General features: G+C 64.3%; 42 protein-coding genes (1 of these 42 running past the window's edge). 16 read left to right on the top strand and 26 right to left on the bottom strand.

Going from position 1 to position 45,634, the window contains the following annotated elements:
- Positions 1-1,505, bottom strand: a 1,505-nt coding sequence (locus I6F28_RS32610) for a M10 family metallopeptidase C-terminal domain-containing protein (RefSeq protein WP_225142959.1), incomplete at its 3' end; no start/stop codon positions are given.
- Positions 1,506-1,793: 288 nt separating this feature from the next.
- Between I6F28_RS32610 and I6F28_RS32605 the strand changes: the two genes are divergently transcribed.
- Both I6F28_RS32605 and I6F28_RS32600 read left to right on the top strand, forming a co-directional pair.
- A complete protein-coding gene (locus I6F28_RS32605; RefSeq protein ID WP_346656756.1) occupies positions 1,794-2,006 on the top strand; it encodes a hypothetical protein in 213 nt (70 codons plus the stop codon).
- Between the two features lie 118 nt (positions 2,007-2,124).
- Entirely contained in the window at positions 2,125-3,318 is a 1,194-nt protein-coding gene (locus tag I6F28_RS32600) for a CaiB/BaiF CoA transferase family protein (RefSeq protein WP_225142958.1), read from the top strand.
- An 87-nt stretch (positions 3,319-3,405) separates the two neighbouring features.
- On the opposite strand, the gene I6F28_RS32595 is transcribed toward I6F28_RS32600, so the two are convergent.
- The 4 genes from I6F28_RS32595 to I6F28_RS32580 all read right to left on the bottom strand — a co-directional run bounded on the left by I6F28_RS32595 (position 3,406) and on the right by I6F28_RS32580 (position 7,701).
- Positions 3,406-4,272 carry an outer membrane protein gene (locus I6F28_RS32595; RefSeq protein WP_225125707.1) on the bottom strand — a complete coding sequence of 289 codons (867 nt, stop codon included), beginning with the start codon at positions 4,270-4,272 and terminating at the stop codon, positions 3,406-3,408.
- 168 nt (positions 4,273-4,440) lie between these two features.
- Complete coding sequence (locus I6F28_RS32590; RefSeq protein WP_225142957.1) at positions 4,441-5,958, bottom strand: tripartite tricarboxylate transporter permease; 1,518 nt, start codon at positions 5,956-5,958, stop codon at positions 4,441-4,443.
- Between the two features lie 15 nt (positions 5,959-5,973).
- Positions 5,974-6,516 (bottom strand): tripartite tricarboxylate transporter TctB family protein, encoded by a 543-nt coding sequence (locus tag I6F28_RS32585; RefSeq protein ID WP_225142948.1) that lies wholly within the window; start codon positions 6,514-6,516, stop codon positions 5,974-5,976.
- A 210-nt stretch (positions 6,517-6,726) separates the two neighbouring features.
- Positions 6,727-7,701, bottom strand: coding sequence for a Bug family tripartite tricarboxylate transporter substrate binding protein (locus I6F28_RS32580; protein ID WP_225142946.1), 975 nt, complete (start codon positions 7,699-7,701; stop codon positions 6,727-6,729).
- Positions 7,702-7,980: 279 nt separating this feature from the next.
- On the opposite strand from I6F28_RS32580, the gene I6F28_RS32575 reads away from it, so the two are divergent.
- The 3 genes from I6F28_RS32575 (at position 7,981) to I6F28_RS32565 (ending at position 10,588) form a co-directional block, all read left to right on the top strand.
- The gene (locus I6F28_RS32575; RefSeq protein ID WP_225142944.1) at positions 7,981-8,334 is read left to right on the top strand and encodes a hypothetical protein; all 354 of its coding nucleotides are present in this window, start codon (positions 7,981-7,983) and stop codon (positions 8,332-8,334) included.
- Between the two features lie 265 nt (positions 8,335-8,599).
- The gene (locus tag I6F28_RS32570) at positions 8,600-9,061 is read left to right on the top strand and encodes a hypothetical protein (RefSeq protein WP_225142942.1); all 462 of its coding nucleotides are present in this window, start codon (positions 8,600-8,602) and stop codon (positions 9,059-9,061) included.
- Positions 9,062-9,727: 666 nt separating this feature from the next.
- The gene (locus tag I6F28_RS32565) at positions 9,728-10,588 is read left to right on the top strand and encodes a methyltransferase domain-containing protein (protein WP_225136989.1); all 861 of its coding nucleotides are present in this window, start codon (positions 9,728-9,730) and stop codon (positions 10,586-10,588) included.
- Positions 10,589-11,418: 830 nt separating this feature from the next.
- On the opposite strand, the gene I6F28_RS32560 is transcribed toward I6F28_RS32565, so the two are convergent.
- From I6F28_RS32560 to I6F28_RS32550, 3 genes are all read right to left on the bottom strand, one after another.
- Positions 11,419-12,216: an enoyl-CoA hydratase/isomerase family protein gene (locus I6F28_RS32560; protein WP_109143034.1), complete on the bottom strand. Its 798-nt coding sequence runs from the start codon at positions 12,214-12,216 to the stop codon at positions 11,419-11,421.
- A gap of 57 nt (positions 12,217-12,273) precedes the next feature.
- On the bottom strand, positions 12,274-13,473 hold the full coding sequence (locus I6F28_RS32555; RefSeq protein WP_225130428.1) for a pyridoxal-phosphate-dependent aminotransferase family protein: 1,200 nt from the start codon (positions 13,471-13,473) through the stop codon (positions 12,274-12,276).
- 147 nt (positions 13,474-13,620) lie between these two features.
- A complete protein-coding gene (locus tag I6F28_RS32550) occupies positions 13,621-14,823 on the bottom strand; it encodes a pyridoxal-phosphate-dependent aminotransferase family protein (protein WP_225142940.1) in 1,203 nt (400 codons plus the stop codon).
- A gap of 133 nt (positions 14,824-14,956) precedes the next feature.
- On the opposite strand from I6F28_RS32550, the gene I6F28_RS32545 reads away from it, so the two are divergent.
- From I6F28_RS32545 to I6F28_RS32535, 3 genes are all read left to right on the top strand, one after another.
- Positions 14,957-15,703, top strand: a complete 747-nt coding sequence (locus I6F28_RS32545) for a GntR family transcriptional regulator (protein WP_225142938.1) — start codon at positions 14,957-14,959, stop codon at positions 15,701-15,703.
- 103 nt (positions 15,704-15,806) lie between these two features.
- On the top strand, positions 15,807-18,782 hold the full coding sequence (locus I6F28_RS32540) for an FAD-binding and (Fe-S)-binding domain-containing protein (protein WP_225142928.1): 2,976 nt from the start codon (positions 15,807-15,809) through the stop codon (positions 18,780-18,782).
- Positions 18,775-19,203 carry a GlcG/HbpS family heme-binding protein gene (locus tag I6F28_RS32535; protein ID WP_109143030.1) on the top strand — a complete coding sequence of 143 codons (429 nt, stop codon included), beginning with the start codon at positions 18,775-18,777 and terminating at the stop codon, positions 19,201-19,203. The genes I6F28_RS32540 and I6F28_RS32535 overlap by 8 nt, the downstream gene beginning before the upstream one ends.
- 212 nt (positions 19,204-19,415) lie before the next feature.
- On the opposite strand, the gene I6F28_RS32530 is transcribed toward I6F28_RS32535, so the two are convergent.
- Together I6F28_RS32530 and I6F28_RS37925 are read right to left on the bottom strand one after the other, a co-directional pair.
- On the bottom strand, positions 19,416-20,198 hold the full coding sequence (locus tag I6F28_RS32530; RefSeq protein WP_036007523.1) for an enoyl-CoA hydratase/isomerase family protein: 783 nt from the start codon (positions 20,196-20,198) through the stop codon (positions 19,416-19,418).
- 161 nt (positions 20,199-20,359) lie between these two features.
- Positions 20,360-20,587 (bottom strand): hypothetical protein, encoded by a 228-nt coding sequence (locus I6F28_RS37925; RefSeq protein ID WP_524536127.1) that lies wholly within the window; start codon positions 20,585-20,587, stop codon positions 20,360-20,362.
- Between the two features lie 16 nt (positions 20,588-20,603).
- Between I6F28_RS37925 and I6F28_RS32525 the strand changes: the two genes are divergently transcribed.
- Positions 20,604-21,743, top strand: a complete 1,140-nt coding sequence (locus I6F28_RS32525) for a caspase family protein (protein WP_524536126.1) — start codon at positions 20,604-20,606, stop codon at positions 21,741-21,743.
- On the opposite strand, the gene I6F28_RS32520 is transcribed toward I6F28_RS32525, so the two are convergent.
- The 8 genes from I6F28_RS32520 to I6F28_RS32490 form a co-directional block, all read right to left on the bottom strand.
- Positions 21,716-23,842: a molybdopterin oxidoreductase family protein gene (locus I6F28_RS32520; RefSeq protein WP_225142926.1), complete on the bottom strand. Its 2,127-nt coding sequence runs from the start codon at positions 23,840-23,842 to the stop codon at positions 21,716-21,718. The genes I6F28_RS32525 and I6F28_RS32520 overlap by 28 nt on opposite strands.
- A 165-nt stretch (positions 23,843-24,007) precedes the next feature.
- A complete protein-coding gene (locus tag I6F28_RS32515) occupies positions 24,008-24,814 on the bottom strand; it encodes an SDR family NAD(P)-dependent oxidoreductase (RefSeq protein WP_225142924.1) in 807 nt (268 codons plus the stop codon).
- Between the two features lie 22 nt (positions 24,815-24,836).
- Positions 24,837-26,129 (bottom strand): TRAP transporter large permease, encoded by a 1,293-nt coding sequence (locus I6F28_RS32510; RefSeq protein WP_036043893.1) that lies wholly within the window; start codon positions 26,127-26,129, stop codon positions 24,837-24,839.
- Positions 26,120-26,671, bottom strand: coding sequence for a TRAP transporter small permease (locus I6F28_RS32505; RefSeq protein ID WP_225142922.1), 552 nt, complete (start codon positions 26,669-26,671; stop codon positions 26,120-26,122). The genes I6F28_RS32510 and I6F28_RS32505 overlap by 10 nt, the downstream gene beginning before the upstream one ends.
- Before the next feature lie 65 nt (positions 26,672-26,736).
- Entirely contained in the window at positions 26,737-27,708 is a 972-nt protein-coding gene (locus tag I6F28_RS32500) for a TRAP transporter substrate-binding protein (RefSeq protein ID WP_036043896.1), read from the bottom strand.
- Between the two features lie 300 nt (positions 27,709-28,008).
- The gene (locus I6F28_RS32495) at positions 28,009-28,737 is read right to left on the bottom strand and encodes a Crp/Fnr family transcriptional regulator (protein WP_036007486.1); all 729 of its coding nucleotides are present in this window, start codon (positions 28,735-28,737) and stop codon (positions 28,009-28,011) included.
- Positions 28,738-29,070: 333 nt separating this feature from the next.
- Positions 29,071-29,199, bottom strand: coding sequence for a hypothetical protein (locus tag I6F28_RS37560; RefSeq protein WP_275970700.1), 129 nt, complete (start codon positions 29,197-29,199; stop codon positions 29,071-29,073).
- Positions 29,200-29,293: 94 nt separating this feature from the next.
- Positions 29,294-30,007: a helix-turn-helix domain-containing protein gene (locus I6F28_RS32490; protein ID WP_225142920.1), complete on the bottom strand. Its 714-nt coding sequence runs from the start codon at positions 30,005-30,007 to the stop codon at positions 29,294-29,296.
- 150 nt (positions 30,008-30,157) lie between these two features.
- Between I6F28_RS32490 and I6F28_RS32485 the strand changes: the two genes are divergently transcribed.
- Positions 30,158-30,475, top strand: coding sequence for a c-type cytochrome (locus I6F28_RS32485; protein WP_225133147.1), 318 nt, complete (start codon positions 30,158-30,160; stop codon positions 30,473-30,475).
- Between the two features lie 7 nt (positions 30,476-30,482).
- On the opposite strand, the gene I6F28_RS32480 is transcribed toward I6F28_RS32485, so the two are convergent.
- From I6F28_RS32480 to I6F28_RS32470, 3 genes are read right to left on the bottom strand one after another with little or no spacing between them, the layout of a single operon-like run.
- Positions 30,483-31,586: an ABC-type transport auxiliary lipoprotein family protein gene (locus tag I6F28_RS32480; RefSeq protein WP_036029008.1), complete on the bottom strand. Its 1,104-nt coding sequence runs from the start codon at positions 31,584-31,586 to the stop codon at positions 30,483-30,485.
- 3 nt (positions 31,587-31,589) lie between these two features.
- Positions 31,590-32,357 carry an ABC transporter ATP-binding protein gene (locus I6F28_RS32475; RefSeq protein WP_036007500.1) on the bottom strand — a complete coding sequence of 256 codons (768 nt, stop codon included), beginning with the start codon at positions 32,355-32,357 and terminating at the stop codon, positions 31,590-31,592.
- A gap of 2 nt (positions 32,358-32,359) precedes the next feature.
- Positions 32,360-33,496, bottom strand: coding sequence for an ABC transporter permease (locus tag I6F28_RS32470; RefSeq protein ID WP_036007528.1), 1,137 nt, complete (start codon positions 33,494-33,496; stop codon positions 32,360-32,362).
- A gap of 177 nt (positions 33,497-33,673) precedes the next feature.
- Between I6F28_RS32470 and I6F28_RS32465 the strand changes: the two genes are divergently transcribed.
- Together I6F28_RS32465 and I6F28_RS32460 are read left to right on the top strand one after the other, a co-directional pair.
- Positions 33,674-33,949, top strand: a complete 276-nt coding sequence (locus tag I6F28_RS32465) for a hypothetical protein (RefSeq protein ID WP_225142918.1) — start codon at positions 33,674-33,676, stop codon at positions 33,947-33,949.
- Positions 33,950-34,438: a phage holin family protein gene (locus I6F28_RS32460; protein WP_225142917.1), complete on the top strand. Its 489-nt coding sequence runs from the start codon at positions 33,950-33,952 to the stop codon at positions 34,436-34,438.
- 107 nt (positions 34,439-34,545) lie between these two features.
- On the opposite strand, the gene I6F28_RS32455 is transcribed toward I6F28_RS32460, so the two are convergent.
- On the bottom strand, positions 34,546-37,239 hold the full coding sequence (locus tag I6F28_RS32455; RefSeq protein WP_225142914.1) for a bifunctional acetate--CoA ligase family protein/GNAT family N-acetyltransferase: 2,694 nt from the start codon (positions 37,237-37,239) through the stop codon (positions 34,546-34,548).
- 64 nt (positions 37,240-37,303) lie between these two features.
- Positions 37,304-38,137, bottom strand: coding sequence for a universal stress protein (locus tag I6F28_RS32450; protein WP_057028676.1), 834 nt, complete (start codon positions 38,135-38,137; stop codon positions 37,304-37,306).
- A 178-nt stretch (positions 38,138-38,315) separates the two neighbouring features.
- On the opposite strand from I6F28_RS32450, the gene I6F28_RS32445 reads away from it, so the two are divergent.
- The 3 genes from I6F28_RS32445 to I6F28_RS32435 are packed head-to-tail and all read left to right on the top strand — an operon-like array spanning position 38,316 to position 41,847.
- Positions 38,316-39,299, top strand: coding sequence for a zinc-dependent alcohol dehydrogenase family protein (locus tag I6F28_RS32445; RefSeq protein ID WP_225142913.1), 984 nt, complete (start codon positions 38,316-38,318; stop codon positions 39,297-39,299).
- A gap of 23 nt (positions 39,300-39,322) precedes the next feature.
- Positions 39,323-40,861, top strand: coding sequence for a bifunctional aminoglycoside phosphotransferase/ATP-binding protein (locus I6F28_RS32440; protein WP_225142960.1), 1,539 nt, complete (start codon positions 39,323-39,325; stop codon positions 40,859-40,861).
- Complete coding sequence (locus I6F28_RS32435) at positions 40,861-41,847, top strand: CHAD domain-containing protein (RefSeq protein ID WP_225142912.1); 987 nt, start codon at positions 40,861-40,863, stop codon at positions 41,845-41,847. The genes I6F28_RS32440 and I6F28_RS32435 overlap by 1 nt, the downstream gene beginning before the upstream one ends.
- On the opposite strand, the gene I6F28_RS32430 is transcribed toward I6F28_RS32435, so the two are convergent.
- Positions 41,844-43,670, bottom strand: a complete 1,827-nt coding sequence (locus tag I6F28_RS32430) for a PHA/PHB synthase family protein (RefSeq protein WP_225142911.1) — start codon at positions 43,668-43,670, stop codon at positions 41,844-41,846. The two genes, I6F28_RS32435 and I6F28_RS32430, sit on opposite strands and share 4 nt — an antisense overlap.
- A 207-nt stretch (positions 43,671-43,877) precedes the next feature.
- On the opposite strand from I6F28_RS32430, the gene I6F28_RS32425 reads away from it, so the two are divergent.
- Complete coding sequence (locus I6F28_RS32425; protein ID WP_225142910.1) at positions 43,878-44,606, top strand: CBS domain-containing protein; 729 nt, start codon at positions 43,878-43,880, stop codon at positions 44,604-44,606.
- 12 nt (positions 44,607-44,618) lie between these two features.
- Here I6F28_RS32425 and I6F28_RS32420 read toward each other — a convergent pair whose 3' ends face one another.
- Positions 44,619-45,077, bottom strand: coding sequence for a RidA family protein (locus I6F28_RS32420; protein ID WP_109143015.1), 459 nt, complete (start codon positions 45,075-45,077; stop codon positions 44,619-44,621).
- Positions 45,078-45,098: 21 nt separating this feature from the next.
- On the bottom strand, positions 45,099-45,634 hold the 3' end of the coding sequence (locus tag I6F28_RS32415; protein WP_225142909.1) for a benzoate-CoA ligase family protein. The gene runs 1,156 nt beyond the window's last position; the window shows 536 of its 1,692 coding nt (coding positions 1,157-1,692); its start codon lies beyond the right edge, outside the window; the stop codon is at positions 45,099-45,101.

Below are 45,634 nucleotides of genomic sequence, written 5' to 3'. Positions count from 1 at the left end.
TTGCTGTCCGTGCTCCAGACCGTGTAATGGCCTGTCGTCGAGTCCTTCCAGGCCACATTGTATCCGCCGCCGGTCTGCTCGGCTGCGATGGGCGCCCAGGTCCCATACACAGCGGCACTCACCGGCGATCCCGAGATCTTCAGGACAGGCCCGCTGCCGGTGCTGATCGCCTCGAGATAGAAGTTGTCTCCCGTCCGTACCAGACTAGTCGACCCGACCGTCTCGATCGCAACGTTGATCACGCTGACGCTTGCGATCGTGCCATCCGAGAACTGAAAATATTCGACACCGGTCACGGTGTCGGTACCGTCAGGCGAGCCGGACCGCTGATCGGCAATGGTGAAGGTCTGCCCGCTCGCGTTGTACGAGATGATGTAGCTCGCCTTGCTGCCCGAATATCTTGCGGTATCCGTGCCTGAGCCGCCGGCGACGGTGTCGTTGCCCGCACCGCCGGTGATCGTGTCGTTCGCGCCGCCGCCGCTCAGCGTGTTGGCGATGGCATTGCCGATGATCGTGTCGCTGCCGGACCCGCCGGTGGCGTTGTCGATGTAGGAGCGCGCGTCGCCGCTATAAAGATAGGCGTTGTAGACGTTGCCCGATGCGTAGTGGCCGTCGCCGAGATAGGCCAGCTGCACGGAGGAGAACACCGACGAGGCACCGGGATTGAGGTTGATGCTCAGGTTCGTCGTGTAGTTCGACAGGTCGTAGGTATCGATGCCGCCGCCGTCCCAGACGGTCTCGTAGATGCGATTGGCCGAGCCGCCGACGCCTCCGCCCGGTGCGAGCTGGCCGACGCCATTGATGAACTGCTGCCCCGTGGTCGGATTCCAGGTGTAGACGGTGCTGCTGCTCTGGGTCGTGTAGTCCGCGCCGTACATCGTCTGGAGCGCGAGGATATCGTTGGCCATGTAGGTCTGCGAATATCCGTAGGCTTCGTTGGTATAGCCGCCCGTGGTCGAAGCGCCGACATAGCTGCGATAGCTCATGACGGTGTATTCGCTGCTGTCATGCGCGCTCGGCACCGCAACGTTGCCGGGGCCGCCGGCCTCCTGGCTGTGCTTGAGGCCGATCGCGTGTCCGAGCTCGTGCAGCGCAGTGGTGAAGTAGTAATTGCCGAGCTTGGCCAGCGAGAAATTGTATTGAGTCCCGAACCAGATGTCGCCGCCGGGTGCATAATTGCCGGGATAGTAGGCGTAGGCGGTCGGATTGGCGGCCGACGACTGCGCGATCATGAGGTCGGCGCCGTTCGTGCCCGCATATTGGATGTTGGCGTTGGTGTAGCTCAGGATCAATCCGACGGCGTAGTTGATCGCCGCCTGGATCTGCGTGGGCACCGAGGCAAAGCCCGAGGTGGTTGGCTCGCCGCTGCCGCCGGAATAAGGATTCGAATAGTCGCTCGGCGCGTCAGGAAAGCTGTAGGTGATCGTGCCCGACCATTTGACGCCGGACAGCAGGCCGTCAATCTCGGCGTTGTTGGTGGCACTGACATAAACGGCGGTGGCCAATGGACTCTCCAAGCAACGCGTCGTGTGATTCGCCGCGGGGGCACATGATTCTAGCTAGAGAGTTAAACGTTTGGTTTAAATGGGGCAGCGGCGTTTGCGCTGCTCCCATAAGGCCGTGTTAGCCATTAAATCCCGTAGTCATACGGAACGGCAGCATAGAGTTTCGTTCCCGGAAACACCCGTGATTTGCAGGGTTTCATGAAACGACGCACACTCCCGGCCAGCCTGTTTGGCGCCTTGATTGCGCTTGCTGGACTGTCCCATCAACCTCTCGGAGGACTGCCCGTGATGGTGGAGAAGGCCAAGGCAGACGAAAGCAGCAAGGCAGGGCGCGCGCCCTCCATGCCGATGGCGCGGGATCCTGCCGCTGCGGTGGCAGAGGAATATGAAGCTGCCCGCCGGAAGGGAACGCGGGAGGCCCTTGAACTCTTCATTGCGCGCCATGGCGATGATCCCCTTGCCGCGCAGGTGCGGGCCGAATTGAAGCGCCTGTCGCGCTGATCTCGCAGACAGCGCCTCAGGCAAGGCATTTCAGCAGGCGGCATCGGCGCCGGCCCGGCTTGTCGCGTGATCTCTGGGCACTATGGTAGGCGCCCAATCTGTCCCGGAGCCTTTCACGATGCCCTTCCCGCATGCCTCGGAAGCCCTGTCGCGCTTCACCGTGCTCGATCTGACCCGTGTTCGCTCCGGGCCGACCTGCGTGCGGCAGCTCGCCGACTGGGGCGCCAACGTCGTCAAGATCGACGCGCTGACCGAGGATGCCGGCGGCGAGCAGCCGGGCGGGCCGCGGCGCGGTTCCGACTTTCAGAATTTGCACCGCAACAAGCGGGCGATGACGCTGAACCTGAAGGACGAGCGTGGGCTGGCCGTGTTCAAGCGCCTCGCCGCCAAGGCCGACGTCGTGGTCGAGAATTTCCGCCCCGACGTGAAGAAGAAGCTCGGCATCGACTACGACAGCCTCGCCGCGATCAACCCGCGCATCGTCTATGGCAGCATCTCCGGCTTCGGCCAGGACGGCCCCTACCACAAGCGGCCGGGCTTCGATCAGATCGCGCAAGGCATGGGCGGGCTGATGTCGATCACCGGCGCGCCGGGCGAAGGCCCGATGCGGGTCGGCATTCCCGTCGCCGACCTCAGTGCCGGTCTGTTTTGCGCGATGGGCATCCTCACCGCCCTGCTCGAGCGCGAGGTCTCGGGCAAGGGCCAGTGGGTGCAGACCTCGCTGCTGCAGGCCCAGATCTTCATGCTCGACTTCCAGGCCGCGCGCTGGCTGATGGAGAAGGAGGTCGCCAAACAGGCCGGCAACAACCATCCGACCAGCATTCCGACCGGCGTGTTCAAGACCTCCGACGGCTACATCAACATTGCCACCACGGGCGGGCGGATCTGGGAGCGCTGTGCGCAGGCGATCGGCGCGCCGGAGCTCTACACTCATCCCGACTATGCGACGGCTCCCGCCCGCTCCAGGAATCGCGATGCGCTCAACGCCGAGATCGAGAAGCGCACCGTGACGAAGTCGACCGAGACCTGGGTCCGGGAGCTCAACGAGGCCGGCGTGCCCTGCGGGCCGATCTACGCCATCGACCAGATGTTCGAGGACGCGCAGGTCAGGCATCTCGGCATTGCGCAGGACGTGCCGAACGATGAAGGCCGGGATATCCGCCTGGTCGGCCAGCCCGTGACGCTGTCGCGCACGCCGAGCAGGATGGTGGTGCGGCCGCCGGAATTCGGCGAGCAGACCGACGAAGTGCTGAAGGAGTTCGGCTTCGAGACCGACGAGATCGCAAGGCTCCGCGACGCCAAGGTGGTGTGACTTCGCGCGCCCCGCCTGCAACGACAAAGCCCGGCACGAGGCCGGGCTTTGTTTATTATTAGACGCCTCTTTTGTGATCCAGCTCGCTCAGTACTTCGCGACGACCGGGCCACCAAATTGATAGTTGATGCCGGCGCGCAGGATGTGGTCGGTGAAGCGAGAGGAAGCACTGGCCGCAATCGTGGGCAACGGCGCCAGCGAGAACGGACCTGACGAGAACCGGCCGAGATCCACATAGAGATATTCGAGCTTGGCGCTCCAGTTCTGAGTGATCTTGCCTTCCACACCCGCACCCACGGTCCAGCCGACCCGCGTGTCCGACGAAGAGCTGGTCGAGGCGACCGTGACACCAGCCGGGGTGAAGCCGACGATGGTGCCCGTGGTCTTGATCTCGCCGAAGGCCACGCCGCCGGTGCCATAGAACAGCACTTTCGGCGTCGCCAGAATGCCGACGCGGCCGCGCACCGTGCCAAACCATTGCAGATGCTGGTCGAGCGTCAGAGTGGTGCCGGCAGCAGCGCCGGGGGGCAGAAAGGTCAAGCCGGGAAGACAGGCGCCGCCTGCAAGGCTGGTGGGGGCGCAGCTGAAGCCGGCCCGTCCCTTCTCGTCCGACCAATTCAGGTCGCCCTCGATGCCGAACACCCAATTCGTGCTCTGCCAGTTGTAGCCGGCCTGGCCACCGGCGACGGCGCCGTTCATGTCGAACGAGGCGCTGGTGACGGATCCGGCCGGCGGCGCGATCACCGCACCGGTCGCCGTGTTGGTATAGGTGACGTCAGTGCGCGAACGGCCCCAGCTGTAGCCGCCGTTGGCGCCGACATAGAAGCCGGTCCAGCTCCAGACCGGATCGACGATAGGCGCCTTGACATACGGCTTTGCCGCGAGATCGGCGGCCAGCGCACCGGTCGCAAACAGCGACATCGCGGCCGCCATTCCAATCACTACCCGCTTCATAGAGAATTCCCCCTTGCACGATCTTGTGATCGAAATATACCCGCCTCCTCGCCCAAGGGCTGTGCCGCCGCGGCAACATTCGGAAACAATCGGACACGCGGTGGTATCCCGACCGAAAAGCTACCTTACATATAAACCATTGATTTCAAAAAAGATTAGCCCAGCGCCCTAGGCCGATGTCGCCCTGGTCCCATGCGTCAACCCGACACGGGCGAGGAGGTGGTCGATCACCGGCCAGAATAGCAGCACAATCGCCAGGGTTGTGATCGAGCCGACCAGGCCGTTCGACCAGAACACCTTCAGGGTGCCGCCCGAGCCGATCATCGACAGGCGGAAGGCATCCTCAGCGCGGTTGCCGAGCACGAGCGCCAGGGTGAACGGGGCCAACGGAATGCCGATCTTCTTGAAGACGTAGCCCACCACGCCGAAACCCAGCATCAGCCAGATGTCGAACATCGCGTTCTGGATGGCATAGGCGCCGATCGCGCAGGATACCACGATCATCGGCGCCACCGCCGCGAACGGCACGCGCAGGATCGAGGCGAAGATCGGCACCGTCGTCAGCACCAGCACGAGGCCGACGACGTTGCCGAGATACATCGAGGCGATCAGGCCCCAGACGAAATCCTTGTGCTCGACGAACAGCAGCGGCCCCGGATTGAGACCCCACACCATCAACCCGCCGAGCAGGATCGCGGCCGTGCCCGAGCCGGGAATGCCGAGCGCCAGCATCGGCAGCAGCGCCGAGGTGCCGGAGGCATGCGCCGCCGTCTCCGGCGCGAACACGCCCTCGATGCGGCCCTTGCCAAAACTCTCGGGCTCCTTGGCGAAACGTTTTGCCAGATTGTAGCCCATGAAGGAGGCCGCGATCGCACCGCCCGGGGTGATGCCGAGCCAGCAACCGATGAAAGAGGAGCGCAGCAGCGTCACCCAGTATTTCGGCAGATCCTTCCAGACGCCGAGCACGACGCGCAGCGAGATGCTAGCCGCATGCCCGCGCAGCGCAAGGCGCTCCTCCATCGTCAGCAGGATCTCGCTGATGCCGAACAGGCCGATGACGGCGACCAGGAAGTTGATGCCGCGCAAGAGCTCCGGCGAGCCGAAGGTCATGCGCAGACTGCCGGACACCGTATCCATGCCGATGCCGGCCAGCAGCAGGCCCAGCGACATCGAGATGACGGTCTTGTGCTTGGCTTCGCGCCCGAGGCCGACGAAGGAGCAGAAGGTGAGGAGATACACCGCAAAGAACTCGGGCGGGCCGAATTTCAGCGCAAAGGACGAGATCATCGGCGCGAGGAAGGTGATCAGGAGCACGGCGACCAGCGAGCCGATGAAGGAAGAGGTGAACGCCGCAGTCAGCGCCTCCGCCGCCCTGCCCTGCTGCGCCATCGGATAGCCGTCGAAAGTGGTCGCGACCGACCAGGCTTCGCCCGGGATGTTGAACAGGATCGAGGTGATGGCACCGCCGAACAACGCGCCCCAATAGATGCAGGACAGCATCACGATGGCCGAGGTCGGGTCCATCGTGAAGGTCAGCGGCAACAGGATCGCAACGCCGTTGGGGCCGCCGAGCCCGGGCAGCACGCCGACGAAGATGCCGAGCACCAGCCCGACCATCATCAGCACAAGCGTCTTCCACGTCAGCAGGACGGCAAAGCCGTGGAGCAGGAGACCGAGAGCTTCCATCGCGCGCGGCTCCGCCTAGCGGCCGAGGGCCGCTTCGAGCGGCCCCTTCGGCATGATGACGTCGAAGGCGACATCGAAGGTGACGAACACGATCGCCGTGAACGCGAACGCGGTGAGCAGCGACTTCCACAACGCGATCCGGCCAACCAGCCGCATGAAGCCCGCGATCAGGAGAAAGCTCGCGACATAGAGGCCGAGGAACTGCGTCGCCAGGCAGAACAGCAGCGTCGGCATGAACACCGCCAGCACGCGGCGACCTTGCGCACGTGTGACGAAGGTTCCGGACGAGGCACGCCGCGCCAGCAGCGCGGCGATCAGACCGTATAGGCTGCCGCCGGCGAGAATGACGGAGAGATAGAACGGGAAATAGCCGGGCTCCGGCCCGGTCGCATCCCAGGACGCGCCGGTGCGCCAATTGTCGTAGCCGAGCGTGACCGCGAGCGCGAGCAGCAGCAGGCAGACGACGATCTCGATCGTGCCGGAAGAGACGACGGAAGGGGAATCGTCTTCGGGCGCGGTGGGATCCTCGACGACGATTTCGATATCGGTTTGGGACATGGGCTCAGATGCGAGGCTGGGGATTGTGCATCTCTCCCGTGCTTAGGGGGAGAGGCAGAGGCCGGATCCGCGGCCGTTTTCTAGAACGCCGAAGCGAAGCTCTGGCTACGGCAAAGCGCCGGGTGAGATGCTCTCTCCACGAGCTCAACTCGTCGAGAGAGCCCCTCACCCTGCCCTCTCCCCGTCAGAACAGGGCGAGAGGGAAGAGAGCTACTTCGCGACGAAGCCGGCTTCCGTCATCAGCGACTTGTTCAGCGCATCGTCCTCCTCAAGGAACTGCACCATGTCCTTGCCGGTGAGGAAGATCGGCTTCAAGGCCTGCTTCTCCATGTAGTCCTTGTACTCCGCGGTCTGCGTCACCTTGTGGAACAGATCGACGTAGAACGCCTGCTGCTCCGGCGTGACCTTGCCGGGCAGGAACATCGCGCGCAGCATCAGATATTGCACGTCGACGCCCTCTTCCTTGCAGGTCGGGATGTCGGCCCAGGACTGGGTGTCGGTCACCTTGGTCGTATAGGCAATGCGCTCCCTGTCGAACACGCAGAGCGGACGCACCTGGCCGGCGCGCCAGACCTCGAGATTTTCGGATGGGTTGTTGACGTTGGCCTCGGTGTGGTTGCCGACCAGCTGGGTCGCGGCCTCGCCGCCGGACTTGTAGGGCAGATAGGAGAATTTCGCGCCGGTCTTCTGCTCCAGGAACACGGTGAGCACGTGGTCCTCGCGCTTGGAGCCGGTGCCGCCCATCTTGAACGGCGCGCTCGCAGCCTTCGCCGCCGCCACGAAGTCCTTCAACGTCCTGGGGCCTGCGCTGTTGTCCCACAGCACGAACTGGTCGAGCGCGACCACGGAGACCGGTGTCAGCTCGCGCCAGTTGAACGGGATCTTCGCCGACAGCGGCAGCATGTAGATCAGCGAATAGGCGATCAGCACCTTGTTGGGGTCGCCCTCGCTGGACTTCATGTACATCAGCGCTTCCGCGCCGGAGGCGCCGCCCTTGAGCGAGACCACCATCGGCTGCTTCATCAGATTGTTCTTCTGGATCGCGGCCTGCATCATCCGGGCCATCTGGTCGGAGGCGCCACCCGCGCCCGCCGCCACCACGATCTCCACCGGTTTCGTCGGCTCCCAGCCCGCAACAGCCGGCGCGCCACAAAGCGCGGTTGCAAGCGCGATTGCGGCCTTCATTCCATGTCCCACGTGCGTCTTCCCTATCTTCTTGTTTACATTGGAAATTCAGCGATGAACTCGGCCCATTGTGCTGGCGAATCCGGCCAAGTTCAAGCCATCCTGCGTCATCCCGGTTATGACTTTGGAATAACACAAGTCACGCGCTATACGAGCTGCAAGGGAGCTGGTCCTATCGGAGGCGAAGGTAGATCAATGATCTTCTTGGGCCTAAAGATCTTGGGCCCTCAGCCGTCCGGCCTTTCTGAGTTTGCGAAATGTACTTGAAGTGCTGAAGTGATGCCGCGCCTCCTCTACATCAATGAGAAATTTGGGCATGACGCAACGATCATCCTGGACAGCGGAGACGCCTGTTGGGTCTCTGTTGGCAGCAGGGGCGTCTTGGTACGCTCTCACAAGCACAGCTTCTGGGGTGGATTGTTCGGAAGCCTGCTTGGTCTGAAGCTCTATCAGGAGCGGGATGTCTACCGCGCACTCAGTGTGGCTCAAGCTCTCGCCGCGACGTTTCGGCCGGTTCCACAAATTCAATGCAGAGACGTGATCCTCAAGGCATTCTGCACAGCGGTCTGGCACAGCTCTTCACCCGCACGTGTTAAGGACGTTTTGAATGACCCGGCTCTGCTCGAAGGGTAACATTACTCGCCGCAAGCACGGCTCCTAACAGGCATTCTGTTTCGTCTGTGCTTGCAATTTCGTTTTCCAACCATATTCCTGAAATATGAGTACCAGTAGAAAACTGAGTTTGAACCACGGCCACGAGCGGAAGAGAACGCGGTGGAAAGTGAAGTGGGGAGTTCCCGCCCGAGCCGCTGGCGGCACAGCCAGAGCAGCCGCGCTATCCGGTGACGAGCGACGCGAAATTGCGCGGAAGGCCGCCAAGGCCCGTTGGGCGAGACACTTGCCGCGCGCGACGCATGAAGGCGTCATCCGGTTTGGAGGCATCGAGATTGAGGTTGCTGTTCTCGATGACGGACAGCGCCTGGTGACTCAGAGTGGCTTCATGGTGGGCCTAGGTCGCATTCGCCCCCCCAAGGGACGTCAGTATTACAGGAGCGGCGCCAATCTCCCTGCTTTTTTGACAGTGCAGAACCTAAAGCCCTTTATCGGCGAAGAGTTGGTTATGATGGCTAACCAGATCGAATTTCGTACCAAGCAGGGCTTTAAGGCATTCGGGTATGCGGCGAACTTCCTGCCGGAGGTCTGCGATGTCTTTGCGCGCGCCCAACGAGCCGGAGTCCTAAAGGCCGTTCAGCGCAACGTTGCTCACCGCGCCGGAATTATCGCCGAGCAGCTTCAACGCTCATGCACTATGCGCCTTATAGATGAAGCTACGGGTTACCAAGAAACTCGCGAGACGTAGACGGGCCGGGATGGATGTCGGGCGCGAGGAATGAATCAAAAGCTCCCCTCACATATTCCGGCCCTGCAGTATCAATCTAGGACGGGGATTTATTAGTGCCGGGCCATAGCGACATTGCTGGAGAACTGCTCAATTCGATTGCGAACACAACAAACTGCTAAAGCAGATCGGTTCATAGAGCGAAAGCAGTTTGCGTTGGTCCTGATGGCGCGCCAGCCATGCTGCATCTCGGCAGGTGATTTGAAGCTCATGTACCGCGGCATGCGATTGGGCTTACGGTTCCACGTCACTCGTTAACGGAGGTCAGGAGTTTCAAGCCGGTATTTTAACTCCGAGTGTGGCCAGCCATCTTCGGCAATCGTTCGAGGAGATGTACGCATGTGCTTCCTTCAAGGTGTCCTGGTGTTTCTGCTAGCCAGCATTGGCACAACCGTGTTCGCCAAGGGCGTGCCGCAGGATCCACTCCAATGTGGTGATGAACTCGACCGGCGGCGCCAATTGCACTCAGTTTGTCACGCTCCAAGGCACCACACGCCGGGAAATTTCGCGATCTTTAACACTGTCAAGCAGGGCGCTTGCGTCAACTTGGTGAATAACGGGCAAGGTGCTGGTTCCAGTAGGGCGGCTGATGCGCGTCCGAAGGACGGCTGGGGTGTTCTTTAACCCATGACCTTGCAGAGAGAGATTATCGCTTGTAAAGGTTTTGCCGCGATGGATTGGCGGATCAAAGCCCTGGCATTTCGTGCTCTTGAGCTTCCTGGTGGGGCCCACGCCCATTATTTCTTGCAGCGGCACGTTACGAGGAACTGGCCTAGAAGGCCGACGACGCTGGATTCTTTGGCCGGCATAGCCCGGCGCGTCGTTGAAGACTATGCGCGGCACATCGGCGGGATGCCGGCCTCTGTTCTTGAAGTTGGGGCAGGGCGCGATCTCGCAGTGCCATTGGCACTCCGGCGCTTGGGTGTGTCGAAGGTCATTGCATGCGATGTTGAGCGGCTAGGCAAGTTGGATCTGATCCAGCACGCGGCCAATCGCCTCCTGGCCGGTCAGTTGCAGTTGCGTTCATGGGATGAACTGGAGCAGTTCGGGGTCAAGTACCTTGCCCCGCACTATGTCAGCCCAGATGATGAGACGGTCGATTGCTCCTGCTCGAATGAAGTCCTTGAGCATGTTCCGGCCGATCAGCTTGCCTTTCTGCTCAAAGGACTGCGTGCTATCACCAAGGGCATCACGACGCACTCGATCGACTATAGTGATCATTATGCGCGGTCGGATAAGTCGGTCTCTCGTCTGAACTTCCTGCGCTACTCCGACAAGGAGTGGCGGCCGTTCAATAGTGGTAAGCAGTATGTGAATCGGCTCAGGCACAGCGACTATGTGCGGATGTTCAAGGAAGCCGGGTTCACGATCCTGGAAGAAAGTTCGGTTGCGGGAGAGTCACCGCCGGATCTGAAGATCGCGGATCGGTTTAAAAACTACGATGCGGCCGACCTCTTCGCTATCAAGGGCCGCATCATTGCAAGATGATCAGCCGCACATTCCTTGGGTACTGATCGCGATTGCGGCCATTTCGGTTGTGCTCGCCATCTGTGCCGGCGGCATTAGATAGCCGACACGCTCGAATAGAATAGTACCGACCACGCCACCCCCTTCGGGCGGCTTTTTCTTTGGGAAAATCACATGGTAAACCTCAACGCCCTGACGCGGGCGAACGCCGCTCGCTGGTCGAAAGCCTGACTCACCCGCGAAGCCGAATTCGCGCACCCCGCAAAGATTGCCGTTGCTAACAAGAGCCGCTATCTAGCCATCGCGCGCGCGGCCGAGATGACTGATATCGCGTGGGTCTTCATTGCGGTCAGCCACTACCGTGAGTCGTCGCAGGATTTCGATCCCAAACCTAAATCGCAATGCCTCGTGAATGCCTCCGAACTACCGCCGGAAACACCAGAGGTCATGTGTCCAACTCGCAGCTCACCGGGCGGCTTTTGCCGTCTGTCCTAGATTCACCAAGGACGGCTGACGCAGACGGATATTTTGTTGAGACGGCAAGATAGCCAACTGCCCCTAAGAGGCGATGGTCTTCGTTGACGCTAGGAGGGCCCTGGGTGATAAGATGCACGCGCGATCAGCGACTGTTTTGAAGCTGGAGGCCGTTCAGCCAACAATGAACTACGCACTCTCACGGATACGTTGGCCGCCTTCGCTTCGATCTCCGGTGGCGCTGACAACCTGTATATGTACGCCTCCGCAACGTGCAAAGACCGGCACTATTAAGATCGCGCTTGGCGGGGGCTTGCCGCCGCGTTAGGTGGGGCTGGACACGGAGGCGCCGCAGCGGCTTCTCGAAGGACGTAGGGCTACTTGCCCTTCCAGACGGGCGCCCGCTTGTTGAGGAAGGCATCCATGCCCTCGCGGAAATCCTCGCTCATATAGGCTTTCAGGATCAGGTCCTCGCCTTCCTCGCGCGAGAGCGTGCGGCGGATGCGGCGCACCGCTTCCTTGGTCGCTTCCAGCGTCAGCGGCGCGTGGCTGGCGACGAGCTTTGCAGTCTCGTCGGCACGGCGCTGCAGCGTCTCGACGTCAGGCACGACCTCGTTGAGCAGGCCGAGCGCCAGCGCCTCCGGCGCCTCGACCAGGCGCGCCTTGAAGATCATGTCCTTGGTGCGGGCGGGACCGACCAGCGCGACGACGCGGCTGATGTTCGACATCGACAGGCAGTTGCCGAGCGTGCGCGCAATCGGAAAGCCCATCCGGGTCGTCTCGGTGCCGATGCGAAGATCGCAGCAGGCCGCGATCCCCGCGCCGCCGCCGGTGCAGGCGCCGGCGATCGCCGCGATCACCGGCACGCGGCACTGCTCGAGCGTGCCGAGCACGCGATCGATGCGCGCCTCGTAGTCGAGCGCATCCTGCGCGGTCTTGAAGGCACGGAATTGCGAGATGTCCGTGCCGGAGGCGAACGCCTTGTCGCCCGCGCCGGTCAGAATCAGCGCCTTGATCGAACGGTCGACGTTGATCTCCTGGCATATCTCCGCCATGCGGTCATACATGGCAAAGGTCATGGCGTTGCGCGCCTGCGGGCGGTTGAAGGTGATCCGCGCGATGCCGTCCGTGACGGAGTAGAGCAGGTCTTCGTTGGCAGTCGTCGGTGCGTTCATCGCGCGCTCACTTTCTTCATTACAGTTCAGTCAGGCCGCCCTCAGGCAACCTGAGCCTCAGGCGACCTGGGCCTTGGTCATCGGCACCACGTCGCGTCCCTTCAGGACGTCCATGGCCGCCAATACGCCGCCGCTCCGGTGCGGGATCTTTGCGAGGTCGAGGCCCATCTCGACGCCGGCGAGCGTGCCCATCAGCATCAGATCGTTGAAATGGCCGATATGGCCGATGCGGAACACCTTGCCCTTGACCTTGTTCAGGCCGGTGCCGAGCGACATGTCGAAGTTCTCCAGCACCACCTTGCGGAAGGCGTCGGCATCAAAGCCCTCGGGCACGCGCACGCCGGTCAGCGCCGGAGAATGCGCGGCCGGATCGGCACATTGCGTCTCCAGGCCCCAGACCTTGACCGCAGCCCGCGTCGCGGCGCTGTGGCGCTTGTGGCGGGTCCAGACGTTCTCCAGCCCCTCCTCCTCCAGCATCTTCACCGCCTCGCGCAGGCCGTAGAGCAGGTTCGTTGCGGGCGTGTAGGGGAAGGTGCCGAGCTTGTTGAAGCTGATCACCTCCTGCCAGTCCCAGTAGGAGCGCATGCCGGGGTTGGCTTTGGCGGCCGCGAGCGCTTTCTCCGAGACCGCGTTGAAGCCGAGGCCCGGCGGCAGCATCAGGCCCTTCTGCGAGCCCGCGACCGAGACGTCGATGCCCCAGGCGTCGTGCTCATATTCCATCGAGCCGAGGCCGGAGATGGTGTCGACCATCAGCAGCGCCGGATGCTTGGTGCGGTCGAGGATCTTGCGCACCTCCAGCGGCGGCGTCACGCAGCCGGTCGAGGTCTCGTTGTGCACGACGCAGACCGCCTTGATGGCGTGCTGCTTGTCGGCGGCAAGACGCTTCTCGATCTCCGCAAGATCGGCACCATGGCGCCAGTCGCTCGGGATGAAGTCGACATCGAGCTTGAACTTGTCGGCGATGCCGCGCCACAGCACGGCGAACTGGCCGGTCTCGCACATCAAGACCTTGTCGCCGGGCGCGAACACGTTGACCATCGCCGCTTCCCAGGCGCCGGTACCGGACGAGGGGAAGATGATCACGGGCTGCTTGGTGCGGAATACGCGCTGCATTGCGGCAAGCACGGCAAAACCGAGCTCGGCGAACTCCGGACCGCGATGGTCCAAAGTCGGCATATCCATCGCCCGCAGCACCCGATCGGGCACGTTGGTCGGTCCTGGAATCTGTAGGAAATGCCTTCCAGTATGCACGGTCATCGGCGTCCTTCCCGGTCTTGCCTTGGTTTGGTGGGCGCCGAATAGCACCATTTGACCGGCTTGTCCTCTCCTCCAAAGGGCCCCTCGGGCATAGCGGGCCGGCCTGCCCTCGGCCGCTCCGTCGCGACCGTCTTCGCGGGCCGACCTTTACGTGCCGACGATCTTCAGATGCGGCGCGGCATTGCCCTGAGGGCGCTGCTCCAGCAGCTTCATCGCGACGTCCACGCCGCCGGCGCGGTGCGGCACGCCGGCCACCGACAGGCCCATCTCGATGCCGGTGAGCGCGCCGAGCAGCGTCAGCGCGTTGCATTCGCCGAGATGGCCGATGCGGAAGACCTTTCCGGCGACCTTCGACAGGCCCGAGCCGAGCGACATGTTGTAATTGTCGAGCACGACTTTCCGGAACTGATCGGCATCATGCCCCGGAGGCATCAGCACGGCCGTGAGCACCGGCGAGAACTCCGAAGGCTCCTGGCACAGCACTTCGAGACCCCAATGGTTGACCGCGGCCCGCGTCGCTGCCGCCAAGCGCTGATGCCGCGCAAAAACATTGTCGAGCCCCTCCTCGAGCAGCATCGCGATCGCCTCGCGCAGGCCGTAGAGCAGATTGGTCGCGGGCGTATAGGGGAAGAAACCCTTGGCGTTGGGCTTGAGCATCTCCTCCCAGTCGAAATAGGAGCGCGGCATCTTGTTGGTTCTGGACGCAGCCAAGGCCTTGTCCGAAATCGCGTTGAAGCCGAGACCGGGCGGCAGCATGAAACCCTTCTGCGAGCAGCTGACGCTGACATCGACCTTCCACGCGTCGTGACGATAGTCGACCGAGCCGAGCGAGGAGATGGTGTCGACCATCAAGAGTGCCGGATGCGAGGCGCGGTCGATCGCGGCGCGGATCTCGGCGATGCGGCTGGTCGCGCCGGTCGAGGTCTCGTTGTGCACGACCATCACCGCCTTGATGGTGCGCGCGGCGTCTTCGGAGAGCCTGGCCTCAATCACCGTGGGATCGGCGCCGCGGCGCCAGTCGCCCGGGACGAAATCGACCTCGATGCCGAAGCGCCCCGCCATCTGCCGCCACATCGTGGCGAAGTGGCCGGTTTCGACCATCAGCACCTTGTCGCCCGGCGACAGCGTGTTGACGATCGCGGCTTCCCAGGCGCCGGTCCCCGACGAGGGGAAGATTACGACCGGCCCCCTGGTCTGGAAGATCTGCTGGCTGCCTTCGAGCACGGTGCGGCCGAGCTCGCCGAATTCGGCGCTGCGGTGGTCGATGACAGGCATGTCCATCGCGCGCAGGACGCGCTCGGGGACCGGGCTCGGGCCCGGAATCTGCAGGAAATGGCGTCCCTGAGGCATGCAAAGCTCCCTTTCGGCGGGTTATGGCCGGCTCTGCCGGCTATTTTGCATTCATTTTTTGTCCCTTCAATCGAAATCTGGTATTCGATTGCGAGCGTCGACGCGATCAACCGGGCAAACTACTGTGCTGCAAATGAAATCCACGATTCCCGACACCGGGGTTCCGATCACCCCGTCCCCCGGCAATGGCGAGCGCCAGGAAAACCGTCACGAGGCCTCGCTGCATGGCGAGATCCTGCTGCGGCTGCGCGACTACGTGGTCGAAGGCAACATTCCCGAAGCCGCGCGCGTTCCCGAGCGGCAACTCTGCGAGATGCTCGGCATCTCCCGCACGCCGCTACGCGAGGCGCTCAAGGTGCTCGCCGCCGAGGGCCTGATCGAGCTATTGCCCAACCGCGGCGCACGGGTGCGCCAGCTCAGCCAGCGCGACCTCGAAGAACTGTTCGACGTCATGGCAGGCCTGGAAAGCCTGGCGGGGCGCCTCGCCTGCGAAGCCATAACGGATGCGGAAATCACGGCGATCGAGCAGCTGCACTACGAGATGTACGGCCATTACCTGCATCGCGACATGCACGGCTATTTCCAGGCCAACCAGCGCATCCACGAGAGCATCGTCGATGCCGCGCGCAACGATACGCTGAAGATTGCCTACGCCAATTTCGCCGGCCGGATCCGACGCGTCCGCTACTCCGCCAATTTCGCCCGCAAGCGGCAGCGCTGGGCGGAAGCCATGCGCGAGCACGAGGCCATCCTCGATGCGCTGCGCCGCCGCGCCGGGAGCGAGCTCAGCGACATCCTGTTCCAGCATCTGCGCAACAAACGGGCGGCAGCGATCGAGCACCTGACCGAGCCCCAAGAGGGCGCGCCGGCATCGCCTTAAAGGCGCCAGGCTTGCTCATTTTGCATTCACAATATAGTCGGTCAGGAACCACAATGAATATCCCAGCAAGGCTGAGCCTCGCCGGGTCAGTCCGGGATCAGGGATGACGAACGCCTCCTCGCTCGAACGGCGCCTGCGGTCGGAATTGACCGGCGACGTGCTGTTCGACGGCTTCAGCCGCGGCCGCTACGCCACCGACGCCTCGTTCTACCAGATCATGCCGGCTGGCGTGGTGGTCCCCAAGACCATGGACGAGGCCTTGCGGGCGCTGGCGATTGCGCGCGACGAGGGGCTGAAGGTCACCCCGCGCGGCGGCGGCACCTCGCAATGCGGCCAGACCGTCAATGACGGCCTCGTGGTCGATCTCTCCAAGCACCTCAACCGGATCCTGTCGCTCGATGTCGAAGCCCGCACCTGCGTGGTCGAGCCTGGCATCGTGCTCGACGACCTCAACCGCCAGCTCAAAAAGCACGGCCTGTGGTTTCCGGTCGACGTCTCCACGGCCTCCCGCGCCACCATCGGCGGCATGGCCGGCAACAATTCCTGTGGCGGCCGCTCGCTGCGCTACGGCACCATGCGGGACAACACGCTGTCGATGGAGGCATCGCTCGCCGACGGCACGCTGAGCCGTTTCGGTGAGGTCGCGCGCGATCTCTCCGACCTCGAGGCCGGCGACAGCACCCGCGCCCTGTTCCGCGACATGCTCGACCTTGGCACCCGCGAGGCCGACGAGATCGCCGCGCGCTTCCCAAAGGTGCAGCGGCGCGTCGGCGGCTATAATCTTGATGCGCTGGTGCCGCGCAATGCACCGAACAACATGGCGCATCTGTTGGTCGGCTCCGAAGGCACCCTCGCCTTCACCACCAAGGTCGAGCTGAAGCTTTGGCCCGTGATCCGCAACAAGGCGCTCGGCGTCTGCCATTTCGGCAGCTTCTACGAGGCGATGGATGCGGCCCAGCACCTCGTCAAGCTCAAGCCGATTGCGGTCGAGCTGGTCGACCGCACCATGATCGCGCTCGGCCGCGACATTGCGATGTTCGCACCCGTCATCTCCGCGGCGATCAAAGGCGATCCGGATGCCGTGCTGGTGGTCGAATTCGCCGAAGAGGACCAAGCCGACAACCTCGTGCGCCTCAAGCAGCTCGGTGAGCTGATGGCGGATCTCGGCTTTGGCTGGAACAACGACACGCGCAAATGGGGCGGCGTGGTCGAGATCACCGAGCCCGCGCTGCAGAGCGGCATCGCCGATTTCCGCGCGGCCGGCCTCAACGTGATGATGTCGATGAAGCAGGAGGGCAAGCCGGTCTCCTTCGTCGAAGACTGCGCGGTGCCGCTGCCGCACCTCGCCGACTACACCGCGCGGCTGAACGAAGTCTTCGCCAAGCACGGCACCAGCGGCACGATGTACGCGCACGCCTCCGAAGGCTGCCTGCATGTGCGCCCCGTTCTGAACCTGAAGCTGGAGAAGGACGTCAAGGCGATGCGCGCCATCGCCGAAGAGGCCTTCGCCCTGGTGCGCGAGTACAAGGGCTCGCATTCCGGCGAGCACGGCGACGGGCTGGTGCGCTCCGAATTCCACGAGGCCATGTTCGGCGAGCGCCTCGTCGCCGACTTCAGGGAGGTGAAGCAGCGCTTCGATCCTGCCGGCCTGCTCAATCCCGGCAAGATCGTCGATGCGCCCAGGATGGACGACCGCTCGCTGTTCCGCTTCAAGCCCGACTATCGGGTCGGCGAGCTGAAGACGAAGCTCGACTGGTCGGCTTATCCTGGCGCCGGCGGCGGTTTCCAGGGCGCGGTCGAGATGTGCAACAACAACGGCGCCTGCCGCAGACTCGAGGGCGGTGTGATGTGCCCGTCCTATCGCGCCACGCGCGACGAGAAGGACGTTACCCGCGGCCGCGCCAATACGCTGCGGCTTGCGATCTCCGGCCAGCTCGGCCCGGATGCGCTCTCTTCCGACGAGATGATGGAGACGCTCAAACTCTGCGTCTCCTGCAAGGCCTGCCGCCATGAATGCCCGACCGGCGTCGACATGGCCAAGATGAAGATCGAGGTGCTCGCGGCGCGCGCCGCCAGCCGCGGCCTGACGCTGCGCGACCGGCTGGTTGCATATCTGCCGCGCTATGCCGGCCTTGCTTCGCGCTTGGCACCGCTGGCTAATTTGCGCAACGGCAGCCCGCTGCTGCGAAAGCTGTTCGAGCGCTTCGCCGGCATCAGCGCGCGCCGGGCCCTCCCCGCCTTTCGCCGCGATGTGTTCGTGCCGCCGTCCGAAAGCGTCGGGCCTACGGACGGTCGCGAGGTCGTGCTGTTCACTGATACCTTCAACCGCATCTATGAGCGCGAGAATCTCGACGCCGCGCTGCGCGTGCTCACGGCCGGCGGCTATCGCGTGCATCTGCCAAAACTTGCGAGCGGCAACCGTCCGCTGTGCTGCGGCCGCACATTCCTGTCAGCCGGGCTCGTCGACGAAGCCAAGGTCGAGCTCGACCGGCTGGTCTCGGCTTTCGCGCCATACGCGGCGCGCGGCGTGCCGATCGTCGGCCTCGAGCCGAGCTGCCTCCTGACGCTGCGCGACGAGCTCGCTTCACTGCGCAAGGACGACGAAGCCAAGGCGGTGGGCGCCCACGCGCTGACCTTCGAGGAGTTTCTGGCGCGCGAGGCAGAGGCCGGAAGGCTGCAACTGCCGCTCGGCATCGTCGCGGACAAGGCCGTGGTGCACGGCCATTGCCATCAAAAATCCTTCGGCGCCTTCAAGCCTGTCGAGCAGGTGCTGAGCCTCATCCCAGGCCTTGAGGTTAAGACCATCGAGTCGAGCTGCTGCGGCATGGCCGGCGCCTTCGGCTATGGCGCGGACACGTATGATGCCTCGATCGAGATGGCCGAGCTGTCACTGCTGCCGGCCGTGCGGAAGGCTGACCGGAATACGCTCGTCGTCGCCGACGGCACCTCATGCCGGCACCAGATCCACGACGGCGCCCAGCGCGAAGCACTTCACGTCGCCCGCGTGCTGGCCATGAGCCTCGATCGCGCCAAATCCAACGCCACCTCTCCAGCTGCAAAGGAAACCAGCCATGGCTGATCTCACCCTCGACACCGCCCGAAAAATCCTCGAAGCCGCCTTCGCGAAAGCCGGCGAGCTCAAGCTGAAGCCGCTGGTCGTCACCATCCTGGACGCGCGCGGCGTGCTCAAGCTCGCGGCGGCGCAGGACGGAACCAGCCTGATGCGCGCCGAGATCGCGCATGGCAAGGCCTATGGCGCGCTCGCCATGGGCATGGGCTCGCGTGCTCTGTTCCAGCGCGCGCAGGAGCAGGCCTATTTCGTCGATGCCGTGAACACGATCGCGAAGGGCGCGCTGGTACCGGTCCCCGGCGGCGTGCTGATCATGGATGGCACCACCCTGCTCGGCGCGGTCGGCGTCTCCGGCGATACGTCCGACAATGACGAAGCCTGCGCGGTGGCGGGGATTCAGGCGGCGGGACTGAAGGCGAACGCGGGGTGAGATTGTCATTCCGGGGCGCGCCCCTTGGCGCGAGCCCGGAATCCATTTCTCCGCATCACTTGCTGCACGATGGATTCCGGGCTCGCGCTACGCGCGCCCCGGAATGACGGCGGAGGATGCGGCTACATTCTCGTTCGTGCCGCCCTGGGTCCCGGCTCTGCGCAGCGACGCCGACGCGTTGCGGCGCGTCCGGGATGCGAGAGCGGATCCCCTCACCTCCCCGTCCAGACCGGCTTCCGCTTCTCGCTGAACGCTTTCAACCCTTCCTTGGCGTCCTCGGTCATCGCGAGCAGTGCGATCTGGCTTTCGGTATAGGCGATGCTCTCGTCGAACGACATCGAGGCGATCGCGCGCATGGCGTATTTGCCGCGGCGGATCGCGGTCGGGGATTTGTCGACGATGCGGGCGATCAGCCAGTCAACCTTGGCATCTAACTCGGCGGCCGGCACGATGTAGTTGAGCAGGCCAGCGGCCTGCGCGGCCCTGGCGTCGAACGGCTCGCCCGTGAGCGCCCATTCGTTGACGAGACGGGGCGGAGCGATGCGCTGCAGCAGGCTCAGCACCTGCATCGGGAACACGCCGACCTTCACCTCCGGCAGGCCGAAGACGACGTGATCGGCCGCAACCGCCATGTCGGTCATGCACAGAAGGCCCATGCCGCCGGCCATGCAGACACCACTGAGGCGCGCAATCGCGGGCTTGGTGGCGTTCTGTGACAAACGTAACAGATCGGCATAGTCGACATTTGGTTTGGAATGATCCATCGCGAAAGCCGCGCCGGAATTCTGCAAGTCGGCGCCCGCGCAGAACGCCTTGTCGCCCGCGCCCGTCAGCACGATGACGCGGACGTCCTTGTCCTCATGCGCGTCGCGATAGGCTCTTGTGATCCCGGCGATGACCTCGCCGTTCAGCGCGTTGCGTTTCTCCGGCCGGTTGATGGTGATCCAGAACGCCTGCCCGCGCTTCTCGGTGATGACGGCTGTGGTGTCGGTCATGACATGCTCGCTCGCTTGGTCCCGTTTTGCAGCCATTTGCGGCAGGACCGGCGGCGCGCGCAAGGGCAATCTGCAGGGTCGCCTCACCATAGCGTGTGGGCGCAACTTCCGCTTCGCGATTGAACTGGGGCTTGCGCGCGCTATCCTGACCGGAGATTTGATCACCGATGAGCCATTTCATGCGCGCCGCATTGATGTTGTTGCTGGCAGGATTGGTCGTGCTGAGCGGCGGCGCCGCATGCCATGCGGCCGACGCCGCGAAGATCGCGCTGGTGATCGGCAACGCGAAATATCCCGACAATGAGTTCGTCCTGAGCGAGGTCGCCAACGATGCCCAGGACGTCGCTGAGGAATTGAAGCGGCGGCTTCGTCGTCGACAGGCAGAGCAATCTCACCGGGGATGCCATGCGGCAGGTGCTGGGCCGCTTCTACGACCGCATCGAGCGCGGCGCGGTGGCGCTGATCTTCTTCGACGGCTTTGCCATCCAGTCCAACCGTCAGACCTATCTGCTGCCGGTCGACGCCCAGATCTGGACCGAGCCGGACGTCTCGCGCGACGGCTTCAGCCTCGACACCATCCTCGCCGAGATGAACACGCGCGGTGCCGCCATCAAGATCGCGCTGATCGACGCCTCCCGCCGCAATCCGTTCGAGCGGCGCTTCCGCCGCCATTCGGCCGGTCTGGCGCCGGCGATCGTACCGAGCAATACGCTGGTGCTCTACTCCGCCGCGCTCGGCGCGGTCACGGCGACCGGCAAGACCGATCGCAGCCTCTTTGTCGCCGAGCTGCTGCGCGAAATGCGCGCGCCGAACATCAGCGCCGAGCAGGCCCTGACCAACACCAAGAACGGCGTGGTTGCCGCCACCAACCGCGAACAGGTGCCCTGGCTGTCCTCCTCGCTGACGACGGAGTTCTCGTTCGCAGGCCCGGCGACGCGGCCGCGGGATGACGCGGCCAAGCCACAGGTGCAGACACCCGAGCCGCAAAAGCCGGTCTGCGAGGTACCGCAGGCGGAGCCCGCCCCGAATGCGGACGAGTTGGCACGAGATCCCGTCCTCGCCGATCTCAGCCGCAGGATCACCGTCAACGCCAACGATGTCACCTCGCGCTACAAACGCGGCCAGGTCTACGCGATCAAGCGCGCCTATGCGCTCGCGATACAGGATTTCGACGCGGTGCTCCGCCGCGCGCCCAAGGACGCGGAAGCCCTAAACAACCGCTGCTGGAGCCGGGCTGCGACGGGCGACCCGCAAGGCGCGCTCGCCGACTGCAATCTGGCGCTCCAGATCAACCCGGGCTTGAGCGATGCACTCGACAGCCGCGGGCTCGTCAACCTCAAGCTCGGGCGCAATGCCGAGGCGATCAAGGATTATACCGACGCGATCCAGCGCAACCCGCGCTCCTCGTCCTCGCTGTTCGGCCGCGGCATCGCTGCGCGCAGAAGCGGCGGCGACGGCGCCACCGATATCGCGCAGGCGAAGTCGATGAACCCGAACATTGCAAAGGAATTCGCGGGCTACGGCGTCACGGAGTGCACGCCTTGAGCTGAGGCCGCCTTCCTGATCCAGACTTTATTATCGTGGAACGCCGCGCCGCCGATCGGCGCGATCGTATCTGCGCCCGTCAACGTGTTGATGCCGCGGCCGCCGATATGGTTGCTGTTGGGATGAACGGATTCGGCGATCAGGACACCGCGCCGCACGCCCTCGAACAGCGTCGCGATCAGCGTGGTCTCGCCGCGGCCGTTGCCGAGCGTCACCGCATCGGCATCGGCGATGCCGAGCGCGGCGGCGTCGAGCGGGTGGATCATCACGCTGGCCCGGCCCTCACGCGCCTGCGAGGACGGCGTCTCGTTGAAAGTGGTGTTGAGGAAGCTGCGCGAGGGGCTGGTCGCAAGCCGGAACGGATGGGCCCGGTCGGCGAGCTCGATCACTGCCCAATGATCCGGCAGACCAGGCATCTTGTCGTAGTCGCCCATGGTGACGCCGAACGGCGGATGCGCCCAATCGGCTTTGAAATGGAACTTGCCGTCGGCGTGGGCGAAGCCGTCGAGATAATGCGAGGTGCGGAAATCCGGCTGCAGGTCGCGCCAGATGTCGGCTTCAAGGCCAGCGATGTCGCCATGATTGCTCAGCCTCAAGGTCGCGTCGATCAATTCGCGCGGGCTCATCTCGAAGCCCGGATGCCTGGCGCCCAGCCGCGGCGCCAGCGCCTGCAACACCTCGTGGTTGGAGCGGCATTCGCCCGGCGGGTCGATCAGCTTCGGCCCGACCGAGATGTGCTGATGGCCGCCGCCATAATAGAGGTCGTCATGCTCCATGAACATGGTCGCCGGCAGCACGATGTCGGCCATCTGCGCCGTCTCGGTCATGAACTGCTCGTGCACCGCCACGAACAGATCCTCGCGCGCAAAGCCCTGCCGGACCAGCGCCTGCTCCGGCGCCACCGTCATCGGATTGGTGTTCTGGATCAGCAACGCCTTGACCGGGCCCTTGCCCTGCAGAGCTTCGGCATCGCCGGTGAGGATACGTCCGATCTGCGACTGGTCGAGCGCGCGGGTGGTCTTGTCGATCGCGTCGTGGCCTTCGATGATGGATTCGTTGAAGTGCCACAGCGCGTAATTGTTGAAGAAGGCGCCGCCGCCTTCATACTGCCAAGCGCCGGTCACCGCGGGAATGCACAGCGCCGCATGCATCTGCGTCGCGCCGTTGCGCGAGCGGGTGAAGCCATAGCCGAGACGGAAAAAGGTCCGCTTGGTCTCGCCGACGGCCTTGGCGAAAGCCTCGATCTCCGACACCGGAACGCCGCAAATCGCCGAGGCCCATTCCGGCGTGCGCGACTTCAGATGCGCCTCGAGCTCGGCGGGGCAATCGGTATACTTGTCCATGTAGGCTCGGTCGGCGTAGCCGTCGCGGAACAGGACATGCATGACGCCGCAGGCGAAGGCGCCGTCGGTGCCGGGCCGCAGGATGATCCTGATGTCGGCCTGCTTCATGGTCTCGTTGTCGTAGATGTCGACCGCCGCGATCTTCGCGCCGCGCTCCTTGCGGGCGCGCGAGGCGTGCGTCATCACGTTGACCTGAGTGTTGACGGGATTGGTGCCCCAGATCACGACGAGATCGGACAGCGCCATCTCGCGCGGGTCGACGCCGGCGATCTTGCCGGTGCCGATTGCAAAGCCGATGCGCGCAACATTGGCACAGATGGTCTGGTAGAAGCGCGAATATTTCTTCACATGCGTGAGACGGTTGAGCCCGTCGCGCATCACGAGCCCCATCGTCCCCGCGTAGTAATAGGGCCAGATCGATTCCGCACCGAAGTCGCGCTCGGCCGCATTGAATCGGTGCCCGATCTCGTCCAGCGCCTCGTCCCAGGAGATCCGCGCGAACTGACCTGAACCCTTGGGGCCGGTGCGGCGCAGCGGATAGATCAGCCGCTCGGGATGATGGATGCGCTCGGCATAGCGGGCGACCTTGGCGCAGACGACGCCGGCGGTGTAGGTCTGCTTCTTCGAACCGCGGACGCGGCCGATGCTGCGGCCTTCGACCACCTCGACATCGAGGGCGCAGGCCGAGGGGCAATCATGCGGACAGGTCGAATGGCGGATCTCGATCTTCGCGTTGATCTTGGCGTGCTGGTTCATGTCCCAGTTCGTAACACCAAAATACCGGCCAGCCGAGCGCATTTATCCGGCAAGCCCCATGCGATTTGCTCAAGCCGCGCGCGCCGGAGCTTCCTGCTGCGGTTGCGAAGGAGGCCTGCCAGTGAGCCGCGCGACGTGCAAGCGCAACCCGAGCTACATCCTTTGCTATTTGTGCAACTGGGTGAGACCGGTCGGCGGGCCGTCGACGGCGGTCCAGCCGCCGTCGACGAACAGCGTGCTGCCGCTGACATAGCTTGCGGCATCCGAGGCGAGATAGGCGACGGCGGTCGCGACCTCGTCGGCGCTGCTCCAGCGGTTGAACACGGTGTGGCCGGCGTAGAGATTGTAGATGTCGGGGCGCTGCTTGAAAGGGCCGGTCAGCGCGGTCTCGGCGATGCTCGGGGCGATCGCATTGACGCGCACGCCGGCGTGCCCGACCTCGGAGGCAAAGCCCTTCACCAGCAGGCCGATCGCCGCCTTGGTCGAGCCGTAGATGCCGAGGCCGGGCTCGATGGTCACCGCGCGAACCGAGGAGCAGGCGATGATGCTGCCGCCCTTCTGCGCGACCATGATGCGGCCGAAGGCCTGGAAGAAAAAGACCGTGCCCTTGACGTTGAGGTTGAGGACGCGGTCGAGATCCTCCTCGGTGTAGTCGAGGATGGTCTTGCGGATGTTGAGGCCGGGCGTCGTCACGGCGATGTCGAGCCGCGGAAACTTCTGCATCACGGTTTTCGCGAGTGCATTGACATCCGCGGCGCTTGCGGCGTCGCAGCCAGCTGCTTCCGCCCAGCCGCCCTTGTCGCGAATGCCGGCGGCGGTCGCCTCCGCTGCGTCGAGCGCGCGATCGGCGCAGACGACACGGGCGCCGAGATCCGCAAGCGCTTCGGCCGACGACTTGCCGATGCCGGACGCGGCGCCGAGCACGAGCGCGGTCTTGCCGGTGAGATCGAAGAGCTTGCGATAGTCCGTCACTGACAATGTCTCCCTGGTGCTGCTAGCCCTTGTAGCCCATCAGGAGGCGCGGCAGCCACAGCGAGAATGCAGGGACATAGGTCACGAACATCAGTGCTGCGATGAGCGCAGCATAGAACGGCAGGATGGTGCGCATCACCGCGCCGACCGAGATGCCGCCGATGGCGCAGCCGACGAATTGCGTCGTTCCGACCGGCGGCGTGTTGAGCCCGAGGGCGCAATTGATCAGCATCAGCATGCCGAACTGCACCGGGTCCATGCCCGCCTTCATCGCGATCGGCAGGAAGATCGGGGTGCAGATCAGGATCGTTGCCGCCATGTCCATGAACGTGCCGAGCACGAACAGGATGATATTGATGAGCAGGAAGATCACCCAGGGCTGCGTCGACAACTTGTTCATCATCGCGCCGGCGAGATCCGCCACCTCGTAAAGTCCCATCAGGTACTGGAACATGGTGGAGACGCCGATCAGCAGCAGCACCACGCCGGTCGTCTTCACCGCCTTGGCGGCGGCGCGCAGGAAGTTGCCCCAAGTCATGGTGCGATAGATGAAGAACGTCAGCAGGATCGAGTAGGTGACGGCGATGGCCGCCGATTCGGTTGCCGTGAAGACGCCGGACAGGATGCCGGCCAGGATGATGCCGACGATCAGAAGCCCCGGCAGCGCGGCCGCCAGCGAGCGGACCACCTCGGCCCAGCCCGGGAACTTGCCGGCGGGATAACCGCGCCTCACCGCGACCGCGTAGGCGGCAACCAGCATACAGACCATCAGCACCAGCGCCGGCAGGAGACCGGCGGCAATCAGCGCGCCGATCGAGACCTTGCCGCCGGCCGCCAGCGCATAGATGATCATGTTGTGGCTGGTCGGCATCAGGGCTCCGACCAGCGAGGCATGGGTGGTGACGTTGACGGCGTAGTCGGTGTCGTATCCCTCCTTCTTCATCATCGGGATCATCACCGCGCCCATCGCCGACACGTCGGCCACGGGTGAGCCGGAGACGCCGCCGAACAGCGTGCACGCGACCACGTTCGACATGCCGAGCCCGCCGCGGATGTGCCCGACGAGATTCTTGGCGAGTTGCACGATCTTGTCGGCCACGCCGCCATGCAGCATCAACTCACCGCTGAAGACGAAGAACGGAATGGCGAGGAAGGAGAAGATGTTCATCCCCGACATCATCTGCTGGAAGATGACGGCGACCGGCAGGCCTTCGTAGAGGATGGTGCAGATGGCCGACAGGCCGATCGCGAAGGCGACCGGTACGCCGAGGATCAGAAAGCCGAAGAAGGTGGCGCCGAGGATGATCAGTTCCATGAGGGGACGACCTCTTCGCCGCGCAGGAGAGCAATGATGTGCTCGATGGAAAACGAAACGATCAGGACGCCGGAGGCGAACAGCGGCACGTAGCGGATCACCTCGGGCAGGCCGAGATTGGGGATCTTCACGGTGCCGACCGACGCGCCGAGGATCCAGCCGTTATAGGCCATTGCGAGGCCGAACCCGGCGACCAGAACGTGGATCACGATCTCGATCTTCTCCCGCGCGTGATCGGGGAGCATGACCAGCAGGCTGTCCATGCCGATATGCCCGGCATCGCGTACGCCGACGGCGGCGCCGATCAGCGTGACGTAGAGGATCAGGACCAGCGCCAGGTTCTCCGTCCAGGTCGGGCTGGAGTTGAGCACGTAACGTCCGAACACCTGGTAGAAGACGATGGCGACGATGACGAGCAGGCCTGTCACCGACACGTACATGCCAAGGCGCGCGATGGGGGCATTGACCCGCGACAGCAAGCCGGTGGACGGGCGTGTTGCTACGGCCCCCTGCTCGTGACTTGCGACGTGTGGGTCTGTCATCCCGCGCCTCCTTACGGGATCCGGTGCCGCCTGGCGGCGACGCCGGACCCGGTTCCCGAATTGTCTTACTTCGTGTCCTGGATGCGCTTGACGAGGCTCTGCAGCTTCTCGTTCCCGGCGAACTTCTGGTAGACCGGCTTCATTGCATCGACGAACTCCGCCTTGTTGCCGATCGTGACCACCTGAACGCCAGCGGCCTCGACGGTCTTGCGGGCGGCCTGCTCGCGCGCGTCCCAGAGCTTGCGCATGACGGGCACCGATTCCTTGGCTGCCTTGCGGACCATCGCCTGGTCCTCCTTGCTCAGCGCGTCCCAGACCTTTTTCGAGATCACGAGAACTTCGGGCGCGAGGGAGTGCTCGGTGATGTTGTAGAACTTGGCGGCTTCGAAGTGCCGGGAGGATTCGTAGGACGGCCAGTTGTTCTCGGCAGCGTCGACGAGGCCGGTCTTGAGCGCGGTGTAGACCTCGCCATAGGGCATCGGCGTCGGGTTGGCCCCCAAGCTCTGGATCATGCCGACCCACAGGTCGGATTGCTGGACGCGGATCTTCAGGCCCTTCAGATCGGCCAGCGATTTGACCGGTCCCTTGACGGTATAGACCGAGCGCGCGCCGCTGTCGTAATAGGCAAGGCCGACCAGGCCCGCGGGCTCCATGGCTGCCAGGATCTCATCGCCGATCGGACCGTCGAGGACGGTGCGCATGTGCTGCGTGTCCCTGAAGACGAAGGGCAGACACAACGCGATAGTCTCGGGCACGAAATTGTTCAGCGGCGATGCATTAATCCGCATCATGTCGAGCGCGCCGATCTTGAGTTGCTCGATCGTGTCCTTCTCCGAGCCTAGGGCGCCGTTCGGAAACACCTTCACGCCAAGCTTGCCGCCGCTCGCCGCCGCGAGTTGCTGGCCCATGAACTTGACCGCCTCGACGGTCGGATAATCGGCGGGGTGAACGTCAGCCGAGCGGAAATCGCGTGCAGTGGCCAGGGGTGCTGAGACCGCCAGTGCAACGGCTGTGATGATACCGGTGAGCGTCTTCATGTGGGCTTCCTCCTGGGTTGATTGAGATCGATTATATCGTTGTCGGCCCGGCTGCAGGCCGCCTTGGGTCGCTCCGCTTCAGGTGTGAAGTCAAGCGCCAATGTCGTCCCTAGGGCGGGCGGCATTCTCTGTCCAAGCCAAATCCGGCATCGATCGATGCAAGACTTGCATCAATCGATTCCTGGCCCAATTCGCACTATGGTGGGTATGGCGGCCTGGCTCGACGTCGCTAGCCCGTGACTTGACGCCTCCAATCGAGGCTCCGCGCGGTCGCCAGCATCGACGGTTAGGCCGACGGCGTCACTCGCCGCCGAGGCCACTCTCGGCAAGCTCGCGCAGCGCGTCCGTATCGAGCACGACGATGGCGCCGTGCTCGAGGCGGACCCAGTTGCGGCCGGCCCAGGCGCGCAATTGCTTGTTGATGCTCTCGCGCGTCATCCCGACCATCTCGCTGATCTCTTGCTGCGTGATGGCGAGCGTGCCGCTGCCGGAATCCAGCTTGCGCTCTTCGGTGAGACCGAGCAGTGCACTGGCAAGCCGGCCCGGCAGATTCTGCAGGATCACCTGCTCGACCTGCTGACTGGTCCAGCGCAGACGCGCGCACAGCAGCTCGATGAACTTCATCGCCAGCGCCGGCTGGCTCTTCACGAACGGCAGGAAGTCCCGGCGATCGATGACGTAGAGCTCGCAATTGGTATTGGCGGTCGCATCCGCCGACCTGGGCGCGCCGTCGAGCACGGCGATCTCGCCGAAGATTTCTCCGGGGCCGATCAGATTGAGAATAGCGTTCCGCCCATCAGGCGATGAGGAGGAAATCTTGACTGTCCCCGCGATCACCGCGAACAGACTGTTGCCGGGATCGCCCTTGGCGGCGATCGTCGCGCCACGCTTGACGGTGGTGTGCTTGGCGTAGCGGCAGAGTTGATCGAGCGCTTCCGGCTCCAGATCCGCGAAGATCGGGTGCTTGCGCAGGACCGATAGTTTGTTGCCCGCCGGTTGTCGGGGATCGCCGGTCTTGTCCTGAGGCACGCCGCGGGGCTCCTAAGACTACGAGGCACTGAGTTCCTGCGTAGTCAACGTTACCAGGCATTTCAACCGGAAAGCACGCGCGCGATTTGAGGCAAATGCCACGAAAAGGCCCGTAACGAGGAAGTCAGCAGCCAAAAGCTGCGGCGATGCTTCCTTTTCGACGCAGAGTTGCGGATTACGCAAACCGCGATTGCGTCGAGACGCTGCCGAGGGCCAGCGCCCGCCCAGGCGAGCATCGACCCTGGCGCGCCGGACTCGGACCTAAACCTAGACTTGGACTTGGACTTGGACCTGGACCTGGACTTGGACCTGGACCTGGACCTGCAGAAGGCTTCAGTGCCTGGAATCCGGATCAAGCCGGCCCGCCCTGGTTTGCCGGTCAGCCCAGGCCAGAACTGCGGCGAACACCACAAAGATCGCGACGACGACAACGGTCACCAGCAACGCGTCAGCAGGCATCATCCCCTCCCGGATTTGTGTCCGGCAGTATTTTGCGGAGCATGGCCAGCGTCATTGATCGGGATCAAATTCTGCCGAAGACGCCGTGGACGGGAGGTCAGGCTGCGGCCATGGCCTCGACACGGGCCGGGTCGAGCATGCTGATGCCGCCGTGAATGATCTCGATCACGCCGAGACGCTCAAGCTTGGTAAAAGTGCGGCTGACGGTTTCGATGGTCAGGCCGAGATAATCGGCGATGTCCTGACGGCTCATCGGAAGCGCGACCATGTCGGACGGACCGTTGAGCGCGACCAGCCGCTCACGCCAGCCGAGCAGAAAGGTCGCGACCTTCTCGTCGGCCGAGCGGCGTCCGAGCAGAACCATGTGGTCGCGCGCCTGGCTCAACTCGCGAATGGCCAGCTCGTTGATGCGCCTGAGCAATTGCGGCCGGTCTTCGATGAAACGGCCGAAAGGCCCTTTTGGGAATTGGCACACTTTCACCACGCCGATCGAATCGGCCGAAAAATTGTGCCGGCCGGACAGATTCATCCCGAGGAAGTCACCGGGCAAGGCAAAGCCGACGATCTGCCGCCGGCCGTCAGGCAGCAGCTTGTACAGCCGCATGACGCCTTCGAGGACGTTGTAGAACGAGGTCGTGATGTCTTCCTCGGAAAACACGGTCTCGCCCGAATCGAAATGGACGCGGCGGCCGAGATGCTCGAACTCCCGGAGTTCGGCTGCATCGAACGACGAGCAGACCGCCGCTCCACGCACGGCACAATCGTCGCAATGATGTCCGTTCGGCTCACTCGTGACCACGGAAGGCTTCATCCATCGCTCCCCACGCCGGCCGCTCCCGACGTCAGGCCGAGTCCACCGCGCGGCTGCATTTTACTGCACCGTGCCGCAGCCGATTGACCCAGATCAAATTTGGCTGGCATCCCGCTCTTATTCTGCGTCCACGTTCGACGGGATGATTCCATGCTGCAAAGAGCACTGCGTCACGGCCTGATTGGGCTGCTTCTGATCACGCCTGCGCTCGCGGCCCCGGCCGCCGAACAACGCGGCAAGGCTTTCGCCCGAGCCAATTGCGCACGCTGTCACGCGATCGACCGCGCCTCCAAGAGCCAGCTGGAGATCGCGCCTCCGCTACGCACCCTGCATCGGCGCTATCCGATCAACAGCCTTGGCGAGGCGCTGGCCGAGGGGATCTCCACCGGACATGCCGACATGCCGGCCTTCGAACTCAGCCCGGACCAGATCCACGACCTGCTGTCCTACCTGAAGACGCTGGAATAGTCGCCCCTCACACCGCCTGCACGGTCCATCCGATCAGCTCCTTGGCGATGCGCGCGAAGGCGGCATCGAAGGCGGCGACTGAAGCGGCCGGTTCGACCTTGTCGAGCTTTTCGCTGGCCTCGATGAGGCGCGATGCGATCACCTTGCCATTCTTGTCGACGATCCGAGCCGACAGTCCGATCTCGGCCCGCGCCTCCCCATCCGTCGCGATCCGAAAGCGCCGGATGTCGAGCAGGAGCTGGTAGTCCGCCGGCCCGAGATCCGTCGTGCGCAGCGGGGCGTGGGCGATGTCGTAGTTCTCGAAACTGTCGATCAGGCGCGCCTGCACCAGTTTCGGAATGCTATCAGCCCAGAGGAAGTCCGCAAAGCCCGGCCTGTCGCCGCCAGGCGCGAACAGCATGCGCTGGGTCTGCAGCATCGCCACCGCCGTCGGCTCGGGAATGGCCAGTGAGGCCGATAGCGTCTTGCCGGCCGGCCCGAGATTCTGCGGCGTGCGCAGGTCGTAGGTGACCTTCTGCGCGGGCGTGCCGCCGCCGGTCATCTTGTCGAGGCCTGCCAGGATGCCGTCGATCTTGCCGGTGTTGCGCGCGAGCCCGTCGGAGAAGGTCTTGAAATTGGCAATGGTGTCCTTCAGCGGGCCGGAATTGTCCTGAAGCACCGTGTCGACCCGCCGCAGCGCATCGCGCGCCGCCTGCGTCATGCTCTGGCCTGCGCCGGCCTCCGCGATCAAGGTCGGCAGCTCGCCCGACTTGGCGACGATCACGCCCCCCTCCAATGTCACCACGGGAACGCCGGTCAGGCCCTGGAATTCGAGGCCGACCTTGGTGTCGGCACGCACCGGCGTCGCGGTGGCAACCGAGATCGTCGCATTGACGAAGCGCGGGTTATCAGGCGCGAGTCCGAGCTGGGTCACCTCTCCGACGCGAATGCCGTTGAACAGCACGCCGGCGCCGACCAGCAGGCCGGGCACCGGCCCCTGGAATTGCACGTGGTAGCTAGTGCGCGGCCCGATGCCGCCGGTGTTGTTCAGCCAATAGACGAAGCCGAACACTGCGACGATCGCGGCCAGCACGAAACTGCCGATCAGCACATAGGGAGCGCGGGTTTCCATCTCTCATCTCATCTCGTGTTGCAGCATCTGCGAGCGCTTGCCGTGGAAGTAAGCGCGCACCCAGGGATGCTCGGATTGCAGCAATTCGCGCATCGGGCCGATCGCCACGATCTTGCCGTCGGCGAGCGCGGCGACGCGGTCGCAGACCGTGGTCAGGCTCGCAAGGTCATGGGTCACCATGAACACGGTGAGCTCCAGGGTCTTTTGCAGCGTCTTGATCAGCGCGTCGAACTCGCCGGCGGCGATGGGGTCGAGGCCCGAGGTCGGCTCGTCCAGGAACAGGATCGGCGGATCGAGCGCGAGCGCGCGCGCCAGCGCCACGCGCTTGGTCATGCCGCCGGACAGCTCCGCCGGATATTTGTCGGCGTCCTCCGCACGCAGGCCGACCATCTCGAGCTTGGCGATCGCGATCTCGTCCATCAGCTCCTGCGACAGGACGAGATTTTCGCGCAAGGGAAACTGGACGTTCTGGCGCACCGTCAGCGAGGAGAACAGCGCGCCCTGCTGGAACAGGATGCCCCAGGCCATCGCTGCGCCGCGGCCGTGGCCGCCGGCGGGTTGTCCCATGACCTCGATGGTCCCGCTCCGGCGCGGGATGAGGCCGATGATGGTCCGCATCAAGACCGATTTGCCGCCGCCGGAGGCACCCACCAGCCCGAGGATCTCGCCGCGGCGGACGTCGAGCGACAGATGGTCGAGCACGGTTTGACGGCCGAAGCCGACCACGAGGTCACGGACGCGGATGGCGAACTCGTCTTGTGGTCCGTCCATCGTCACATTCCGATCGAGGCAAAGAACACGGCGAACAGGCCGTCGAGCACGATCACCAGGAAGATCGATTTCACCACCGACGTCGTGGTCTGCCGCCCCAGCGACTCCGCGCTGCCCTTGACGCGCAATCCCTCGCTGCAGGCCACGATCCCGATCACCAGCGCCATGAACGGCGCCTTCAGGATGCCCACTTCGAAATGTGCGACGGAAATGGCCTCGTGCAGGCGCGCGATGTAGATCGCCGGCCCCATGTCGCCATAGAACTGCGCGACCAGCCCGCCGCCATAGAGCGCGGCGATCGATCCGATGAAGGTGAGGATGGGCAGCGCAACTACCAGGGCCGCAACGCGCGGCAGGATCAGGACGTCGACCGGATCGAGCCCCATGGTCGAGAGCGCGTCGATCTCCTCGCGCATCTTCATCGAGCCGAGCTCGGCCGTGTAGGCGCTCCCCGACCGTCCCGCGACCATGATGGCGACGATCAGCACGCCGAGCTCGCGCAGCACCAGGATGCCGACCATGTCGACCGTGTATGATTCCGCGCCGAATCTACGGAAGTGGAAGAAGCCCTGCTGCGCGATGATGGCGCCGATCAGGAAGGTGATCAGCGTGACGATGGGGATCGCCTGCCATCCGATGCGGTAGAGCTGATACACCAGAGAGGTCAGCCGCAGCGAACGCGGCCGGCGCAGCACGCCGACCACGGCCATGAACAAGGCGCCGAGCATCTGGAGGAAGATCGTGACGTCCTCCCGCGCGCCGACCGCGGACTTGCCGAGATCACCCAGCCGCGCCAGAACCGGATTGGGCGCGGCCGCCGAAGCCGGTGTGCGGCGGTTGACCTGGCGCACCTCGTCCATCAGCCCGCTGAAATGATCGGCGACGCCGACGAATTCGGCTGGCCTGCCTGACGAGGCGGCCCTGCGCGACAGCTTCTCCAGGACCCAGGCGCCGAGCGTATCGAGCGCGCTGATCCCCGACATGTCCAAGGATACGGCGCGCGAACGATCGACGTCGGCCCCGACCGAGCGGGACAAGGTCTCGAGCGTCACCACGTTCGCGGCGGTCCAGGGCCCCTCGGGGCGCAATTTCAGCACGTCGCCGGACGGCGTCGCGTGCAGCAGCGGTTCGTGGTTCACGCTTTCCACCTCATCGGGACAATCGGTCCCCATTCAGCCGGCATTTCTAGGCCAGCATGTGGCGGCCGGATTGACCTGTCTCAAGACCCCGAACGGGCTCCGCCTCTTGACGCAAATCAAGCGCGATCGCACAGGCTGGTCTTAGGCTCCTTTGAATTTAATGAGGACACCAAATCCATGTTCGACAGTGACAGGATGAGCGAGGAATTGCGCACGCTGAAGGTCGACGTCACGCACTTGTTGAGCACCGCCGGCGAGGAGATGTTCGAGAGCTCGAAAGCTCGCACTGATGCGCTCGCCGATCAGATCAGGGCCGCACTCGCCGAGCTCGGCGAGACCGTCGAACAGGAGGGGGAGACGCTCCAGGGCCTCGTTGCGGAGCGTCCGATCACATCGCTCGCCTCTGCCTTCGCGCTGGGCGTGGTTGTCGGCTTCATGCTGAGGAGACACTAGGTGAATACCGAGAATGTCGTCAAACATCTGCGCGTGCTGTGGCGCACCGACAGGATCATCGCCGACATCAGGCTGCGCCATTTGCTGATCGGCCTCGGCCTGCGTGCCTTCGCGGCGCTGATCGCCGCGTTCGGGCTGCTGATGCTGGAGCTGTCGGCCTATTTCGCACTGGTGCAGATCTGGAGCGCGATTACCGCGGCTGCCATCCTCGGCGCCGTCAATTTCGTCATCGCGGCCGCTCTCTTCCTGATCGCCGGCCGCGCTCCGTCGGGGCGTGACATCGAACTCGCCAACGAAATTCACGACACCTCCATCGAAGCCCTCCAGCTCGAGGCCCGTGCGCTCCAGGCCCAGGTGTCGGGCGCGGTGCATCATCCGCTCAGCACGATCGTGCCGGTGCTGCTGCCGCTGATCGCGGTCATCATCAAGACTCTGCGGGCGACGACCGGGACGTCCGATGATGCAAATTCGGCCGAGGCGCGCTCGTAAAGCGCGATGCGATTAGGATGAATCATCGCGCTTTAGGTTGTTGTTTGAGCATGATCTTTTCGGAAAACCGCTACACACTTTTCCGGATCATGCTCTAGCTGACGCGATCAGAGCTTGAGCCTGACGTCGCAGATTTCAGGCTCGGCCGGGTCCGGCTTGACCTCGAAGCCGAGCTGCCGGCACATGTCGAGCATCACTGTGTTCTCCTGCAGCACGTCGCCCGATATGGTCTTCAATCCTTCCGACCGCGCGTAGTCGATGATCAGCTGCATGAGGGCCCAGCCGAGTCCCCTGCCCTTGAGGTCGGACCGCAGCAGGATCGCGTATTCGCCGGTCTCGTAGATCGAGTCGGAATGGAGCCGGACCACGCCGACCATTTCGCCGCTGGCCTCCTCGAATGCGATGAAGGCCATCGCGCGCGCATAGTCGAGCTGGGTCAGGCGTGCGATGAATTCGTGGGTGAACTCCTTCATCGGGGCGAAGAAGCGCAGGCGAAGGTCGTGCGCCGTGACGTGACGCAGGAATTCGTGGATGGTCGGCTCGTCCTCGGGGCGCATGGGCCGCACGAAGATGCGCCAGTCCTCCTTGAGCTTGAGGCGGCGCTCCCATTGCGATGGATAGGCGCGAACGGCGAAATTGGCCGGGCCGGAGCCGGCGAACTTCCGCTGTGGCGGCCCGACCGCGACGCGGGCATCCACCGCGGTCACGCCGGTTTCGTCGGCCAGCAGCGGGTTGATGTCGAATTCGCGGATCTCGGGAATGTCGGCCGCCATCTGCGCCAGCTTGACCAGCACCATGGCGACGGCGTCGTGCTTCACCGCCGGCACGTCCCGATAGGCCTTCAGCAGCCGCGACACGCGCGTGCGGTCGATCAGATCGCGGGCCAGTTGCAGATCGAGCGGCGGCAGCGCCAGCGCCTTGTCGTTGATGATCTCCACCGCCGTGCCGCCGCGGCCGAAAACCACCACCGTGCCGAAGGTCGGATCGTCGGCAAGTCCGAGGATCAGCTCGCGCGCCTTTGCCTTGACGACCATGGCCTGGACGATGACGCCGCCGATGCGCGCCTCGGGCCGCAGCTTTCGCGCTCGCGCAAGAATGTCCGTCGCCGCCGCACGGACGGCCTCCGGCGACGTCAGATTGAGCACGACGCCGCCGACGTCGGATTTGTGGGTGATGTCGCGCGACATGATCTTCAGCACGACGGTGCCGCCTTGCGCGAAGATGTCCTTTGCATAGGCTACCGCCTGCTCGACATCGGCTGCCGCACAGGTCGGCACCATCGCGATATCGTAGGCTTCGAGCAGGTGCTTGATCTCGACGGGTTCGAGCCACTGGCGGCCATCCGCGATCGCGGCGGTGACGATCTCTCTCGCCCCCCTCGCATCCGGAACGAACGTGTCGGGCATCGCGGGAGGCACCTGGGTCAGCTCCTCCACCACCTCGCGGTGCCGGACCAGATGCATGAAGCCGCGCACGGCGTCGTCCTCGGTCGGATAGTTCGGCACGCCGGCGCTGGAGAGTGCCTGGATGATGTGCTGATCGGCCCCGACCCAGGCCGCCAGCACGGGCTTTGCCCATCGGCGGTGCTGCTCGCGATACTTGGCCACGAGCTCCGTCACGGTCTTGGCGATCTCGGCGGCCGATGCGATCGCGGTCTGCACGTTGAGGACGAGGACTGCGTCGTTGTCGCGATCGGCCAGCAGTTCCTCCAGCGCCGCTGCGTAACGCGCAGCGTCGGCGTCGCCCACGATGTCGACGGGGTTTGCACCGGACCAGGTCGGCGGCAGCGCCGCATCAAGCTTCCTGCGCGCGTCAGTCGAGATGGTTGCCGGAATACCGCCGAGCTCGACCAATCGATCGACGGCGAGGACGCCGATGCCACCACCGTTGGTCAGGATGGCGAGACGCTTTCCGGTCGGCGATTCGACGCGGCCGAGTGTCTCGGCACAGTCGAACAGCTCGCGCAGGTCGGACACCCGCAGCACGCCCGCGCGGCGGAACGCCGCGTCATAGACGGCGTCGGCACCGGCGAGCGCCCCGGTATGCGTGGCAGCGGCCTTCGCACCCTGCGCCATGCGGCCGGACTTCACCACGACGACGGGCTTCACCCGCGCGGCGGCGCGCGCCGCCGACATGAACTTGCGCGCGTCCTTGATCGCCTCGATGTAGAGCAGGATCGCGCGGGTCTTGTGATCCATCGCGAAATGGTCGAGCAAATCGGCAATGTCGACGTCGATCTGATCGCCGATCGAGACGATGCCGGAGAAGCCGACGCCGCGCTGCGCGGCCCAATCCACCATGCCGGCGGCAATGGCGCCCGATTGCGAGATCAGCGCGAGGTTGCCGGCCCCCGGCATGTGCGCGGCGAAACTGGCATTCAGGCTGACGCCGGGCATCATGATGCCGAGGCAGTTCGGCCCGATCAGCCGCATGCCGTGTTTGCGGGCGGCAGCGCTGGTCGCCTCGTGCAGCGATCCCGGTCCCTGGCCGAGACCGGCCGAGACGATCAGCGCACCCGCAGATCCGCGACGGCCGGCCTGCTCGACGATGCCTGGAATCTCGCCCGCGGGCGCGGTGACGACGACAAGCTCGGGCACGAAGTCCAGCCTGTCCAGGCTCTTCACCGCCGCGAGGCCGCCGATCTCGGCGTGGCGCGGATTGACGAGGCCAAACCGCCCCTTGAATCCCGCTTTCCGAATGTTTTCCAGGACCGCGCGTCCAACGGACGCCGGACGCGCGCTCGCGCCGACGAGCGCAACCGAGCGCGGCGACAGCAGGTTGTTCAGACGATAAGTCGACATGAAAACAAATGCGCCGCGCCAGCGGCGGTTCCGATGATTGGACGATCCGGCTGGAAGAAGACGCCTAGTGCGAGATCATAACCCAGCATGGTGGCTGGCCAATGACGGTCTTTGTCACACCGCCCCACACGATCTCGTTCAGGCGAGAATGATGATAGGCGCCCATCACGATGGCATCGATGCCATGGGAATTCGCCCAGCTTCCCAATACTTTGCCGGTCGAGCGGCCGCCCCCCTTCGTGGTTTCGAACGAGGCAAAGACGCCGTGTTCCCGCAAATGGTCGACGAGTGCCGTTCCGGATCGGACGACCGCGTCCGTCTCGTCCTCCGCCACGGTCAGCACACGAACCGAACTGGCAGCCTGAAGAACAGGCAACGCATCGCCGACCGCACGCGCGGCCCGTGCAGAATGATCCCAGGCAATCACGACGTTCTCGAACTCGGGCCTGAGCTCGTCGGCGCGATGTTCGGGACAGAGCAGAAGCGGCCGGCCGGATTCGAACAACAACGCCTCCACGATGGTCTCCGTTCGACTGTCATGCGGTTTCACGGGAACCAGCGCGAGGTCGCTGAAGCGGGCGTGCTCGGCCAGGATCGCTCCGATCTGATCCGCAGGCACCTTGCCCGACCGGCCCTGGGCGCGGACGTTGGCGCAGCAAGCCGCATCGGTGAATGCATTCAGCAGCTGCTGCATGTCGCTCGCCTCGAGGCTGGCCTGCGCGAATTCGCGATCGTCAGGCAGCATCACCTTCGGTCGCTCGAAAACATCTTCCTCGAGCGCGAGCGCGGTGATCCTGGCGCCGAGATCGGCGGCGACAGAAACGCATTTCTCGATCGCAACCAGGGCTGGCCCGCGCGGCTGGCCGACAAGGGGCAGAAACACATCCTTGATGGGCATCGGAATTCTCCTGAGCCACCATGATAGGCGGGCTGTCGTCGAGACCCTTGATCCGCGTCAAGACCGGGGGAAACTCCGTCCGATCAGCCCGGGAAACAGGCGTTGACTGACGTCAAGGACTGGCCACTCGGCCGTTCTATGGATACTTCAGTCGGAGCGGTTCGCCCCGGAGACAGACATGCGTGCGATGGTGTTGCCGACCCCACGAGCGCGGCTCCGGATGGAGGAGCGGCCCGACCCGATGCCGGGCGAGGGTCAGATCCGGGTGAAGATCAGCGCCTGCGGTGTATGCCGGACCGATCTTCATCTCGTCGATGCCGAGCTGCCCGGCATCCGCTATCCGATCGTGCCTGGCCACGAGATCGTCGGCCGGGTCGACCTCATCGGCGCGAATGTGACGACACATGCGCCTGGTGACCGGGTCGGCATTCCCTGGCTCGGCTTCACCTGCGGAAAATGCCGCTTCTGCCGCGAGGGTATGGAAAACCTCTGTGATGCACCGCTGTTCACCGGCTACACGCGCGACGGCGGCTACGCGACCCACACCATCGCCGACGCACGTTACGCTTTTCCGCTCGGCGAGTCCGGCAGCGACGTGGAGATTGCGCCCCTGCTGTGCGCGGGGTTGATCGGCTGGCGCTCGCTGGTCCTGGCCGGTCCCGCCGAGAGGCTCGGTCTCTATGGCTTCGGCGCGGCCGGCCACATCATTGCGCAAGTCGCGGCTTGGCAGGGACGCTCCGTCCATGCATTCACGCGGGCCGGCGATGCCGCTGCACAAGATCTTGCCCGCCGTCTCGGCGCTGTCTGGGCGGGGTCATCGGACCAGGTGCCCGACGAGCCGCTCGACGCCGCGATCATCTACGCGCCAACCGGCGAGCTGGTCCCGGCGGCGTTGCGCGCCGTGCGCAAAGGTGGTCGCGTCGTCTGCGCCGGCATCCACATGAGCGACATTCCAAGCTTTCCGTATGATCTTCTGTGGCAGGAACGGCAGCTGGTCTCGGTCGCCAACCTGACCCGGCAGGATGGCCTCGATTTTCTCAAGGTCGCGCCGCAAGCCGGCGTGCGGACCGAGACGACGGCGTTTCCGCTCGATCAGGCCAATGAGGTCCTGACCATGCTGCGGAATGGCCAGATCCTCGGCGCGGCCGTGCTGACGCCCTGATGGTGCTTGCCATGTCCGCTTCGATGAAGGATGACACGGCGGCTCAGGAGCGCATCTTTCGGATGCTGACCGACCATCCCGGCGTGATGCGCATCGACACGCATGCCGCCTCGGTGTTCCTGGACGCAAAGCGTGCGCTGAAGATCAAGCGCGCCGTCCGGTTTCCCTTCCTCGACTATTCGACGCTCGAAAAGCGCAAGGCGGCCTGCGAGGAGGAGATCCGGATCAACCGGCCCCTGGCGCCGCAGATCTATCGTGGTGTCGTGGCGATCACGGAAGAGGCGGATGGATCGGTGAAGGTCGAGGGCGCCGGCCGGCCGATCGAGTATGCGGTCGACATGTCGCGCTTCGACGAAAGCAGGACGTTGGATCATCTGGCCGAGGCCGGCCCGCTGGACGCGAAGCTTGCCTCCGCCGCCGCCGACGCCATCGCGGCGTCGCACGCGGCGGCGACACGCGCCGACGGAAAAGCATGGGTCTCCTCCATCCCGGCCCTGATCGACGGCAACACCAATGGTCTGCGGGCCGGCGGCCATTTCAGCGCAGACGAGATCGAGCAACTCGCCAACGCTTCGCATGCGGCCTGTCTGCGTATTCGTCCCCTGCTCGCAGAGCGCAGCCGCCGGGGCTTCGTGCGCCGCTGCCATGGCGATCTGCATTTGGCAAACATCGTCATGATCGATGATCGACCCGTGCTGTTCGACGCGATCGAGTTTGACGCGCAGATGGCGACGGTCGACGTGCTCTACGATCTCGCATTCACGCTGATGGACCTGTTGCAGCACCACCAGCCGAGCGCGGCAAACATAGTGCTGAACCGCTATCTCGCCGCGACGCCGGCCGACAATCTCGATGCGCTCTCGACCCTGCCGCTGTTCATGTCCATCCGGGCGGCGATCCGCGCCCAGGTGGCGCTGGCGCGACTGAAACCGCCGCACTCCGACGATCCCGGCATCGTCGACCAGGCACGGCGTTATTTCGACCTCGCCGGGACGCTGATCCGCCCTCCTGCTCCGCGTCTGATTGCGGTCGGCGGACTGTCCGGCACCGGAAAGACCGCCTTGGCGCACGCGCTCGCGCCGGTCGTGGCACCGGAGCCGGGCGCCGTCATGCTGCGCAGCGATCTCGTCCGCAAGCAGATGTTCGCCGTCGAGGACACCCATCGCCTGCCACCTTCAGCCTATACGCCGGAGGTCACGGCCCGCGTCTACGACACGCTGGTGCAACAGGCCCGGCGGGTGCTGGCGCAGGGCCATTCGGCGATCGTCGACGGCGTATTCGCGCGCGAGGACGAACGCGATGCGATCGCGGCGCTGGCGCGCAAGTGCAACGTGACGTTGAATGGGCTGTTCCTGGTCGCAGACCTTGCGACCCGGCAGGCGCGCATCGGCAGCCGCCGAGGAGACGCATCGGACGCCACGCCGGAGGTTGCCGCGCTGCAAGAGCACTATAATATCGGCCATGTCGGCTGGGCGACCATCGATGCATCCGGGACACAGGAGCAGACGCTTCAGAACTGCCGGAACGTCATCGCTGAGGGGCAAACAAGGCAATCAGACTGATGCGGGCAAGGAAGTCGCGACCCACCACGCGCTCGATAGCGACTGGGGAAGCCAAGCCGGCGACGCGGCGCAATGCGCTGCCCGCCCGCCTCAGCCCCGGCATGGCCTGCGACACGGCCTTCCGCATCATCGCCCGCCGACACCTCGGCGCGGTGATCGCTCAGCACGACGGCACCTGCCGCGGCGATCCGGATGCGCTGCACCAGATCCGGATCGCACTGACTCATCTGCGGACTGCCATCCGCTTCTTCTCGCCAATGGTCGACGATAACGTGCGACCGGAAGTCTGGGCCGAACTGAAATGGCTGAACAGTCAGCTCGGCATGGTGCGGGACCTCGACGTGGCCATCGAGCGGATCGTCGCAGAGAGTAGCGACGAGCTCGCGGTGGTCGCCGAGCTTCAGCGCTGGGACGAAAAACGCGCGGAGAGCCATCGGCTGCTGGCGCGTGCGCTGCAATCGGCGCGGTATCGCCGCCTGGTTGAGCAAACCTCGACGTGGATCGAAAGCGGCCCCTGGTCGACCCGCCGCAGCAAGGAAGCGATGCGGTTGCGCCGCTGCACCCTCGCCGACCATGCGACGGAGCGGCTGACCGAGTGGGAGACGACGCTGCTCAAGAAGGCCCGTAAGCTGAAGAAGCTCGATGTCGAGAAACGTCACAAGCTGCGGCTCCTCAACAAGCGGATGACCTACTCGGTCGAGTCGCTTGCGGATCTGTTCGCCGATGGGGTGGCGACGAAGCAAAAGTCCATCCTCAAGCAATTGCGCAAGGCACAACGCTCGCTCGGTCAATTGAACGACGATGCGCGCGGACAAGCGCTGGCGGCGTCGTTGAATGGCGCCGGCATCGATGCCAGCAATCGCTTCCTCAACCGCAAACGCGAGAAGAAGTTGTTGCGGAAGGCGTCAACGGCCTATCGCAAATTGGACAAGGCCAAACCGTTCCGCTCCTCGGATCTCACGCCGAGATCGGAGCCGGAGGCTTAGGTGTGGACGTAGTCCCCCGGCGCACCCGGCAGGCCGAGGGCGTCGCCAAGTCCGATCTGCGGCGGATCGCAGGGCGCGCCGGAACGTGCCGCCAGCCAAGTGGTCCATTCCGGCCACCATGAGCCCTCGACGCGCGGGGCCAGCTTCAGCCATTCATCCGCACCGATATAGGGCGCATCGGCAGCCTTGGTCAGCACCTGATAAAAGTGGCCCTCCTCCTGCGGAGGCGCCACGACACCGGCATTGTGACCGCCGCTGGTCAACAGGAACGTTACGTCGGCATCGACCTGATAATGGATCTTGTAGACGGATCGCCAGGGCGCCACGTGATCGGCGAGCGTGCCGACCACGAACATCGGGGTATGAATGTCGGACAGGGAGACGCTCCGGCATTCGACCCGATAGCGACCTTCCGCCAGATCGTCGTTCAGGAACAGCTTGCGCAGATACTCCGAGTGCATGCGATAGGGTAGCCGCGTGGCGTCGGCATTCCAAGCCATCAGGTCGCTCGGTGGCGAGCCGTCGCCCATCAGATAATCACGCGAGAGCCGCGACCAGATCAGCTCGTTGGAGCGCAGGAGCTGGAACGCGCCCGCCATCTGTGTCGTGTCGAGATAACCGCGCTGCCACATCATGTCTTCGAGGAAGGCAACCTGGCTCTCGTTGATGAAGAGCGTCAGTTCGCCGGCCTCCGTGAAATCGGTTTGTGCGGCGAGAAGCGTGACGGTGACGAGACGGCTATCGCCGTCCCGCGCCATGGCCGCCGCGGCAATCGACAGCAACGTCCCGCCAAGGCAATAGCCGAGCGCATGGATCTTCCGGCCCGGCACGATCTGCCCGATCATGTCCAGCGCGGCCATCACGCCCAGCTTGCGGTAGTCGTCGAAGGCAACATCCCGATCGTTCGCATCCGGATTGCGCCAGGAGATCGCGAAGACGGTGAAGCCCTGAGCGGTCAGGTATTTGACCAGGGAATTCTGCGGCGACAGATCGAGGATGTAGTACTTCATGATCCAGGCCGGCACGATCAGAATCGGCTCCGGCCGCACCTGCGCAGTCGTCGGATGGTACTGGATCAGCTCGATCAGGCTGTTGCGGTAGACGACCTTGCCGGGCGAAGCCGCCACCGTCTTGCCAACAACGAACTGATTCTCGCCGGCCAGCTTCGAGCCGGAGAGCAGACGCATCAGGTCGCTGCACCAGTTCTGCCAGCCGAACACGAAGTTCTCCCCGCCGCTTTGGAACGCTTTTTCCAGCACCTGCGGATTGGTGGCGGCGAAGTTCGAGGGCGCCAACATATCGAGCATCTGGCGCATCGAGAACTCGACGATGGCCTCATTTGCGTGCGACACGCCGCGTATGCCGGTCGTGGCATCGTGCCACCAGCGCTCGGTGAGCAGAAACGCCTGCGCAAGCAGATTGAACGGCGCGGCTTCCCATTGCCGGTCTTTGAAGCGGCGATCCCGCCCCTGCGGCCGAATGACGGACCATGGTTCTTTGGATGTCGCGTGAGCGGCAGCTTCCATGAAGCGGCCTGAGTCGCGGAAGATATTGCGGAAGAGCTCCATCTGGTGCTGAGGCGCCGCCGCAAGATGCGCGCCCCAGTCGAGCCAGGCGAGCGACAAGGCAACAGGCGAGATTCCGCCCGTGAACCGCGCCAGCATGGCATGAAACGCGCGATCGAGTGGATACGAATCCGTTGTTTGCGGGCAAGTGCAGTCAGCCGGCGTGCCTGCGACCCTTTCGGAAATCCCGGCAGCCGGCCTGATAGCGGGAGCTTGCAGCGGCGCTTCGGCCCGCGGGAAGATCTTCACGACGCTCATGGCTCATTGTTCCTGCGGGCTTCTGTTCTACGCCTGCGGCAGGATATGGCGACGCTTCCGGTGCGCGTTGAGCTGCATCAAATCGCGACACGGATCAAAATCGGTTCAATCCGGACAAGCTTTGTCCGCTTGACCTGGGTCAAACCGCACCCCGATGGACTCACTAGGCTTTGTCTATTGAGATTGACATGCCAGCGGAGTTTGTCCATGCGCGCCCACCAGATCATGACCCGGTCGGTCATCTCGGTCACCCCCGACACCAGCATCGTCGAGGCGGCCAACATCATGCTGAAGCGACATGTGAGCGGCCTCACGGTGGTCGACGCTACCGGCAAGTTGGTCGGCGTGGTGTCGGAAGGAGATTTCATCCGCCGCAGCGAGATCGGCACCGGGCGCAAGCGTGGGCGCTGGCTGCGGTTCATCCTCGGTCCGAGCAAATCCGCCAGCGACTTCGTCCATGAGCACGGCCGCAAGGTCTCGGAAGTGATGACCGACCTGCCCGTGACCATCACCGAGGATATGGCGCTTGCGGAGATCGTCGATCTCATGGAGCGGAACAACGTCAAGCGGCTGCCGGTGGTGCGCGGCGACAAGGTCGTCGGAATCGTGTCCCGCGCCAACCTGTTACAGGCCGTGGCCGGGCTCGCCCGCGAAGTGCCGGATCCGACCGCGGACGACGACCACATTCGCAGCCGCATCATCGACACCATGGAGAAGAACGACTGGTGCCCGTTCGGGCTGAACGTCATCGTGCGCGACGGTATCGTTCATCTCAGCGGCGTCATCACCGAAGAGCGCGCTCGGCAAGCCGCGATCGTCGCCGCGGAGAACGTCGAGGGCGTAAAGAAGGTGCACGATCATCTCTGCTGGGTCGACACCATATCCGGCGTCTACCTCAACTCGCCCGAAGACGACGAGCTCGCCAAAGCGAGCTGATCGCCGCGGAGTTCAGCTCGGAATGACGGCGGTGGCTTCGATCTCGACGCGCGCCGCCTTCTCGACGAGGCGGACGACCTGTACCAGGGCCATCGCTGGATAGTGCGTTCCGAAGACGTCGCGGTAGATCCTGCCGAGCTCCTTCAGATTGGCCAGATACTCGTCCATGTCGACGACGTACCAGGTCAGGCGCACGAGGTGCTCGGGCCGGGCACCGGCCTCGGCCAGGATCGCTGCGATGTTGTCCAGGGTCTGGCGCACCTGCGCGACGAAGCCATCGGCGAGACGCTCCTCGGCGTCCCAGCCGATCACCCCGCCGGTGACGACGATGCGTCCTTCGGCAGCCATGCCGTTGGCATAGCCCTTCGGCAGCGGCCAGCCTGACGGCTGCAGGATCTGCGCCTTGGTGCGCGTTCCATCCTCGGCTGCGGTCGGCAGGACCGCGAGTTGCGGGCTTTTCGGCGTCGTCACAGACAATTCTCTATCCTTCTCTCATTCCGCGGCGACGCCTGAGGACGTCACTGCAGCCTGCGCCAGCTGCCGCAGGGCAAAGCGCTTCAGCTTGCCGGTCTCGGTCTTCGGCAATTGCGCGACGAACTCGATGGCGCGCGGATATTTATACGGCGCGATCTCGCGTTTGACGTGCTCCTGCAACTCGGCCACCAGCTGAGCGTCAGGGGTCACGCCGGGCGCGGCAATGACATAGGCTTTGACGATCATGCCCCGCGCCTCGTCCGGCGCGCCAACCACACCGCATTCGGCGACCGCCGGATGCGTAAGCAGCGCCGCTTCGACGTCAGTTCCTGCGATGTTGTAGCCGGCCGACACGATCATGTCGTCGGAGCGCGACTGGTACCAGAAATAGCCGTCGCTATCCATCAAATAGGTGTCGCCGGTGATGTTCCAGCCGTTCTGGACGTATTTCCGCTGCCGCTCGTCGGCCAGATAGCGGCAGCCGGTCGGCCCGCGCACGGCGAGAAAGCCCATCGTTCCGGGCGGCACGTCGCGGCCCTCATCATCGACGATCT

Origin of the sequence: Bradyrhizobium sp. NBAIM14 (assembly GCF_020193895.1) — a bacterium.
GTDB lineage: Bacteria > Pseudomonadota > Alphaproteobacteria > Rhizobiales > Xanthobacteraceae > Bradyrhizobium > Bradyrhizobium yuanmingense.
This window is presented reverse-complemented; position numbering and strand designations above follow the sequence as displayed.

Excerpts from the sequence above, each read along its gene's own strand:
- I6F28_RS32450 (WP_057028676.1), bottom strand. The coding sequence starts at position 38,137 with ATGCCCATCAAGGATGTGTTTCTGCCCCTTGTCGGCCAGCCGCGCGGG.
- I6F28_RS32550 (WP_225142940.1), bottom strand. The coding sequence starts at position 14,823 with ATGCCTCAGGGACGCCATTTCCTGCAGATTCCGGGCCCGAGCCCGGTC.
- I6F28_RS32520 (WP_225142926.1), bottom strand. The coding sequence starts at position 23,842 with ATGAACCAGCACGCCAAGATCAACGCGAAGATCGAGATCCGCCATTCG.
- I6F28_RS37560 (WP_275970700.1), bottom strand. The coding sequence starts at position 29,199 with ATGATGCCTGCTGACGCGTTGCTGGTGACCGTTGTCGTCGTCGCGATC.
- I6F28_RS32545 (WP_225142938.1), top strand. The coding sequence starts at position 14,957 with ATGAAATCCACGATTCCCGACACCGGGGTTCCGATCACCCCGTCCCCC.
- I6F28_RS32425 (WP_225142910.1), top strand. The coding sequence starts at position 43,878 with ATGCGCGCCCACCAGATCATGACCCGGTCGGTCATCTCGGTCACCCCC.
- I6F28_RS32605 (WP_346656756.1), top strand. The coding sequence starts at position 1,794 with ATGGTGGAGAAGGCCAAGGCAGACGAAAGCAGCAAGGCAGGGCGCGCG.
- I6F28_RS32585 (WP_225142948.1), bottom strand. The coding sequence starts at position 6,516 with ATGTCCCAAACCGATATCGAAATCGTCGTCGAGGATCCCACCGCGCCC.
- I6F28_RS32485 (WP_225133147.1), top strand. The coding sequence starts at position 30,158 with ATGCTGCAAAGAGCACTGCGTCACGGCCTGATTGGGCTGCTTCTGATC.
- I6F28_RS32500 (WP_036043896.1), bottom strand. The coding sequence starts at position 27,708 with ATGAAGACGCTCACCGGTATCATCACAGCCGTTGCACTGGCGGTCTCA.
- I6F28_RS32435 (WP_225142912.1), top strand. The coding sequence starts at position 40,861 with ATGCGGGCAAGGAAGTCGCGACCCACCACGCGCTCGATAGCGACTGGG.
- I6F28_RS32540 (WP_225142928.1), top strand. The coding sequence starts at position 15,807 with ATGACGAACGCCTCCTCGCTCGAACGGCGCCTGCGGTCGGAATTGACC.
- I6F28_RS32510 (WP_036043893.1), bottom strand. The coding sequence starts at position 26,129 with ATGGAACTGATCATCCTCGGCGCCACCTTCTTCGGCTTTCTGATCCTC.
- I6F28_RS32525 (WP_524536126.1), top strand. The coding sequence starts at position 20,604 with ATGCGGCAGGTGCTGGGCCGCTTCTACGACCGCATCGAGCGCGGCGCG.
- I6F28_RS32595 (WP_225125707.1), bottom strand. The coding sequence starts at position 4,272 with ATGAAGCGGGTAGTGATTGGAATGGCGGCCGCGATGTCGCTGTTTGCG.
- I6F28_RS32565 (WP_225136989.1), top strand. The coding sequence starts at position 9,728 with ATGACCTTGCAGAGAGAGATTATCGCTTGTAAAGGTTTTGCCGCGATG.
- I6F28_RS32600 (WP_225142958.1), top strand. The coding sequence starts at position 2,125 with ATGCCCTTCCCGCATGCCTCGGAAGCCCTGTCGCGCTTCACCGTGCTC.
- I6F28_RS32465 (WP_225142918.1), top strand. The coding sequence starts at position 33,674 with ATGTTCGACAGTGACAGGATGAGCGAGGAATTGCGCACGCTGAAGGTC.
- I6F28_RS32445 (WP_225142913.1), top strand. The coding sequence starts at position 38,316 with ATGCGTGCGATGGTGTTGCCGACCCCACGAGCGCGGCTCCGGATGGAG.
- I6F28_RS32490 (WP_225142920.1), bottom strand. The coding sequence starts at position 30,007 with ATGAAGCCTTCCGTGGTCACGAGTGAGCCGAACGGACATCATTGCGAC.
- I6F28_RS32430 (WP_225142911.1), bottom strand. The coding sequence starts at position 43,670 with ATGAGCGTCGTGAAGATCTTCCCGCGGGCCGAAGCGCCGCTGCAAGCT.
- I6F28_RS32575 (WP_225142944.1), top strand. The coding sequence starts at position 7,981 with ATGCCGCGCCTCCTCTACATCAATGAGAAATTTGGGCATGACGCAACG.
- I6F28_RS32560 (WP_109143034.1), bottom strand. The coding sequence starts at position 12,216 with ATGAACGCACCGACGACTGCCAACGAAGACCTGCTCTACTCCGTCACG.
- I6F28_RS32505 (WP_225142922.1), bottom strand. The coding sequence starts at position 26,671 with ATGACAGACCCACACGTCGCAAGTCACGAGCAGGGGGCCGTAGCAACA.
- I6F28_RS32480 (WP_036029008.1), bottom strand. The coding sequence starts at position 31,586 with ATGGAAACCCGCGCTCCCTATGTGCTGATCGGCAGTTTCGTGCTGGCC.
- I6F28_RS32580 (WP_225142946.1), bottom strand. The coding sequence starts at position 7,701 with ATGAAGGCCGCAATCGCGCTTGCAACCGCGCTTTGTGGCGCGCCGGCT.
- I6F28_RS32535 (WP_109143030.1), top strand. The coding sequence starts at position 18,775 with ATGGCTGATCTCACCCTCGACACCGCCCGAAAAATCCTCGAAGCCGCC.
- I6F28_RS32555 (WP_225130428.1), bottom strand. The coding sequence starts at position 13,473 with ATGACCGTGCATACTGGAAGGCATTTCCTACAGATTCCAGGACCGACC.
- I6F28_RS32530 (WP_036007523.1), bottom strand. The coding sequence starts at position 20,198 with ATGACCGACACCACAGCCGTCATCACCGAGAAGCGCGGGCAGGCGTTC.
- I6F28_RS32455 (WP_225142914.1), bottom strand. The coding sequence starts at position 37,239 with ATGTCGACTTATCGTCTGAACAACCTGCTGTCGCCGCGCTCGGTTGCG.
- I6F28_RS32440 (WP_225142960.1), top strand. The coding sequence starts at position 39,323 with ATGAAGGATGACACGGCGGCTCAGGAGCGCATCTTTCGGATGCTGACC.
- I6F28_RS32590 (WP_225142957.1), bottom strand. The coding sequence starts at position 5,958 with ATGGAAGCTCTCGGTCTCCTGCTCCACGGCTTTGCCGTCCTGCTGACG.
- I6F28_RS32475 (WP_036007500.1), bottom strand. The coding sequence starts at position 32,357 with ATGGACGGACCACAAGACGAGTTCGCCATCCGCGTCCGTGACCTCGTG.